This is a genomic window from Hydrogenophaga sp. PML113 (genome assembly GCF_001777155.1).
Classification (GTDB): Bacteria; Pseudomonadota; Gammaproteobacteria; order Burkholderiales; family Burkholderiaceae_C; genus Hydrogenophaga; species Hydrogenophaga borbori.
The window spans coordinates 166922-218257 of the sequence record NZ_MIYM01000008.1; the positions used below are offsets into that span (position 1 = coordinate 166922).

A 51336-nucleotide genomic window follows, 5' to 3' on the forward strand; every position below is an offset into this window, starting at 1 on the left:
GCAGCACCGGCTCGCCGTGCTGGTTGACCATCTCCCAGACGGTGCGCACCAGGCCCACGTCGGGGCGCTTGCCCATCACGCGTTTCTCGGTGATGGTGTGCTTGAGCGTGAGCGTGTCGCCGGGGAACACCGGCTTGAGCCACTTCAGGCTGTCCAGGCCCGGCGAGCCCAGGCTGGAGGTCTCGTGCAGGAAGTTGGTGACCATGAGCCGCATGGCCATGGCGCAGGTGTGCCAGCCGCTGGCGCACAGGGCGCCGAAGACCGAGTCTTTGGCGGCCTCGGGGTCCAGGTGGAAGGGCTGCGGGTCCCACTGGCTGGCGAAGGCCACGATCTCCTCGGCCGTGGGCGAGAGGCTGCCCAGGTCGCGCGTCTCGCCGACGCTCAGGTCTTCCCAGTACAGCTTGATGGGGGTTCGGCCGCCGGGCCGCCCCAAGGCCGAACGCGCCCCCTCGGGAGGCGGCGACCCGTGCAACGGCGGAGCGTGGGGGTCGTCCATTACCGGGCTCCGGACACGTCGATCAGGCTCATGGTGGTGTAGCTCGCGGCGTCGGACAGCAGCCAGACGATCAGGCTGGCCACCTCGTCGACCTGGCCGCCGCGCTGCATGGGCACCTGCGGGGCGAGCTCGCGCAGGCGGTCGGGCCGGCCGCCGCTGGCGTGGATGTCGGTGTCGATCAGGCCCGGGCGCACCGCGTTGACGCGGATGTTCTCGGCCGCGACCTCCTTGGCCAGGCCCACGGTGAAGCTGTCGATGGCGCCTTTGGACGCCGCGTAGTCCACGTACTCACCCGGCGAGCCCAGGCGCGCGGCCGCGCTGGACAGGTTGACGATGGCGCCGCCCGAGCCGCCGTGCCGGGGGCTCATGCGGCGCACGGCCTCGCGGGCGCAGAGCAGGCTGCCGATGACGTTGATGTCGAACATGCGCCGCCAGCGCACCATGTCCATGTCGTCGAGGCGCGCGCGCCGGTCCACCACGCCGGCGTTGTTCACCAGGCCGCCGAGGCGGCCGAGTTGGGTGTCGACCTGCTCGAACAGGCGCAGCACCTGGGCCTCGTCCGCCACGTCGGCCTGCACGGCCATGGCGCGCCCGCCGTCGGCGCGGATGGCGCGCACCACCTCGTCGGCCGCGAGCGGGTTCGCCGCATAGTTCACCGCCACGGCCCAACCCGCTTTCGCGGCCAGCCGGCAGGTGGCCGCGCCGATGCCGCGCGAACCGCCCGTGACCAGCAATACCTTGTCGCCCATTCCCGATCTCCTGCAACAGCCATTGCGCTTGCCGTACAAGGACAGCTTCGTCCTCGAACGAGGTCCATTACAACAGCCAAACGGAGACGGCATGCGTCGCACGGTCGACTACTACTTCGCCACCATGAGCCCCTGGGCCTACCTGGGACACGAACGCTTCGTGCGCCTGGCCAGCGCCGCCGGCGCCGAGGTGCGCGTGCGGCCCATGGACCTGGGCAAGATCTTTCCGCTGTCGGGTGGCTTGCCGCTGGGCAAGCGCGCGCCGCAGCGCCAGGCCTACCGGCTGGTGGAACTGCGCCGCTGGAGCGAGTGGCTCGGGCTGCCGCTCAACCTGCACCCGAAGCATTTCCCGGTGTCGGGCGACGCCTCGTGCCGGCTGATCAGCGTGGTGGCCGAGCGCGACGGCACCGAGGCCGCGCTGCGGCTGGCGGGCGCGGTGCTCGCGGCCGTGTGGGTGCAGGAGCGCGACATCGCCGACGCCGACACCCTGGCCGTTCTGCTGCACGAATCTGGCCTGGACGCCGCGCGGCTCGCACAATCGCAGGCCGAAGAAGGCCGGGCCCTGGCCGACGCCCACACCCAGGCCGCCATCGACGCGGGTGTCTTCGGCGCGCCGGCCTACGTCATCGATGGTGAGGTCTACTGGGGCCAGGACCGGCTCGACTTCGTCGAACGCCGCCTGCAGGCCTGATCATCGGTCCATTCCACACCCACAAGGAGCCAGCGCATGAGCGAAACCATCACCCTCAAGGCCGCCGACGGCCATGCCTTTCCCGCCTACATCGCCCGCCCCGCCGGCCCGGCCAAGGGCGGTGTCGTGGTGCTGCAGGAAATCTTCGGCGTCAACTCGCACATCCGCTCGGTGGCCGACCGCTACGCCGCGGCGGGCTACTTCGCCGTGGCGCCCAGCACCTTCTCGCGCATCGGCAAGGGCGATCTGGAGATCGGCTACACCGAGGCCGACATGAAGGAGGGCATGGGCCTGAAGGCCGCCGTGGAGGCGCTGCCCGCGCCCGGCGTGATGCCGGACATCCAGGCCGCGATCGACCATGCCGCGCAGGCCGGCAAGGTCGGCATCGTGGGCTACTGCTGGGGCGGCCTGTTGACCTGGCGCGCGGCCTGCACGCTCAAGGGCCTGAGCGCGGCCGCGCCCTATTACGGCGGCGGCATGACCACGCCCGAGGAGGCCGCGCGAAAGCCCCAGGTGCCCGTGATGGCGCACTTCGGCGACCAGGACCACTGGATCCCGCTCGACACCGTGGAGGCCTTCAAGAAGGCCCAGCCCGGCGCCACCGTGCACGTCTACCACGCCAACCACGGCTTCAACTGCGACCAGCGCGGCTCGTACAACGAAGCGGCCGCCACGCTGGCGCGCGAGCGCACGCTGGCCTTCTTCGCCCAGCACCTGGGCTGACATGGCGCAGCCCCGCCGCGCGTCGCGCGTCGCCCCTCGAGGGGGCGGCACCCGCGGCTCGGCCCAGCCGGTTCCGCGGCGCCGCTGGCTGGGGCTTGTGCTGGCGGGGGTGGTCGGCAGCGCCGCCGCGCAGTACCGCGGCCCCCTGTTCGACGCCCACCTGCACTACAACGTCGAGGCCTGCGGGCACGCCGCCGCGCCCGGGCCCGAGTGCCCGCACCCCCTGGTCGATGTGCTGGACCGCCTGCAGCGCAACGGGGTGCGCGCCATCCTGGCCAATTCGCGCCCCAACGACGGCACGCGCGCCCTGGCCCAGGCGGGCGAGCAGGCGCGGGCCGCTGGCGTGGCCGTGGTGCCCTTCGTGCGGCTCTACCGCGACCGCGCCGACTACAACAACTGGTTCCGCGACCCGAGCATCGTGGACATGGTGAACGCCGAGCTCGCGCGCGGCACGCCCGCCGGCCCCTACCGTGGCCTGGGCGAATTCCACCTGTACGACAGCGCCAACGCCGATGGCCCGGTGGCCAGGCAGCTGATGGCCCTGGCCGATCAGAAGGACTTGGCCATCCTCGCCCACGTGGACGACGTGGCGGTGGAAAAACTCATGGGCCACACGCCCTCCAAAGGCCGCCAGACGCGCCTGATCTGGGCGCACACGGGCATCGGCGGATCGTCCGTGGCGCGCGTGGACGCGCTCTTCGCGCGCTTTCCGCGGCTGCACGGCGAGCTGTCCTACCGCCCCGGCCTCACCTGCGGCGAGGGCACGCTCTGCCCCGAGTGGCGCGCGCTGCTGCTCAAGTACCCCGACCGCTTCCTCATCGGCTCGGACACCTGGGTCAACCAACGCTGGCTGCAGTACGACGGCCTGATGCAGGGCTACCGCGCCTGGCTCGGCACGCTGCCGCCCGAGGTGGCGAAGAAGATCGCCTGGGACAATGGCGCCGCGCTGTTTGGCCTCACCGAACCAAGCCCCCGATGATCCGACTGCACTTCTACCCCAGCACCGCGGCCATGGTGCCGCACATCCTGCTCGAAGAGCTCGGCGTGCCCTACGAGCGCCTGCTCATCGACCGCGAACACGGTGCGCTCGATTCGCCCGCCTACCGCGCGCTCAACCCCAATGGCCTGATCCCCGTGCTGGAGGACGGCGACTTGGTGCTTTATGAAACGGCCGCCATCGGCCTGCACCTCGCCGACACGCACCCCGAGGCGAAGCTGATGCCCGCCCTGGGCACGCGCGAGCGCGCGCACGCCTACAAGTGGCTCATGTGGCTCACCAACACCCTGCAGGCCACGCTCATCGTCTACTTCTACCCGCACCGCTGGGTGAACGAGGCGGGCGGCGCCAGCGAGGCCGAGGTGAAGGCCGTGGCCAAGCGCCGCGTGGGCGTGCTGCTCGACCGGCTCGACGCCGAGCTGGCGCGCCACGGCGGCCCCTGGTTCCTGGGCGAGGCCCATTCGCTGCTGGACGCCTACGCCTTCACCCTGTGCCGCTGGACGCGGCACTTCTCGCCCGATTCGCCGGTGCGCCCCGCGCGCGAGCGGCCGCACCTGGGGCCTTACCTGCGGCGCGTGCTGGAGCGCCCGGCGCTGCGGCGCGTGATGGCCAACGAAGGCCTGGCCGAGCCCTACGTCTGAACCTCAGCGGCCCGAGGAGCGCAGGTAGCGCTTGCGCCAGAAATAGACGCTGAGCGCCACGGCCACGAAGGCCATCGAGCCCATGGCCCACCAGAAGCCCGTGCGCTCGTGCACGAACGGGATGAACTCGAAGTTCATGCCGAAGATGCCGGCGATGAGGTTCAGCGGCAGGAACACGGCGGTCAGCGCGGTGAGCGTGCGCATGATGTCGTTGGTGCGGTTGCTCTGCGCCGAGAAGTGCATCTGCACGGCGGTCTCGGCGTTCTGCTCCAGCCGGCGCACGTGGTGCACCACGCGCTCGATGTGCTCCAGCACGTCGCGGCTGCGCACCTTCAGCAGCTCCAGCCCACGCTGCCCGCCGATGGCGTCCAGGGGCTCCCAGTCTTCCAGCGCCTCGATCCAGTCCTGGATGGCGCTGCGCTGGTCCTCGCAGATTTCGTCGAGGTTGTGCAGCGAGATGCGCGCGTCCAGCAGCGAATTCCAGTTGGTGAAGCGCGTCTTGGGCTGCAGCAGCTCGGACTGCCAGTGGTCGAGCTGGCGCGTGAGTTCGCGCCGCAGGTCCAGGTAGCCGTCCACCATCTGGTTGACGATGCGCAGCATCAGGTCGGCCGGGCTGGTGGGCAGGCCGGCGCCGGCGGCGCGCGGCGCCACGCCGGCGCTGGCCAGCAGGCGCGCCGAGTACTGGTCGAGCACGCCGCAGCCGGCCGGGTGCACGGTCACCAGCACGCGGTCGAACACCGCGAAGCCCACGGGGCTGGTGTCGATGCGCCGCAGCACCGGCGGGCCGCTGCGCTTGACGGGTTCGGTGAGCACCGCGCCGGGCTGCGACATGTCGGTCTCTGCCTGTCCCGCGGCCAGGCGGCGGAACACCAGGATGTCGTACTGCGAGGTGTAGTCGTAGTGCGAGGGCAGCTGGTTGTTGAGCAGGTCGCTCACGTGCAGGTCCACCAGCGTGGTGCCGCACATCACCTGCAGCGCGGCCTGCACGTGGCCGTGCTCCAGCTCGAATTCGCGTCGGCCGCAGGCCACCCAGAGGAAGCCGCGCGCGGGCAGCAGCATGGGCAGCCCGGCGGTTTCGCTCACCGACCCGGGCTGCACGTGAAAGACCCGCATCGCCCGGTCCGCCTCAGCCGCGCAGCAGCCGCGCGGCGTCGCGCGCGAAGTAGGTCAGCACGCCGTCGGCGCCGGCGCGCTTGAAGGCGAGCAGGCTTTCCATCATCACGGCGTCGTGGTCCAGCCAGCCGTTCTGCGCGGCGGCCTTGAGCATGGCGTACTCGCCGCTCACCTGGTAGACGAAGGTCGGCATGGCGAACCCGTCCTTCACGCGGCGCACGATGTCCAGGTAGGGCATGCCGGGCTTGACCATCACCATGTCGGCGCCCTCGGCGATGTCCATCGCCACCTCGCGCAGGGCCTCGTCGCTGTTGCCCGGGTCCATCTGGTAGACCTTCTTGTCGGCCTTGCCCAGGTTGGTGGCCGAGCCCACGGCGTCGCGGAACGGACCGTAGAAGGCGCTGGCGTACTTGGCGCTGTAGGCCATGATGCGCGTGTGGATGCGGCCGTCGGCCTCCAGCGCCTGGCGGATGGCGCCGATGCGCCCGTCCATCATGTCGCTGGGCGCCACGATGTCCACGCCCGCGGCCGCCTGCGTCAGCGCCTGGCGCACCAGGATGGCCACGGTCTCGTCGTTGATGATGTAGTTCGCCTCGTCGAGCACGCCGTCCTGGCCATGGCTGGTGTACGGGTCCAGGGCCACGTCGGTCATCACGCCGAGTTCGGGAAAGCGCTGTTTGAGCGCGCGCACCACGCGTGGCACCAGGCCGTCGGGGTTGGTGGCCTCCTGGCCGTCGGGCGTTTTCAGCGCCGGGTCGATCACCGGGAACAGCGCCATCGCCGGGATGCCCAGCTTCACGCAGTCCTCGGCCACGGGCAGCAGCAGGTCCAGGCTCAGGCGCTCGACGCCCGGCATGGAGGCCACGGCCTCGCGCCGGTTCGCGCCGTCGAGCACGAACACGGGGTAGATCAGGTCGGACGGGTGCAGGCGGTGCTCGCGCACCAGCTCGCGCGTGAAGGGGTCGCGGCGCAGGCGGCGCGGCCGGGCGGCGGGGAAAGGGGCGGGATTCTGCATGAGGGCTATTGTGGCAAACGGCCCATGGCCCCGACGCGGGGGCGCCCGGCGTGCCGCTTTCCACGGAAAAGCGAGCTTTTCGACTACACGGGGGAGTACACCCCCTTCAACATGGTGCAAATTTCGTACATGGCCCGATGCAAGGGCTTCCTGGGCGCTCCCGGAGCCCCCGTCTCACCTTCCAGCGGATCACCGACGTGTTGAAACAAACCATGGCCACTCCGAAGAAAAACCAGCCCGAGGCGGCGGGCACTGCGGGCCAGCAGCAGGGCGACGAGCCCTGGTCCCTGGCCCAGCAGTGCGGGGCCTTGCTCGGTTCCGCGGCGGGGCAGATCAGCGACGCGCTGCAGGCGCTGCAAAGCGGCGTCGACCGGCTCCAGGCGCAGGGCCGCCTCGACAAGCAGGAGCAGTGGGCGCTGAGCGTGCCGCTGGAGCGAATCAAGCGGCTCACGGTGGTGATGCAGCAGCTGCAGCGCTTCCACGCGGGGCACATCCGCCAGTCGCACGAGCGGCTCGACCTGGCCGAGCTGGCCGAGGCCTGCCTGCAGGAGCGCCGCAAGGAGTTCGCGCTGATCGGCGTGGACATGCGGCGCAAGCTCAGGCCGGTGGAGGTGCTGATCGACCCCACCGTCACCCACGCCTTCTTCAACGCCCTGGTCGACTGGGCCCTGCCGCTGGGCCGCCGCATCGACGTGCGCGTGGACGTGAACGACTGGCCGCCGCACGCGCGGCTGCAGGTGCGCGTGCATGGCGAGGAGTCGCCTTCGTCGCGCACGCCCGAACTCGACAACATCGACTGGGCGCTGGTGCGCCAGATCGCCGCCTCCGTCGGCGGCATCGAGCTGCAGCGGCGGGTGACGCCCGAGGGCATCACCGCCGTCGCGATGTTTCAGCGCACGGTGCAGGCCATCGACGGAATGTCGGCCATCGACATCAGCGAAGACCCGTCCTCGGCCTTCAAGACGCTGCAGAACATCTACGCCCTGGTGGTGTCGCCGTCGCTGCAGATCCGCGCCGACGTGCGCGAGGCGCTGCGCGAGATCGGCGTGAACGCCGACAGCGTGGTCGACCTCGACCAGGCCCGCGAGGTGGCGGCGCACCGCATGCCGGGCATCGTGGTCATCGACTCCTCGCTCAAGGGCCCGGCCTTCGAGCAGTTCCGCCGCGGGCTGCTGCGCGAGGCCATGGACATGCCCTTCGTCGAGATTTCCTCGGACGACACCTCGTTCGACATGTCGGGCTTCGGCGAGTTCTCCATGGCCAAGGTCGGCCGGGGCAACATCCGCGAGTCCCTGGGCACGGCGGTGATGTTCGAACTCGCGAAAACGATTTAAGCGGTTGATGTGCGGCCACCAAGGGCCGCCAAAGAGAAGGGCGCCCCAACGGCGCCCTTCTCGCCTTCTGGCGGTGCCCGCCGTCAGGCCGCGGCCTTCACCTTCAGGCGCCAGGCATGCAGCAGCGGCTCGGTGTAGCCGCTGGGCTGCTCCTTGCCTTTGAACACCAGGTCGAGCGCGGCCTGGTAGGCCTTGCTGGTCTTGGCGCGGCCGGCCATGGGCTGGTAGAGCTTGTCGCCCGCGTTCTGCTTGTCCACCTTGGCGGCCATGCGCTCGAAGGTCTCGCGCACCTGCTTTTCGGTGACCACGCCGTGGTGCAGCCAGTTGGCGATGTGCTGGCTGCTGATGCGCAGCGTGGCCCGGTCTTCCATCAGGCCCACGTCGTTGATGTCGGGCACCTTGGAGCAGCCCACGCCCTGGTCGACCCAGCGCACCACGTAGCCCAGGATGCCCTGCGCGTTGTTGTCCAGCTCCTGCTGCTTCTCGGCCGCGCTCCAGTTCGGGTTGGCGCTCACGGGCACGGTGAGCAGGCCGGTGAGCAGGGTGTCGCGTTCCTTGTCGGCGTCGATCTTTTCCAGGTCCTTCTGCACCTCGCTCACCAGTACCTGGTGGTAGTGCATGGCGTGCAGCGTGGCGCCGGTGGGGCTGGGCACCCAGGCGGTGTTGGCGCCGGCCTTGGGGTGGGCGATCTTCTGCTCCAGCATGGCCTTCATGAGGTCGGGCATGGCCCACATGCCCTTGCCGATCTGCGCCTTGCCGCGCAGGCCGCAGGCCAGGCCCACCAGCACGTTGTTGCGCTCATAGGCCTGGATCCAGGCGCTGGCCTTCATGTCGCCCTTGCGCACCATGGGACCGGCCAGCATGGCGGTGTGCATTTCGTCGCCGGTGCGGTCGAGGAAGCCGGTGTTGATGAAGGCCACGCGGCTGGGCGCGGCGGCGATGCAGGCCTTCAGGTTGACCGAGGTGCGGCGCTCCTCGTCCATGATGCCCAGCTTGACCGTGCTGGCCGCCAGGCCCAGCAGCTGCTCGACGCGGCCGAACAGTTCGTCGGCGAAGGCCACTTCGCGCGGGCCGTGCATCTTGGGCTTGACGATGTAGACCGAGCCCTTGCGCGAGTTGCGCAGCGGGTGCTTCTTGTCCTTCTTCAGGTCGTGCACCGCGATGGCGGTGGTGATCACCGCGTCCATGATGCCCTCGGGGATCTCCTTGCCCTCGGGGCCCCACAGGATGGCGGGGTTGGTCATGAGGTGGCCCACGTTGCGCACGAAGAGCAGCGAGCGGCCGTGCAGGCGCACCGCCTTCTTGCCCTTGGGCGCCGTGTACTCGCGGTCGCCGTTGAGGCCGCGGGTCAGCGTCTGGCCGCCCTTGTCGAAGGTTTCGGTCAGCGTGCCCTTGAGGATGCCCAGCCAGTTGCGATAGGCCAGCAGTTTGTCCTCGGCGTCCACGGCGGCCACGGAGTCTTCCAGGTCGAGGATGGTGGACAGCGCGGCCTCGACCACCAGGTCGCTCACGCCCGCGGGGTCGGTCTTGCCGATGGCGCTGTCGGGGCGGACCTGGATTTCCAGGTGCAGGCCGTTGTGCACCAGCAGGACCGCCGACGGCTTCTTGGCGTCGCCCTGGTAACCCACGAACTGCTTCGGATCGGCGAGCTTGCTGGTGCCGCCGCCGGCCAGCGAGACCACCAGCTCACCGTCCTTCACGCGGTAGCCCGTGGAGCCCACGTGCGAGCCCTTCTTCAGCGGGCAGGTGCGGTCCAGCACGTGGCGCGCCCATTCGATGACCTTGGCGCCGCGCTTGGGGTTGTAGCGCGTGCCCTTCTCGCAGCCGCCGTCCTCGGCGATCACGTCGGTGCCGTAGAGCGCGTCGTACAGCGAGCCCCAGCGCGCGTTGGCGGCGTTGAGCGCGTAGCGCGCGTTCAGGATGGGCACCACCAGCTGGGGGCCGGCCTGCACGGCCAGCTCGTCGTCCACGTTCTTGGTGCTCGCCTTCACCTTGCCGGGGTCGGGCACGAGGTAGCCGATGGTTTCGAGGAATTTGCGGTAGGCCGCCATGTCGCGCACCGGGCCGGGGTTGGCGCTGTGCCAGGTGTCCAGCTCGGCCTGCAGGCGGTCGCGTTCGGCCAGCAGGGCGGCGTTCTTGGGCGCCAGGCCGCGCACCAGGGTGTCGAAGCCCTGCCAGAAGGCGGCGGGTTCGGTGCCGGTGCCGGGCAGCACCTCCTCGTTGATGAACTGGTACAGCGCGGTGTCGACCTGCAGGCTGTGGATCTGGGTGCGTGGGGTCATGCAAGGGCTCCGGAAGAAAAAAGCGAAAGGGCGGGTGTCAGAAGAAGTCGAGCACCGCGCGCAGGTGGGTGCCGGTCGCGGTGGGCTGGGTGTCGAGCTGTTCGAAGGGCAGGTTGGCGCGGTTCACCCAGAGGGTCTGGTAGCCGAACCAGGTGGCGCCCAGCGCGTCCCAGGCGTTGCTGCTCACGAAGACGATCTGCCCGCGCGGCAGGCCGGTGGCCTGCTCGCCCAGGGCGTAGAGGGTGGGCGAGACCTTGTAGGCGCGCGCCGCGTCGGCGCTGATGACGTGGTCGAGCAGGCCGTCGAGCCCGGCGCTGCGCAGGGCGATGCCCAGCATCTCCGGGTCGCCATTGGACAGGATGCCCGTGGTCACGCCCTGCGCGCGCAGGGCCTGCAGCACCTCGCGGTTCTCGGGGAAGGACGAGAGGTGGCGGTACTGGTTCATCAGGCTGGCCGCCGCCTCGGCGTAGTCGTCCCAGCGCTCGGCGGCCTGCGGCACCAGGGCCTGGATGGCGTAGCGCAGCGCGCGCTCGGTCAGCTCCCAGAAGGGCCGGTAGTGGGCCGGGTCGCCGCTCATGGTGACCAGGCGCGAGTAGTCCAGCTGGCGTTCGCGCCACAGCACGGCCAGGCGCGCCCCCCGGCCGGGGAACAGCTGCTCCGCGCGCAGGCCCACGCTGTACACGTCGAACAGCGTGCCGTAGGCGTCGAAGAGCACGGCGCGGGGTTTGGCCATGGGAAGGCACTGTATTGCAAACATCGGCGTGCATTGAGACGCTCGCGCGCGATGGATCCATGACTTTTTTGTGTGTAATCTGCGCCTGTTTGCCCAGGAGACCCGATTGAGCCCCGATACCCTCGATACCCCCGCCACCCCACCCCTGCCGCTCGCCGGCATCCGTGTCGCCGAGTTCTCGCACATGGTGATGGGCCCCATGTGCGGCATGGTGCTGGCCGACCTGGGCGCGGAGGTGATCAAGGTGGAGCCGCCGGGGGGCGACAACACGCGCCGCCTGCTGGGCTCGGGCGCCGGTTTCTTCCCGCTGTTCAACCGCAACAAGAAGAGCCTGGTGCTGGACCTGCAGACCGAGGAGGGCCGCGAGGCCGCGCTGCGCCTGGTGGCCACGGCCGACGTGCTGGTGGAGAACTTCAAGCCCGAGACCATGCGCAAGCTGGGTCTGGACCATGAGAGCCTGAGGGCGCGCTTCCCGCGCCTGATCCACGTCAGCCACAAGGGCTTCCTGCCCGGGCCCTACGACCACCGCACCGCGCTCGACGAGGTGGTGCAGATGATGGGCGGCCTGGCCTACATGACCGGGCGGCCCGGCGACCCGCTGCGCGCGGGCAGCAGTGTCAACGACATCATGGGCGGCATGTTCGGCGCCATCGGCGTGCTGGCCGCGCTGCGCGAGCGCGAGCGCAGCGGGCGCGGCCAGGCCGTGCAGAGCGCGCTGTTCGAGAACAACATCTTCCTGGTGGCCCAGCACATGCTGCAGTACGCGGTGACGGGCGCGCCCGCCAACCCCATGCCGCAGCGCATCTCGCCCTGGGGCATCTACGACGTGTTCACCGCGGCCGGGGGCGATCAGATCTTCCTGGCGGTGGTGAGCGACACCCAGTGGGCCATCTTCTGCAGCGCCATGGGCTGGGCCGACTGGCGGGACGACGCTCGGCTGCGGACCAACAACGATCGGGTGCGCGCGCGCGATTGGCTCATCCCCGAGTTGCGCGCGCGCGTGGCCGAGCGCCCGGCGGCCGAACTGGCCGAGCTGTTCGAGCGCCACGGCCTGCCCTTCGCGCCCATCGCCAAGCCGCACGAGCTGCTGGACGACCCGCACCTGCGGGCCACCGGCGGCCTGGCGCCCATCACCCTGCCGGACGGCGAGCGCGCCGGCCAGACCGTGCAGACCGTGCCGCTGCCCTTCACGCTGGGCGAGCAGCGCCTGCCGGTGCGCAGCCCGCCGCGCCTGGGCGCCGACAGCGCCGAGGTGCTGCGCGCCCTGGGCTACGACGCGGCGAGCGCGGAGCGCCTGTCGCGCACCACAGCAAAGGGCTGAGGGCCGTGGACAAGCTCAAGCAGCTCGAAACCTTCGTTTCGGTGGCCACGCGCGGCAGCCTCACGGCGGCGGCGCGCGCCGAGTCGGTGGCGCCGGCCATCATTGGCCGCCGGCTCGATGCGCTCGAATCGCGCCTGGGCGTGAAGCTGCTGGTGCGCACCACGCGGCGCATCTCGCTCACGCACGAAGGCAGCGCCTTCCTGGAGGACTGCCAGCGCCTCCTGACCGACCTGTCGAACGCCGAGGCAAGCGTGAGCGCGGGCGGCGTGAAGGCCAGCGGGCACCTGCGCATCACCGCGCCGGCGGGCTTTGGCCGGCGCCACGTGGCGCCGCTGGTGCCGCGCTTTCGCGACCTGCACCCGGAGGTGACGGTCTCGCTCAACCTGTCCGACCGCGTGGTGGACGTGGCCGGCGAAGGCTACGACTGCGCGGTGCGCGTGGGCGATCTGCCGGACTCGTCGCTGGTGAGCGTGCGCCTGGCCGACAACCGCCGCCTCTGCGTGGCCGCGCCGGCCTACCTGCAGCGGCGCGGCACGCCCGACACGCCGGCCGACCTGGCGCGGCACGACTGCCTCACCCTGTCCAGCGACGCCTCGCAGACGCGCGGCTGGGCCTTCTCACAGCCGGCCGAGGGCGGCGGGGACGGGCGCGAGATCCACTACCTGCGCCCCGGCGGCCCCATGGACTGCAGCGACGGCCAGGTGCTGCACGAGTGGTGCCTGGCGGGCCAGGGCATCGCCTGGCGCAGCACCTGGGAGGTGGAGGCCGACGTGGCGGCGGGCCGCCTGGTGCGCGTGCTCGACGACTTCGCCGCGCCGCCCAACGGCATCTACGCGCTGTTCCCGCAGCGCAAGCACCTGGCGCTGCGCGTGCGGCTGTGGATCGACTACCTCAAGCACGAGTACGGGCGGGGGGAGTACTGGACGGGGCGCTGAGCGCGGCGGGCAGCAGGGCTTCGCCGCGTCCGGCCCTGCCCAGGCGTTCCCCCGAGCCCGTGCACACGCACGACCACCCGTTGTAGCGCGTCTCATCTTCCCGCCCGCAGGCGTTCGCGTACGCGATCGCCAGGCCGAAGCGCCGGGCCGCCTCGGGCAGGCGGGTTTGCTGCACCGCGTCGTAGCCGACCATGTTGGCCGTGGGCACCAGCGCCGCGTGCGCGCCCGCGGCGGCGAGCTGGCGCAGCGGTTCGTCGTGCTCCACGTCGAAGCAGATCAGCAGGCCCAGGCGCCAGCCGCGCCAGTCGAACCCCGCGGGCGGAGCGCCGCCGGGCGTGAAGCGCAGGGCGTCGCCGTCGCCGAACAGGTGGATCTTGCGGTGCACCGCGAGCAGCGCGCCGGTGCCGTCGATCGCGGCGGCGCTGTTGAAGGGCCGGGCCGCGCCGCTCGCCTCGGGCCAGCCGGTGACGATGCCCAGGCCATGGCGCCGCGCCAGGTCGCGCACCGCCCGCAGCAGCGGGCCGTCGGCCGGCTCGGCGAGCGCGGACAGGCGCGCGGGATCGATCAGGTAGCCGGTGAGGAACATCTCGGGCGTGATGAGCCAGTGCGCGCCCTGGGCGGCGGCCTCGCGCGCGGTGGCGTCGAGCCGCTGGAGCGCTTCGCCGCTGTCGCGGGGGTGCGGCGTCTGCCAGAGCGCCAGGCGCAGCGGCCCCATCGCCTCAGTCCCCCAGCGCCACCGGCCCGATGCCCGGCCAGGCCTCGCAGGGCCCGGGGTTGTCGGCGTGGCTGGCGCCGCCCAGGTGGCGCACCATGCCCGCCACCGCGTTCAGCGCGGTCTGCACGGCGCCCTCCACCCAGGCCGGCGTGAAGGACACGTCGTCGCCGGCCAGGAAGAGGCCGCGCTCGGCCTCGGGCAGGGCCTCCTGCATGAAGTGGCCAACCATGCGGTGGTTGTAGCGGTAGTGGCCCGGCAGCGCGCCTTTGAAGGCGCCCAGGAAGTAGGGGTCGGCCTCCCAGGAGACGCTGATCGGGTCGCCGATCACGTGGCTGGCGATGTCCACGTCGGGGTAGATCTGTTTCAGCGCCGACAGCGCCAGCTGCACGCGCCGGGCGGTCGGGTGCGGCAGCATCTTGAGCGCGTCGCTCATCCAGGCGTAGCTCAGGCAGATCACGCCGGGCTTGTCCGGGCCGTTGTCGAACAGGTAGGTGCCGCGCGTGAGCCGGTCGGTGAGCGTCATGCCCATCACCGGCCAGCCGTCGGCGCGCAGGTCGTTCCAGAATGGCCGGTCCACCATGACGAAGGTTTTGGACGATTGCATGTAGCGCGTGCGGTCCAGCGCCATCCAGAGCTTGTGCGAGAACAGCGACTCCTCCACCGCGATCTGCGTGGTGAGCAGCCAGCTCTGGCAGGTGACCAGCACGGCCGGGTAGCGGCGCGTATTGCCGAGCACGTCGGTGACGGCGATCTGTCCGTGCGGCGCGCGCGCGATGGCCGCCACGCCCGGGCGCGGCGCGCCGCCATGCAGCTGGGCGAGCGAGGTGCCGGCCCCCCAGTGCCGCAGTTCGCGGGCTGCTGGCGCGCGCAGCCACAGGCCCTGCGGCACCTGCTGCACGCCGCCCACCACCAGGTGCTGGTTCTCGTCGCAACCGGTGAGCACCACGCGCAGGATCTCCAGCATGGAGTTGGGAAAGTCCGAGTCCCAGCCGCCGGTGCCGAAGCCCACCTGGCCGAAGACCTCGCGGTGGTGGAAGGACAGGCGCTGGAAGGCGCCGGACTGGGCGACGAAGTCGTAGAAGGTGCGGTCGTCCCAGCGCGGCACCAGGGCGTCCCATAGGGCCTTCAGGCGCGGCACGTCGCGCTCGCGCAGGGCGTCCTGCAGGCCGGTGAAGCCGGCGCCTTCTTCCAGCGCGTCGGCCCAGGCCCGGGCCACCTCGGTGAACAGCGGTGGCAGGTCGGCCAGGCGGCGCGCGCGGTGCGTGCGGCCTTCGAGGTCGATCACCGTGCAGCCGGCGGCCGGCGTGAGCGGGTTGGGGAAGGGCTTGGTGGCCAGGCCGAGTTGGTCCACGTAGTGGAAGAAGGCCGTGCCCGAGCGCGGGAAGCGCATGCCGCCGAGCTCGGCCACCACGCCCTGGCCGCCCTCGAAGGCCTGGGAGCGCAAGCGCCCGCCCAGGCGCGAGGCCTCGTACACCACGGGCTTGAGGCCCAGCTTCATCAGCTCGTGCGCGGCCGTCAGGCCGGCCATGCCGGCGCCGACGATGGCCACCTCGCTGCCCAGCCGCTCGCGCGGCAGCGCGCCCAGGCCCGCGGGATGGCCCAGCCAGTCGTCGTAGGCGAAGGGGAAGTCGGGGCCGAAGACGGTGACGGGTTTCTTCGATGGCATGGTGCTCAGAACAGCGAAGCCAGCAGCCAGGCGGCCGTGCCCCACATCATGAGCGCCACCAGGCCATCCAGCACGCGCCAGATGTGCAGGGAGTTGAGCCGGCGGCCGGCCCAGAAGGCGGCCGCGCCCAGGGCGGTGAACCAGATCAGCGAACCCGTGGCGGCGCCCAGGCCGAAGACCTCGCTCGCCGGGCCGTAGGCCAGCGAAGCGGTGCCGATCAGCACGGCGGTGTCCAGCCAGGCGTGTGGGTTGAGCCAGGAAAAGGCCAGGGCCGAGAACACCGCCTGGCGGCGCGTGGTGGGCGGCGGCGCCAGCGGCTGGCCCTCCAGCGTGCGGGCCAGCGGCGAGCGAAAGCGCTGGAATGCCTGCCAGCCGTAGACCGCCAGGAACAGCACGCCCGCGCCGATCAGCGCGCCTTGCAGCTTGTCCGACAGGCCGCCGAGCTGGGCCAGGCCCAGCACGCCCAGGGCAATGAGCGCCATGTCGGACAGGGCGCACAGGGCCACCGTCAGCCACAGGTGCTGGCGCTGCAGGCCCATGCGCAGCACGTGCGCGTTCTGCGGGCCGATGGCCATGATCAGCGACAGGCTCAGCACCATGCCGGCGGAGAAAACGGGAAAGCTCAGGGTCATGGATGTCTCGGGTTCGGGTGACAGCGGGGCGCATGGTGCCGCAAAGCCGGCTGATGTTTAATGCAGTTGATTCGAAATCCAATCACTCAAATTTGACTTAAGCAATGCTCGACCCCCGCCCACTGGAAGCCCTGGCCGCCGTGGTGGAGCACGGCGGCTTCGGTCCGGCCGCGCGCGCGCTCCAGCTCACGCTGGCCGCGGTGTCGCTGCGCATCAAGTCGCTGGAAGACCAGCTCGGCCAGCGGCTGCTGGTGCGCGGCAAGCGCGTGCGCGCCACGCCGGCCGGCCAGGCCCTGCTGGGCCACGTGAAGCAGGTGCGGCTGATGGAGGCCGACCTGCTGGCCGGCCTGGTGGGGGGCGAGGCGCGCGCGGGCGAGCGCTGGCAGAGCCTGTCGGTGGCGATCAACGCCGACTCGGTGTCGAGCTGGTTCCTGCCCGCCGTGGCGCCGCTGCTGGCGCGCCAGCGACTGCTGCTGGAGGTGGTGATCGACGACCAGGACCACACCCACGACGCCCTCAAGCGCGGTGACGTGGTGGGCTGCGTGACCACCCGCGCCGACGCCATGCGTGGCTGCGTGGCCGAACCCCTGGGCGTGATGCGCTACCACTGCGTGGCCACGCCCGCCGTGGTGCAGCGCTGCCGCACGCCGCGCGGCGCGGTCTCGCCGCACCGGCTGCTGGCCCAGCCGGCCGTCATCTTCAACCGCAAGGACGCGCTGCAGGACGCCTTCCTGGAGCAGCACATCGGCCTGCGCCAGCCGGCCTACCCGCGCCACTACGTGCCCGCGGTGGAGGCGTTCGAAACCGCCATCGAGCTGGGCATGGGCTGGGGCATGGTGCCCGAGCAGCACCTGCCCAAGCACCCGGCCCTGACCGAACTGCTGCCCGGCGCCACGGTGGATGTGGCCCTGTACTGGCAGCACTGGACGCACGAACCGCCGTCGGCCCAGCGGCTCACGGCCGCGGTGAAGGCGGCCGCGCGCGAGCGCCTGGCCCCGCTGGCGGGTCCCGCGGGCCCGGCCCGGGCCGCCACCTAAAATCGCGCGATGCTCCAGATCCAACAAGACCTGCTCTCGGCCCTGCGCGACGAGCTGGACAAGCTCAGCCCCGGCGCGGGCGAGAAGGCCGCCTTCGAGTCGCCCAAGGTGGCGGCCCATGGCGATTTCGCCGTCACCGCGGCCATGCAGCTGGCCAAGCCACTCAAGCTCAACCCGCGCGCCGTGGGCGAGCAGCTGCGCGCGGCCCTGCTGGCCCAGCCGGTGTATCAGCGCTGGGTCGAGGCGATCGAGATCGCTGGCCCGGGCTTCATCAACATCCGCTTGAAGCCCGAGGCCAAGCAGCAGGTGGTGCGCGAGGTGCTGTCGGCGGGTGAGGGTTTCGGCCGCCAGCCGGCCAACGGCCAGCGCCTGATGGTCGAGTTCGTCTCGGCCAACCCCACCGGCCCGCTGCACGTGGGCCACGGTCGCCAGGCCGCGCTGGGCGACGCCATCTGCAACCTGTACCAGACCCAGGGCTGGGACGTGCACCGCGAGTTCTATTACAACGACGCGGGCGTGCAGATCAACACCCTGGCCACGTCCACGCAGCTGCGCGCCCAGGGCGTGAAGCCCGGCGACGCCGGCTGGCCCGAGTCGGCCTACAACGGCGACTACATCCAGGACATCGCCAACGACTTTCTCGCGAAGCGGACCGTGACGGCCGATGACCGCGCCTTCACCGCCAGCGGCGACGTGAACGACCTCGACGGCATCCGCCAGTTTGCCGTCGCCTACCTGCGCCACGAGCAGGACCTCGACCTGCAGGCCTTCGCGGTCAAGTTCGACCACTACTACCTCGAGTCCAGCCTGTACACCAGCGGGCGCGTCGAGGCCGCGGTGAACCGGATGGTCGCCAACGGCAAGACCTACGAGCAGGACGGCGCGCTGTGGCTGCGCAGCACCGACTACGGCGACGACAAGGACCGCGTGATGCGCAAGTCCGACGGCTCGTACACCTACTTTGTGCCCGACGTGGCGTACCACATCGCCAAGTGGGAGCGCGGCTTCAGCAAGGTCATCAACATCCAGGGTACCGACCACCACGGCACCATCGCGCGCGTGCGCGCCGGGCTGCAGGCGGCCGACGTGGGCATCCCCGCCGGCTACCCCGACTACGTGCTGCACACCATGGTGCGCGTGGTGCGCGGCGGCCAGGAGGTGAAGATCAGCAAGCGCGCGGGCAGCTATGTCACGCTGCGCGACCTCATCGAATGGACCAGCAAGGACGCGGTGCGCTTCTTCCTGCTCAGCCGCAAGCCCGACACCGAATACACCTTCGACGTCGACCTGGCCGTGCAGCAGAACAACGACAACCCGGTCTACTACGTGCAGTACGCGCACGCGCGCATCTGCTCGGTGCTGGCGGGCTGGGGCGGCGACGCCGCCACGCTGTCCGGTGCCGACCTGTCGCCGCTGGACACCCCGGCCGCGCAGGCCCTGATGCGCCAGATCGCCAAGTACCCCGAGATGCTCGGCGCCGCCGCGCGCGACTTCGCGCCGCACGACGTCACCTTCTACCTGCGCGAGCTTGCCGCGAGTTACCACAGTTACTACGACGCCGAACGCATCCTGGTCGATGATGAAGCGGTCAAGCGCGCTCGCCTCGCGCTCGTCGCCGCCACCCGGCAGGTGCTGCACAATGGCCTGGCCGTGCTGGGCGTGAGCGCGCCGCAGAAGATGTAAGAGCCACCATGAGCAAAAAATCCTCCTCCACCCCTTCGTCGCGCAGCAGCCTGGGCGGCACGTTGGTGGGCTTCATCGTCGGCCTGTTGGTCGGCCTGGCCGCGGCGCTGGCCGTGGCGGTCTACGTGACCCGTGTGCCCGTACCCTTCGTTGACCGCGGCCTGTCGCGCAGCGCCGAGGACGACGCCAAGGAAGCCGAGCGCAACAAGGGCTGGAACCCCAACCGGTCCGTCGGCGGCATGCCCGCCCCGGCGACCCCCGCGCCCGGCAGCGAAGGCGCCATCACCGCGCCAGGCACCGCCGGCACCTTGCCGCCCGCCGGCGCCCCCGCGCCCTCGGCCGACCCGCTGGGCGACCTGGCCCGCTCGCGCACGGAGCAGCAGGCCCCGGCGGCCGCGCCGGCCAAGCCCGGTGCGGCGCCCGCCGAAGCCCCCGCGCCCGGCGCCGACCCCTATACCTACTTCGTGCAGGCCGGCGCCTTCCGCAACGCGCCCGAGGCCGAGGCCCAGCGCGCGCGCCTGGCCATGCTGGGCATCGCCGCCACGGTGGACGAGCGCGAGAACGCCGGCCGCACCCTGTACCGGGTGCGCGTGGGCCCCTTCGCCCAGAAGGCCCTGGCCGACCTGACGATCGAGCAGTTGCAGGTCAACGGCGTCGAGTCGGCCCTGGTGCGCGTGCAGCGCTGACCCGGGCCGGGCGCGCGGGAACTTCCCGCGCCCGGCCAGGCCCCAAACGCTGGTTCATACCCCTTGGAGAGCCATCCCATGCGTCGTCGCGATTTCACCCTGTCCCTGCTCGCCACCGGCACCGCACTGCCGGCCCTGGCCCAGCGGGTCGCCCCGAAAGAGGGCGCCGAGTACCTGCGCCTGGGCAAGCCCGTGCCCGTCGAGGCGCCGGCCGGCAAGGTGGAGGTGGTGGAGTTCTTTGCCTACTCCTGCATCCATTGCTTCAACTTCGAGCCGCTGCTGCAGGACTGGGAGAAGCGCAGGCCCGAGGGCGCGGTGCTGCGCCGCGTGCCGGTGGCCTTCAGCCCGGCCTTCGTGCCCATGCAGCGCCTGTACTACACGCTGGAGTCCATGAACCTGGTGGAACGCCTGCACGCCGAGGTGTTCAAGGCCATCCATGTGGAGCGGCTGCCGCTGACCACGCCGGCGCCGATCACCGACTGGGTGGTCAAGCAGGGCGTGGACCGGGCGAAGTTCTCCGAGATCTTCAACCACGCCGACACGCAGAAGAAGGCCGAGCGCGCCGCGGCGCTGCAGGACGCCTACGGTGTCGAGGGCACGCCCGCGCTGGGCGTCGCTGGCCGCTACTACATTCCCGGCCAAGGGCCCAAGACGCTGACCATCGCCAACTGGCTGATCATGGAAGCGCGCAAAGGGTGATGCACCCCCGCCGCGCTTCGCGCGGCCCCTCGAGGGGAGGGTCTGCGGCCCGGCACTGCGGGTGGCGCCCTGTTTCTGGCGGGCGGTTTGTCAGACCGGGGCGGGTGGGTGTTTAGAATGCATGCAAGTTTCGTGCCCTTGACATGCCACACGCCCTTCCTCCCTTGCACCGCCTCGCCCTTGGCCTGCTGACCGCCTGCGCGCTGGCGGGCGCCGCCCAGGCCGAGCAGGCCGACCGGCTCAAGCCCATGAACGCCGAGTCGGACAACCTGCGCTACGACGACGCGCGCCAGCTCAGCATCTTCACCGGCAACGTGGTCATCACCAAGGGCACCATCGTGATCCGCGGCGCCCAGGTCGAGGTGCGACAGGACGCGCAGGGCCACCAGTTCGGCGTCGTGCTGGGCAGCCCGGGCTACTTCAAGCAAAAGCGCGAAGGCCTCAACGAGTTCATCGAGGGCGAGGCCAAGCGCATCGAGTACGACAGCAGCGCCGACAAGGTGCGCTTCATCGGCGACGCCGTGCTGCGCCGCTACCTGGGCACCCAGCTCAACGACGAGACGCGCGGCAGCGTGATCGTCTACGACAACCGCAGCGAGGTGTTCACCGTCGAGAGCAGCCCGGCCGGCGCCACGCCCGGCAATCCCTCGGGCCGGGTGCGCGCCACGCTCACGCCGGTGCCGCGCGAAGGCCAGCCCGCCCCGGCGCCCGCGCCCGCCCCCACGCCGCTGCGCCCGTCGGGTGAGCTCGGCGGAGGACGCCCGTGAGCGCCAGCGAGTCGCCCTCGACCACCTTCCCCGAAACCCAGTTGCTGGCCACCAGCCGGCTGGAGGCCACGGGGCTGAAGAAGTCCTACGGCAGCCGCCTGGTGGTCAAGGACGTTTCGCTCGCCGTGGACAAGGGCGAGGTGGTGGGCCTGCTGGGCCCCAACGGCGCCGGCAAGACGACCTCCTTCTACATGATCGTCGGCCTGCTGCGCGCCGACGGCGGGCAGATCCTGCTCGACAACCAGTCCATCGAGCGCCTGCCCATCCACCGCCGCGCGCGCCTGGGCCTGGGCTACCTGCCGCAGGAGGCCTCGATCTTCCGCAAGCTCACCGTGGCGCAGAACGTGCGCGCCGTGCTGGAGCTGCAGGTGGACGCGCGCGGCCGCCCGCTGAGCGCCGCCGCCATCGACGAGCGCCTGGACACGCTGCTGCGCGACCTGCACGTGGACCACCTGCGCGATTCGCCCGCGCCGGCGCTGTCGGGCGGCGAGCGCCGCCGCGTCGAGATCGCGCGCGCGCTCGCCACCGATCCGCGCTTCATCCTGCTCGACGAGCCCTTCGCCGGCATCGACCCGATCGCGGTGATCGAGATCCAGCGCATCATCGGCTTCCTCAAGTCGCGCGGCATCGGCGTGCTCATCACCGACCACAACGTGCGCGAGACCCTGGGCATCTGCGACCGCGCCTACATCATCAACGACGGCCATGTGCTGACCAGCGGCACGCCGTCGGACATCGTCGAGAACGCCGACGTGCGCCGGGTCTACCTCGGCGAGCATTTCCGGATGTGATGAAGCAGAGCCTGTCGCTACGCGTCTCGCAGCACCTGGCGCTGACGCCCCAGCTGCAGCAGTCGATCCGCCTGCTGCAGCTTTCGACGCTGGAGATGGCGCAGGAGGTCGAGCAGATGCTCGACGAGAACCCCTTCCTGGAACGCGCCGACGAAGGCCTGGAGCGCGAGGAATTCGGCCTGGCCGCGACCGATGCGCCGGTGAGCGCGGGCGAGCAGATCGCCGACGCCGCGTCCGCCGCCGGCCCGGGCGCCGACGCCGGGGAGGGGCGCAACGAAGACAAGGCCAGCGCCACCGACGGCGACGCGGTGGAGGCCAGTGTGGACGGCGCCTCGCCGGTGGAAGAGAGCTGGGACGGCGACGGCACGGTGGAGATGGCGCCCGACGACAGCGAGTGGGGCGGCGACGCGCCGCCGCGCGGCAGCGGCTCCGGCGATGACGAAGAGACCGCCAGCGCGGCCGACCTCGCGCGCGCCCTGGTGTCGCTGCAGGACCATTTGCACGAGCAGGCGCGCTGCCTGCGCCTGTCCGAGGCGGATGCTGCCGCGCTGCACTTCCTGATCGAATCGCTGGACGAGGACGGCTACCTCGCCGACCCGCTGCCCGAACTCGCGCTGGCGCTGCTGCGCCTGCAGGGTGAGGCCACCGCCAAGGCCGACCCGTCCGACGCCGCCGCCACCGAACGCCTCGACGCGGCCGAGCAAGGGCTGCGCACCGCCCTGCAGCTGCTGCAGCACATGGACCCGCCCGGCGTGGGCGCGCGCGACCTGGCCGAGTGCCTGAAGCTGCAGATCCTGGAGCTGCGCAACACGCCCGAGGCGCGCGCCGCGCTGGCGATCTGTGGGCAGCCGCTGGAGCTGATCGCCAAGCGCGACGTGCGCAAGCTGGTGCAGCTGTGCCGCGCCGACGAGGACACCGTGCGCGGCGCGCTCGCGCTGATCGCGCGGCTGGAGCCCAAGCCCGGACGCCGCTTCGCGGACGTCGAGCGCAACATCGTCGTGCCCGACGTCATCGTCACGCGCGCCGGCCGCGGCTTCAAGGTGGTGCTCAACCCCGACGTGATGCCGCGCCTGCGCGTGCACGACGTGTACGCCAACGCCATGCGCCAGAACCGCGGCGGGCGCGATGGCGGCGAAGGCGGCCACGCCGCCATGCAGCAGCGCCTGCAGGAGGCGCGCTGGTTCATCAAGAACATCCAGCAGCGCTTCGACACCATCCTGCGCGTGTCCAGCGCCATCGTCGAGCGCCAGCGCAACTTCTTCATGCACGGCGAGCTCGCCATGCGCCCGCTGGTGCTGCGCGAGATCGCCGACGAACTGGGCCTGCACGAATCCACCATCAGCCGCGTGACCACGGCCAAGTACATGGCCACGCCTTTCGGTACCTACGAACTGAAGTACTTCTTCGGCTCCTCGCTGGGCACCGAGACCGGCGGCAACGCCTCCAGCACCGCGGTGCGCGCGCTGCTCAAGCAGTTCATCGCCGCCGAGGCGCCGGCCAAGCCGCTGTCGGACAACCAGCTCTCCGACCTGCTCAAGGAGCAGGGCATCGAGTGCGCGCGCCGCACCGTGGCCAAGTACCGCGAGGCCATGCGCATCGCCCCGGCCAACCTCCGAAAATCGCTTTGAACCAGCTCCAGCTCTTTCTCCCCTGCGCCGCCGGCGTGGAGGACTTTCTCGCCGTTGAGGTGCAGCGCATCACCGGCATCGGCGCGCTGCAGCGCTCGCGCGGCGGCGTCTCGCTCGAGGCCTCGTGGCGCGACGCGCTGCGCCTGAACCTGCACAGCCGGCTCGCGCAGCGCGTGCTGGTGCGCCTGTGGCACGGCCCCTACCGTGCCGAGCAAGACCTCTACGCGGCCGCCGCCGAGGTGGCCTGGGAGATCTGGTTCACGCCGCGCCAGACCATCAAGGTCGAACTCACCGCGCAGCACAGCCCGCTCAAGAGCCTGAACTTTGCCGCCCTCAAGATCAAGGACGCCGTCTGCGACCGCTTTCGCGACAAGCGCGGCGAGCGCCCCAGCGTGGACACCCAGCGGCCCGACGTGCGCCTGTTCGGCCACCTCACCGCCGAGACGCTCACGCTCTACATCGACACCACCGGTGAGCCGCTGTTCAAGCGCGGCTGGCGCGAGGACAAGGGCGACGCGCCGCTGAAGGAAACCCTGGCCGCCGCCATGATCGCCGCCACCGGCTGGGACGCGCAGGCGCGCGAGGCCGCCACGCTGGCCGAGGTGCCGCCGCTGGCCGACCCCTGCTGCGGCAGCGGCACGGTGCTCATCGAGGCCGCGCAGATCGCGCTGAACATCGCCCCGGGCGGCCAACGCCGCTTCGCCTTCGAGAAGCTGCTGCCCTTCCAGCCGCACGTGTGGCAGGGCCTGCGCGACGAGGCGCGCGCGGCCGAGCGGCCCTGGCCCGCCGGCCAGGCGCCCATCGTCTTCGGCAGCGACGTGGCCTTCCGCATGGTCGACTTCGCCCGGCGCAATGCCGAGCGCGCGCGCGTGGCCCAGGCGATCGAGCTGCGCGGCGGCGACGCCCTGCAGCGCCTGCCGCCCAGCCCGCGCGCGGGCGTGCTGCTGCTCAACCCGCCCTATGGCGAGCGCATCGCCGCCGCCGGCGTGGCCGGGCGCAACGCGGCCGAACGCGCCAGCGGTGCCGGCGCCGAGCGCGGGGGGCGCGAACAGGCGCGCGACGAGGACGGCCAGGCCGCCGACGCCTTCTTCGAGCGCCTGGCCGCGCACTGGAAATCGCACTACGCCGGCTGGACCGCCTGGCTGCTCACGCCCGACCTGAAACTGCCCGGCCGCATGCGCTTCAAGGAATCGCGCCGCGTGCCGCTGTGGAACGGCCCCATCGAGTGCCGGCTGTTCCGCTTCGACCTGAAGGCCCGTCGGAATGACGCGGTCTGACCCAGAAACGCCAGGGAACCGGCTGTGCCGGTCCGTCGGCGTTGCCCCCTCGGAGGGGTCGCGCGAGGCGCGGCAGGGGGGGGCTCTTGCTCTGGTCGTCATCGACACCAACGTCGTGCTCGACCTGTTCGTCTTCGACGACCCCGCCGTGGCGCCGCTGCGCGCCGCGCTGGTGCAGGGCCGCGTGGCCTGGATCGCCAGCGAGGCCATGCGCGAGGAGCTGCGGCGCGTGCTGGACTACCCGCACCTCGCGCGCCGCCTGGACGGTGGCGGGCCCGATGCCGTGCTGGCCGCGTTCGACCGCCACGCGCGGCGCGTGGCGCCTGCCGCCAAGGCCGCGTTCACCTGTCGCGACCCCGACGACCAGCGCTTCATCGACCTGGCCGTGGCGCATGGCGCCGCGCTGCTCAGCAAGGACGCCCATGTGCTGGCGCTGGCGCGCCGCCTCGCGGGCATCGGCGTGCCCGTGCGCCGCGCCTGGGCGCCGAGCGCTGAGGGGGCCGTGGCGTGAGCGCCTGGCCCGTGGCCGCGCTGCTCGCGCTGTTGGCGGGGCTGTCGCCGGCCCGGGCCCAGGACGCGGCACGCTGCGGTCCCGTGGGGCCGGCTGGCCAGCAGCGCTGTGCCTTGCCCGACGGCTCCAGCCTGCTGCGCGTGATGGGCGCGGACGGCCGCCGCGCCCTGGTGCTGTTGCGCCGCTGGGCCGACGGCAGCCTGGCCGAACTGCGCTGCGCGCCCACCAGCCTGCTGCCCGAGGACCGCGAGCCCTGCGGCCATGGCGGCGCGCTCGCCGAGGTCACGCTCTACCGCGAACCCGGCAAGCCGCTGGGCACCGTGAGCCACCGGCGCGGCGTGCTGATGCGCCAGGTGATCGTGAACCCGCAAGGCGGCGTGGTGCGCAGCGAGGAGCTCGTCGAGGACAGCGGCGGTCCCGACCGCCGCATCAAGCGCGTGTACTACCCCTCGGGGCAGTTGCGGCACGAGATCGACCTGGCCGAGCCGCCGCCCGAGCAGTACCACGGCCGCGAGGGCGTGGGCCGCGAGTTCGCCGAGTCGGGCCAGTTGACGCAGGAGGTGGAGTGGGCCGCGGGGCGCGAGCGGCGCATCCGCCAGTGGCACCTCAACGGTCAGCTCAAGATGGAGCAGACCATCCGCCGCCTGGGCCGCGACGAGCTGCGCGAGACGCGCAGTTTCTACGAGGACGGCGCGCCGGCGGCGCTCAACCGCGAGCGCAACGGCCGCCTGTTCGGCTGGCAGCAGTACCACGCGCCCGGCGGCGCGCTGCAGCGCGAGGAGGAATACGGGGAGCGTGGCCTGCTGCTGCGCCTCAGGCTCTACGACCCCAGCGGCCGGCTGCTGCGCGATGAGCGGGTGAACGAGGATCCGTCGAGCAGCTGAGGCTGGGGGCCAGCTGGGCTGGCTGGCCCTCTCGCTGTTGTTGCAGCCTTGCTGGCGTCGGCTTCGCATGGGCCGCCGGTGTGGGTGCCCGTTCTCCGGCCCACGCTCGCGGTCCACCACCTGGGTAGGCCTGCGTTGTCTCTTCAACACCGCTTCGGCGCTCAGCCTCTGTGGCAGCCGCGAATGGGGCCTGCGCCCGGGCACCCACACCGCCGTCCCCGAAACGGGCGGGCCGGCCAAAGAAGACCGGACACCCTTCGAGCGTTGATCGCTGGCCAAATGGAATCTGACCCCGATTTCGCGCTGTGGCCCCGATGTCCTTGGTCTGCTCGCGTGTCACTCTCGACGGATGGAGGGGTTCGCGGGCGCAGGCCCCATTCGCGGCTGCCACAGAGGCTGAGTGCCGGCACGGTGTTGAAGAGACAACGCAGGCCTACCGGGGTATGCGCCCGCGAGCGTGGGCCGGAGAACGCGGACCCCGCCAGCCGTCAGCGCGAAGCCGTCAGCGCGAAGCCGTCAGCGCGAAGCCGGCGAGCGAAGTCACCGAGCGAAGTCACCCAGAGAAACTGCCGCGTGCAGCCATCAGCGCAAGGCCGCCGGTGCGAAGCCCGCCATGGACGCAGACCAGCCGGCTCAAGCCTGAGCGAAGGTGTCGGCCCGCGCCCGCCGCCACCAGGTGGTGAACACCGCGTGCTCCCCTTGCGCGTCGTCGTCCAGCAGCGCACCCGGCGAGGTGGTGGGCAGCAGGTGGGCCAGCAGGCGCACCTCGTTGTCGCTCACGCGGCGCACCAGGTGGTGCGCGCTGATCTCGCCCGGGTGCTGCAGGCCGGCGGCCTGAACCAGCTCCTTCAAGGCCTTGAGCGTGTTCTGGTGGAAGCGCCACACCCGCTCGGCCTTGTCGGGCACCACCAAGGCCTGCTGGCGCACCGGGTCCTGCGTGCTCACGCCCGTGGGGCAATGGCCGGTGTGGCAGGTCTGCGCCTGCAGGCAGCCCAGCGCGAACATGAAGCCGCGCGCGCTGTTGCACCAGTCGGCGCCGATGGCCAGCGCGCGCGCGATGTCGAAGGCGCTCACCACCTTGCCCGCGCAGCCGATGCGGATGCGATCGCGCAGGTTCACGCCCACCAGGGTGTTGTGCACCAGGCGCAGGCCCTCCTGCAGCGGCGCGCCGACGTGGTCGGTGAACTCCAGCGGCGCCGCGCCGGTGCCGCCCTCGGCGCCGTCGACCACGATGAAATCGGGCGTGACGCCGCTCTGACGCATGGCCTTGACGATCGCGAACCACTCCCAGGGGTGGCCGATGCACAGCTTGAAGCCCACCGGCTTGCCGCCAGAGAGCGCGCGCAGCTTCTGGATGAAGGCCATCAGCTCCAGCGGCGTGGAAAAGGCGCTGTGCGCGGCCGGCGAGATGCAATCCACCGCCTCGGGCACGCCGCGCGCGGCGGCGATCTCGGCCGTCACCTTGGCGCCCGGCAGCACGCCGCCGTGGCCGGGCTTGGCGCCCTGGCTCAGCTTGATCTCCACCATCTTCACCTGCGGGTCGAGCGCGTTCGCGCTGAAGCGCTCCTCGCTGAAGCGGCCCTCGTCGTCGCGGCAGCCGAAATAGCCCGAACCGATCTCCCAGATCAGGTCGCCGCCGTGCAGGCGGTGCCAGGCGGAGATGGAGCCCTCGCCCGTGTCGTGCGCGAAGCCGCCGCGCTGCGCGCCCGCGTTGAGGGCCTGGATGGCGTTGGCCGAGAGCGCGCCGAAGCTCATGGCCGAGATGTTGAACACGCTGGCCTCGTAGGGCTGGGTGCAGTCGGGCCCGCCGATGCGCACGCGGAAATCGTGGGTGGGCAGGCTGGTCGGCGCGATCGAGTGGTTGATCCACTCGTGGCCGTTGCTCAGCATGTCGAGCTGGCTGCCGAAGGGGCGCTTGTCGGTCTCGCCCTTGGCGCGCGCATACACCAGGCTGCGCTGCGCACGCGAGAAGGGTTGGGCCTCGGTGTCGCTTTCCAGAAAGTACTGGCGGATCTCGGGCCGCACGAACTCCAGCATGAAGCGCAGGTGACCGATCACCGGGTAGTTGCGCAGCACCGAGCTGCGCGTCTGGCGCAGGTCCCACAGGCCCACCAGCGTGAGCGCGCCGAACAGCAGGAACCAGACGCCGCCGACGCCGAAGGCGACCAGGGCGAACAGGCTCAGCAGGGCGACGAAGGCGCACAGGCCCAGGGCCGTGTAGCGCACGGGATAGAGAGCGTTGAGTCGGTCAAGCATCGGCGTTCGTCGTCTGGTCGAAGGGGGAAAAATCCTGCGTCTGCATTATTGGGGCGTGTTTTGAACAAGCGAACAATGACTTGAATCCCCACACCGCACGCGCCCAGGCAGGCGACGCGGGGTCGGTGTCCCAGGGCCTGCCGCGAAGGATGTCGCCATGTTCCCGATCATGATGGACGAGCCCGATTCGATGACGGTCGCCCCCAGCGTGTGGCAAACCCTGCAGAACGCCTGGCGCAGCGTGTACGAGGCCCCTGCGCCCGCCACGCACCTGGAGCCGGCGGAGCGGCCGCCGACGCCCAGCGCGCTGGCCTCGCTGGCCATGGGCACGGTGGACCCGTCGGGCCAGACGCACCACTGACACGGCGTGAGGGCGCCCCCCACGGGGCCCGCGCCGCGCCCGGCGGCGCGGTGGGCGGCACTACACTGGCGGCCCTTTCCCGCCCGAGCGCCTCCCGATGACCCCCGACAGCGACAGCCCCCTGCAAGCCAGCGATTTCGACGAACTCGACGCCATCCTCGTCGACCTCGCCTCGCGCGACGACGCGGTGCCGCCCTGGGAATTCCTGGAAGGCGCCATGGCCGCCCTGATCTGCACCCGCCGGCCCATCGAGGCGAGCGAATGGATGCCCGCGCTGCTGGGCACCGGCCCGCTGCCCACGGTGCCGCACGGCGACGGCACCCACTTTCCCAGCACCGACCGTTACGAGCGCTTCATGGTGCTGTGGGCCCGCCGCGAGGCCGAGGTGCGCGCCGCCCTGCTGGCCGACGTGAACAGCCTGGCGGACGAGCGCAGCTACCACCCCGAGCTGGTGGACCTGCGCGGCGCCGTGGCCGCCATGCCCGAGGCCGAGCGGCCCAACACCGACGGCGAACCCCTGCCCGCGTTCGGCCAGGCCTGGGCTGAGGGCTTCCTGGCCGTGGTGGAACTCTGGGAAGATGATTGGGTACCGCCGCGCGACAAGGAAACCGCCGGCTGGATCCACGACGCGCTCGACACCATCGCCGCCGTGGCCAAAGACGACCGCGGCACGCCCGAGCTGAACCTGCACGAGGAAGAGGCGCCGCCCAGCGTGAGCCAGGCCCGCCTGGACGAACTGGACGCCGCCATCTGGGCCGTCTACGAGCTGCGCCGCATCTGGGCCAGCCTGGGCCCGCGCAGCGAGCCGGTGCGCCAGGCCGCCACGCCCGGTCGCAACGACCCTTGCCCCTGCGGCAGCGGCAAGAAGTACAAGAAGTGCCACGGGGCCTGAGGCCCGCGGCGAGCGGGGCCGCAAGGACCCGTGCGGCCGTGTCAGCCCAGGACCTCGAACGGTCCGCCCTTGTCGATCGCGCGGCGGTAGGCCGGACGGTCGTGGATGCGGCGCAGCCAGTCCATCAGGCGCGGGCGTGAGGCGTTGAGCCCGCCGCGCGCGGTGGCGGCCTCCACCGGAAAGCTCATTTGCACGTCGGCGGCGCTGAAGGACTGGCCGGCGAACCAGGGGCTGCCGGCCAGCTCGGCTTCCAGGAAGTCCAGGTGCTGCGTGAGGTTGGGCGTGATGAAGCGCGCCTTCACCATCGCCGAGATGGCCTTGGCCACCGGCCGCACGAGCAGCGGCGCCTTCTCCACCCGGTCGAACACCAGCTTGAGCAGCAGCGGCGGCATCAACGAGCCTTCGGCGTAGTGCATCCAGTGCGGTAGCGCAGGAACTCCGGCGTGCCGGGCTCGGGCCGCAGCCGCGGCCCGTGGCGCTCCACCAGGGTTTCCAGGATCGCGCCCGATTCGGCCAGCACCAGCGCGCCATCCACCACCACCGGTGACTTGCCCAGCGGGTGCACCCGCTTGAGCTCGGGCGGCGCGAGCAGGGTCTTCGGGTCGCGCTCGTAGCGCACGATCTCGTAGGGCAGGCCCAGCTCCTCCAGGAGCCAGAGCACGCGCTGCGAGCGCGAGTGGTTGAGGTGGTGGACGCGGATCATGCTCAGTCGAGCAGTTCCTTGGGCACGTTGCCGCCGTTGGCGGCGATGTGGGCGAGCACGTTCTTGTGCAGCCAGACGTTCATCTTGGCCGAGTCGTTCATGAACTCGTCGGGGCAGTAGAGCTCCTTGGCCAGTTCCTTGCGTGCCTGCAGGCTGCTGTCCATGTCGAGCAGCTTGAGCAGGTCGACGATGGAGGTGCGCCAGTTGAGCTTCTGCGGGTTGGCCGCCGCGCGCTTTTCCATCTGGGCGACCACGTCCACCATCGCGATGGGGTTGACCACGGCCGGCGCGGGCGCGGCGGCGGCCGGGGCCGGGCTGGGCGCCGCCACCGGGGCGGGCGCTGGCGCGGCGGCGGGCGGCGTGGCGGCCTGGGCGGTGGACAGTCCGAGCTTGTCGAGGATGGTGCTGAAGAATCCCATGGCGGTCTCCTGAGGTCGTTGGTCGGCCGGCCAGTATAGGAGGGGGGTATGACGACGGGGCGTCCATCGCCCCTTTCGAGGGGGCGCCATGGCCCCGGGCCGGCTCAGGATCGCAGATCGAAGGCCGCCTCGGCCACGCCCACGCCGTTCACCCGCAACTCGACGCGGTGGCGGCCCGGGTAGAGCCGGCGCGTCGTCACCTCGCGCAGCGAATGCGCCTTGTCGAGCTCACGCGATTCGCCGGGCGCGAGCTCGATCTTCCAGCCCTTGAAAACCTTGGGCGACGCCGACCCATTGGCCTTGACGTGGTGCACCGCGTAGTCGACCACCAGGGTCTGCGGGCCGCGCGCGAGCGAACGCAGCCGGGCCTGCAGGCGCACCTGGCCGCCCACCGCCACCGCTACGGGGGCGATGCGCAGCGTGGCCTCGCCGTCGAAGCCATGGCTCAGGCCCCAGGCGGCGAGCGTGGGCGCGTGGCCGGCCTTGATGAGCCCGCGGCTGGCGTGGCGCAGCAGGGCCTCGCGCGCCGCATCGGCGCCCACGCGGTGCTCGCGCACCCAGTCGGCCACGCGTTCGGGGTGGTCCTTGGCGATGTCGTTGAGGTGGTTGGCCACGCTGCGGCGCACATAGGCGCTGGTGTCGTTCTGCAGCGCGCGCAGCAGCGGCAGCGTGGGCGCGGGGTCGGCCACCAGGGCCTGCAGGCGCAGGCCCCAGGGCAGGCGCGGGCGGCTGCCTTCGCTCACCAGCCGGCGCACATGGGCGCTGGCGTCGCCGGTCCAGCGCGACAGCAGCGGGAACACGAGCCCGGGGCGCTGCGCGATGAAGGGGCGGATGGCGAACTCGGCCGTGAAGCGCTGCGTGAGCTCGCGCAGGCAGAGCAGGGCGCGTTCGGGCTCGTCCAGGCCGGCGCGCGCCACCCATTCGCCCGCGCCCCACAGCGCCCAACCGCCCACGCCCTGCGGTGGCAGGCCTTGCAGTCCCACGGGCTCGCCGTCGGTGTCCAGCGCCAGCGGCGGCGCGAGCGCGGCCTCCAGCACGCCGCAGGCGCGGTCGAAGTCGGTGGGCAGGGTGGCCTGCAGCGCGTCGGCCAGGCGGTGCGCGCGGGCCTTGAACTCCAGGCCGTCCTGGCCATCGAGCGCGATGGCCGAGAAGCGCTCGGCGTCGAAGCCGCGCCAGGCGCGGCGCAGGTGGCGCGCGGTGTGCGCCACGGTGTCGGGGTTGATGAGCAGCTTGAAGGCTTCGGCCATGCGCGGGTCCTGGGGGTGTCAATCCAGCCGCTGCAGCAGGCCGGCCAGGGCGTGCCGCACGGCCTGCGCGCGCACGGCGGCGCGGTCGCCGTCGAAGCGGCGGTGCTCGCTGGCCACGCCGGCTGGCGTGCACCAGCCGAACCACACGGTGCCCACGGGCTTGTCCGCGCTGCCGCCCGTGGGCCCGGCGACGCCGGTGACCGCGAGCGCGCAGCGCGCCGCCGAATGGGCCACCGCGCCCGCGGCCATGGCGCGCGCCACGGGCTCGCTCACCGCGCCGTGCGCGGCGATGAGCGCGGCGGGCACGCCCAGCGAGTCGGTCTTGGCGGCGTTGGAGTAGGTGACGAAGCCGCGTTCGAACCAGTCGCTGGAGCCGCTGAGTTCGGTGCACGCGGCGGCGATCAGGCCACCGGTGCAGCTTTCGGCGCTGGCCATCATGGCGCCGCGCGCGCGCAGGCGGGCGGCCAGTTCGGTGACGAGGTCGAGCGTCGCGGCGTCCATGCTCAGAAGCGCCAGAGCGCGATGACCAGCAGCGTGCACAGCGCGGCCGCGAAGTCGTCGAGCAGGATGCCGAAACCGCCGCGCGGGCCGAAGCCCTTGAAGGCTTGGTCGGCCCAGGCCATGGGGCCCAGCTTCACGGCGTCGAAGAAGCGGAACAGCGCGAAGGCCACGAGCTGCGCCCAGAAACCGGCGGGCGCGATCAGCCAGAGCACGAGCCAGAAGGCCACCACCTCGTCCCACACGATGTGGCCCGAATCGGCCACGCCCAGGTGCCGCGCGGTGACGGTGCAGGCCCACCAGCCCAGCAGCGTGGCCGCGGCGAGCAGCAGGCCCCAGCTGCTGTGCGGCAGCAGGGGTTCCAGCACCAGCCAGACGACCCAGGCCCACAGCGTGCCCGAGGTGCCCGGTGCCAGCCGCGACAGGCCCGCGCCCGCGCCCAGGGCGATGAAGTGGGCGGGGTGGGCGAAGAGGAAGCGCCAGGTCGGGCGGGCGGGGGCGTCGGAGGGCATCGGTCGATGATAGGTGGGCGGCGCGTCCAGGCGGTTCAGCCCGCGCTGCCGCGCGCTTCGTCTTCCAGCGCGTCCAGGAAGACCCGCACCTTGGACGGCACCAGCCGCCGGCCGGGCAGCAGGGCGTAGATGCGCAGCGGCTCGCAGGTCCATTCGGGCAGCAGGCGCACCAGCGCGCCGCTGGCAACGGCCTGTTCGCAGAAGGTGGCCGTGATGCGCGCCACGCCGAGCCCGGCCTTGGCGCTGGCCAGGCGCAGGCTGGCGTTGCCGCTGCGCATGCGCGGGGTGCGCATGTCCACCTGCACCGGCTCGCCGCCGGGCCCCTGGAAGCTCCAGAGGGCGTCGTCGTTGCCGGCCAGCAGAGGCAGGTCGTTGAGGTCCTGCGGCGACTTCAGCGCGGGGTGCTCGCGCACCAGCTCGGGCGAAGCGAAGAGGCCGCGCTCCAGCGAGTACACGCGCCGCGTCACCACGGTGGCGGGCGCGAAGCTGTGTTCGATGGCGGAGAACACGATGTCGTAGTGGCGCTCGAACAGCGCCACGCGTGCGTGCTCCACGTCGAGGTGGACCTTGAGTTCGGGGTGCGCCTTCATCACCGCGCAGGACACGCTGGCCAGGTGGTGCGCGCCGAACTCGTAGGGCGCGGCCACGCGCAGGGTGCCCTGCACCTGCGAGCTCTTGGTGACGGCCTCGGCGGCGAACTCGCGCAGCTGGGCCAGCGGTTTGGCTATCTCTCGGTAGAGCGCCTCGCCTTCATCGGTGAGGCGCAGCTGGCGCGTGGTGCGCTCCAGCAGCCGCGCGCCGATCTGCGCCTCCAGCCGCGTCACCGAGGCGCTGAGGCTGGACTTGGGGCGGTCGGTGGCCCGCGCCGCGGCCGTGAATCCGCCGTGGTCCACGACCTGGCAGAAAGCGTCGAAATCTTCCCAATGCATTGTTCAGGTTCGCGAACACAGAAGCCAGGGCAGCCTGTTTATCGCCAGCCGCCCGCTGCCTAGGATTCTCACCCATCGACAACGCATGACGCACCGCTGGTGCATGGAGAGACAGGGTGTTCCTGAAGAACTGCTGGTACGTGGCCGCCTGGGACCACGAATTGATCGACGGCAAGATGCTGGCGCGCACCATCCTGGAAGAAGCGGTGCTGCTCTACCAGTCCGAAAGCGGCAAGGTGGTGGCGCTGCAGGACCGCTGCTGCCACCGCGGCGTTCCGCTGCACCTGGGTCGCCGCGAGGGCGACTGCGTGCGCTGCATGTACCACGGCCTGAAGTTCGACGCCTCGGGCAAGTGCATCCAGATCCCCGGCCAGGAGGTGGTGCCACCCAAGCTGGGCGTCAAGAGCTACCCCGTGGTGCTGCGCGACCACCTGGTCTGGATCTGGATGGGCGACCCGGCCCAGGCCGACCCCGGCGACATCATCGACTTCCCCTACCTGCGCGACCCGCAATGGAAAGGGGTGCCCGACTACCTGCACTACGAGGCCAACTGGCTGCTCATCGTCGACAACCTCAGCGACTTCGCGCACCTGGCTTTCGTGCACACCAAGACCCTGGGCGGCTCGGAGGAGTACGCCTACGTGACCAAGCCGGTGGCCATCGAGCGCCTGCCGCGCGGCTTCCGGGTGGAGCGCTGGCACATGAACGCGGCGCCGCCCCCGTTCCACCGCAAGGTGCTGCCCGCCGCCGAGAAGGACCTGCCGGTCGACCGCCGCAACATCGGCCACATGCACGTGCCGGGCATCTTCTTCCTGGAGTCCATGTTCTCGCCGGCCGGCAGCGGCTCGGAAACCGGCAACCGGGAGGGCAGCCGCGAGTACCGCAACTGCCAGTTCATGACGCCGGAGACCCGGCGCACCACGCACTTCTTTTGGACCTACCTGAACAACTTCGAGGGTGAGGACGCCAATGTCTCGCGCTCGCTGCACCAGAGCCTGATCGAAGGCTTCATGGAGGACAAGCACCTCATCGAGGCGCAGCAGAAGGTGCTGGACGCGGACCCGGGCTTTCGCATGCTGGCCGTCGCGGCCGACGCGCCGCTGTCGCACTTCCGCTGGACCTTCGACAAGCTGGTGGCCGAGGAACGCGCCGCCGAGAGCGCGGTGGCCGTGCGGATGGTCGCCCCGGCCGCGGGTGCGGGACAGCCCGCGTGACGGGGCCGGTGGTGGACGCGGCGAAGGGCCCCGCGATGGCCCAGGCGCCGGGCGAGCTGAGCCTGCGCATCGCCGACATGGGCGCCGAGGCGCGCGACGTGCTGCGGCTCGAGCTGGTGGACCCGCGGGGCGGCGACCTGCCGGTGTTCGAGCCCGGCGCGCACCTCGACGTGCACCTGCCCAACGGCCTGGTGCGCCAGTACTCGCTGGCCAACGACGCGCGCGAGCGGCACCGCTACGTGATCGGCGTCGGGCGCGCCGCGCCCGGGCGCGGCGGCTCGGCCTGCGTGCACACCGAGTTGCGGCCCGGCATGGCGCTGCGCTGCGGCGCGCCCGTCAACCACTTTCCGCTGGTGCCCGATGCGCCGCGCTACCTGTTCATCGCGGGCGGTATCGGCATCACGCCCATCCTGTCCATGGTCCGCTGGTGCGAGGCCGCGGGTCGGCCCTGGCGCCTGGTGTACGCGGCGCGCAACCGCTCGCGCCTGGCCTTCTACGAGGACCTCGCACCCTTCGGTGGCAAGGTGCAATGGCACTGCGACGACGAGGCCGGCGGCCCGCTGCCGGCGGCGCGCCTGGTGGCCGGGGCCGGTGCCGGCACGCACATCTACTGCTGCGGCCCGGCCCCGCTGATGGAGGCCGTGCGCGACGCGCCCGGGGCGGTGCCGGCGGCGGCGCGGCACTTCGAGTGGTTCGCCGCGCCGCAGCGGTCCGAGCCCGACGCCGCGGCGGGGGGCTTCTGGGTCGAGCTGCGGCGCAGCCAGCAGCGCTTTCACGTGCCGCCCGAGCGCAGCATCCTGGAGGTGCTGGAGGCCAACGGCCTGTCGATTCCTTTCTCTTGCCGCGAGGGCCTGTGCGGCACCTGCGAGACCGCCGTGTGCGAGGGCGAGCCCGAGCACCGCGACTACGTCTATCCCGAGTCCGAGCGGCCCGGGCTGCGCCGCCTGCTGGTCTGCGTGTCGCGTTCGCGCACGCCCGGGCTGGTGCTCGACCTCTGAGCGGCTTCCATTTCCCCCACCACCACGACAAAAAGGAGACATCCCCATGAGCGTTTCACGCCGCCGTTTCTGCCAGGCCAGCGCCACAGGGTTGGCGATGGCCGCCTGGCAGCCGCCCCTGCAGGCCCAGACCCCGACGCCGGAGACGGCCAAGATCCTGATCGGCTTCGCGCCGGGCGGCACCATCGACCTCGTGGGGCGCCGCGTCGCCGAGAAGCTGCACCCGGGTTACGCGAAGGCGGTGGTCGTCGAGAACCGCACCGGCGCGGGCGGGCAAATCGCCGTGCAGGCGGTGAAGAACGCCGCGCCCGACGGCGCCACGGTGCTGCTGACCCCCGCCTCGCCCCTGGGCCTGCACCCGCACACCTTCCGCCGCCTGCCCTACGACCCGGTGCGCGACGTGGTGCCCGTGTCGGCCGCGGCGGCCTTCGACTACGCGCTGGCGGTCGGCCCGCAGGTGCCGGTCAGCGTGAAGAGCGTGCCCGAGTTCCTGGCCTGGTGCCGGGCCCACCCGGCCAGCGCCAATTTCGGCTCGGCCGGAACGGGCTCAGCGGCCCACTTCATCGGCGCCTCGCTGGGCAAGACCGGCCAGGCGGATCTGCGCCACGTGGCCTTTCGTGGCTCGCAGCCCGCCATCACCGACCTCATCGGTGGCCAGATCGCCGCCGTGGTCGGCCCCACCGGCGAGTTCATGTCCAACGTGAAGGCTGGCAAGTGCCGGCTGCTGGCCACCAGCGGCCCGCAGCGCGGCCGCTTCACGCCCGACACGCCCACGCTGGCGGAGCAGGGCATCGCCGACCTGAAGTACCTGGGCTGGTTCGGCTTCTACCTGCCCGCCGCCGCGCCGGCCGACACCGTGCAGCGCCTCAACGCCGGTGTGCGCCAGGCGCTGGCCGCGCCCGACGTGGTCGACGGGCTGGCCTCGCTGTACATGGAGCCCTTCCCCAACAGCCCCGCGCAGTTGGCCACGCTGCTGCGCGAGGAGTCGGCCTTCTGGGCCCGCCTGGTCCAGCAGATCGGCTTCACGCCGGAGGCGTGAAGCATTTCGCCTGCGCAGAGGCCACCCGGCGCGGCGCTCAGCCGAAATGGTCGAAGCCGCGCGCGCGGATGGTCAGGTCGCGGCCCAGCGCATCGAGCACCCGCCACCCCGGCGCTGCCCGCAGGCGCCCGATGCGCGTGACCGCCACGCCGGCACCGGCGCCTGCCGCCAGCACGGCCGCGTGGGCCGAAGGGTCGGCGGTGAACAGCAGCTCGTAATCGTCGCCGCCGGCGAGCAGGCAGTCCAGGCGGTGCGCCTCATCCAGATCGCGCAAGGCCGGTGCCACTGGCAGCGCGGCAGCGTCGATCTCCGCGCCCAGGCCGCTGGCCTGCAGGATGTGGTCGAGGTCGCCGAGCAGGCCGTCGCTGAGGTCCAGCGCGGCGCGCACGCCCTCGGTGGCGGCCAGGGCCTGGCCCAGCGCCAGGCGCGGCGTGGGGCGGTCCATGCGGTCCTGCACCGCGGCCAGCTCGCCGCGCGCCCAGGGCTCGCCGCGCCGCAGGGCCAGGGCCAGGCGGGCCTCGCCGGTGCGCCCGCTGAGCCAGAGCTCGTCGCCCGCCCGCGCGGCGTCGCGGCGCAGCGCGCGCCCGGGCCGCACCTCGCCGAACACGGTGAGGCTGAGCGTGAGCGGGCCGCGCGTGGTGTCGCCGCCCACCAGCGGGCAGTGGTGCGCGTCGGCCAGCGCGAACAGGCCGCGCGCGAAGGGCGCGAGCCAGGCCTCGTCGGCCGCCGGCAGGGCCAGCGCCAGCGTGAAGCCCAGTGGGCGCGCGCCCATGGCGGCCAGGTCCGACAGGTTGACCGCCAGCGCCTTGTGGCCCAGGGCCTCGGGCTCGGCGCCGGCGAAGAAGTGGCGGCCTTCGACCAGCATGTCGGTGCTGACGGCGAGCTGGTGGCCGGGCGTGGGCTGCAGCAGGGCGCAGTCGTCGCCCACGCCCAGCACCACGGGGCCGCCGGCCGGCGCGGCGCGCGCGAAGTGGCGCGCGATCAGCTCGAACTCACCCATGCGCGGAAGGCTCGGCGGCTTCGTCGTCCGGGCCCGGGCGCTCGCGCGGCGGCAGCAGGAAGCTCAGCGGCGCGGAGCGCAGGCGCCGGCGCATGGCCTGGCGGATCAGCTGGCGGTTGCCGGTGCTGATGGCCTGCGCGCGCAGCGCCAGGCGGAAGGCCAGGTAGAAGCTCACCGTGAGGTTGAGCGGGCCGACCACCAGCACGCCCGCCACGGCCCACCAGAAGGCCGGTTCGCGCAGCACTTCCAGGCCCAGCGAGAAGCCGGCGGCCGCCAGTTGGCCGGCCGAGAGGGTGACGTGGCGCACGTCCAGGCCCAGGCCGAAGAACTGCGCGAACACCGGCACCAGGCCCAGCATGAAGCCCAGCGACACGTTGGCCGCCAGGCCCGAAACGTTGGCGCGCGCGAAGCCGGCCCAGCGCGCGGCGCGCGTGCGGCCCAGCACACGCGTGAAGCGCGGGTTGTGGGCGATGGCGGAGTCCAGCTTGTGGAAGACGAACCAGTTCTCCACCCAGCCCGCGATGATGCTGCTGGCGAACAGCAGCACGCCGGTGAAGGCGGCGAACAGCGCGGTGGGGCCGAGCAGGCGCAGGTCGTGCAGCACGTGGCGGGCCTTGTCGGCGCCGATCATGGCCTCGCCGCCCAGGAACCACAGCAGCGAGCTGATCAGCAGCACCGTGGGCACCACCATGCCGACGTTGCCCAGGATGGCCGCGATCTGCGAGCGGAACAGGTTGGCCACCTCGTCGACGAAGCGGCGCACCGCGCCCGTGGCCTTGATGTCGCGCAGCTTGGCCACCATGGCCGGCGCGGTCACGGCGGGCTGCTTGGTCGCCACCGTCCATTGCAGCAGCATGATCAGCACGAAGCAGGCCGCGTAGTTGAAGCCGGCCGCGAAGCCGCCCCAGAAGGCCGACAGCCCCACGCCGTAGAGCGCGAACTTGATCCAGGTGGTGAAGCCCAGCACGAAGCCGCCGCCCGCGGCCTTGCCCAGCATTTCCTTGTACTCGGCGGCGTTGCGGGTGATGTAGTGCTCGCCGCTTTCGGCGCTGCGCTCGGCCACCTTGGCGGCCGTGAGGTGCGAGCTGGCGGCGATGAGGGCGCGCACGCTGCGGTTCTCGATGCCGACCTGCACCAGGTCGGCCAGCAGGGCGGCGTTGGCGCGGCCGGGCTGGGCGGCCAGCAGGCAGTCCAGCAGCTGCTTGATGCGCACGATGCGCTCGCGCAGCTGGCGCAGGCGGAACACGATGCCCACCGATACGCCGTGCTCTTCCAGGTGCTGGTAGACGGTGTAGGCCGCGTGCCGGCAGGCGTCGAGCTGGCCGCGCAGGCGCTCGGCGGCCTGCTCGGCCTCGGCGCTGCGCGGGCCGTGCACGCGCAACTCGCGGCGCAGCGCCTCGAACACGCCGGGCAGTTCGTGGAAGGGGCGCTCGGCCTGCGCCTCGGCCGACATGCGGATGCGGATCTCGGAGGCGAAGCCGGTGGCGCTGACCTGGCTGGTGCAGAAGGTCAGCGCGTCCAGCAGCGACTGATTCCACACATCGGTGCCGCGCTCGGGCGTGAGCGCGGCCAGCCGCTCCAGCGTGGCCGTGTCCAGCGCCTTGATCCAGCGCACGTCGAAGGGCGAGGGCAGCAGCAGCGAGAACAGCTCGGCCAGGTCGCGCGTCTCGGGCGTGCCGGGCAGCAGCTTGCGGCGCAGGCGGTGGCCGAGTTCGCTCAGGAAGGCGGTGCGCGGCGCGAAGCCGAAGTCGGCCAGCAGCGGGGTGATGTCGACGCCGGCCACGAAGGCGCGCAGCCAGGCGTGCCAGCGCTCGCGCAGCGCCGGGTCGGCCTCCAGCGCGCCGACGAACAGGCGCACGCGCGAGAGGGCGGCGGCCACGTCGATGGCGTCGCCACGCACCCAGGCCAGCGCGTCGGCCAGCCAGAGGTGGCGCTGCGCCAGCGGCGCCTCGGGCGCCATCGTGTCGAGGAGCTGTTGCAGGTCCATGCGGGCCGGGGGCGTGGGGGGCTTCAGTGCAGCACGCGCGTGGCCTGCGCGCCACCGGCGCCGCCCGCGCGCAACTCGAACTCGGGCACCGCGGCCTCGAAGCGCTCGCCGTCCTCGGCCACGCAGAAGAAGCTGCCACGCATGGCGCCGGTGGGCGTGCGCAGGCGGGTGCCGCTGGTGTACTGGAAGGACTCGCCCGGGCGCAGCAGCGGCTGGTGCCCCACCACGCCCAGGCCCTTCACCTCTTCGGTGTGGCCGTGCGCGTCCTCGATGATCCAGTGCCGCGAGATGAGCTGCGCGGGCGCCTCGCCGTGGTTGGTGATGGTGATGGTGTACGCGAAGGCGTAGAGCTCTTCCTCGGGCGCGGACTGCTCGCTCAGGTACTGAGGCTCGGCCTCGCAGGTGAAGAGGTACTTGGGCATGGGCGGCATGTTACCTGTGGGCCGCGCGCGCCGCCGGGGCAGAGCCCCCACGCTGCGCACTTCGTGTCGTCGCTGCCCCCCATGGGGGCGCAGGCCTACCTGGGAGGCGGCCCGGCGGGAGGCCTGAGACAATGCCGGGCTCCGATTCCGCCGCCCAACGCCCGCCATGACCACGTACCGCATCGCCCCCTCCATCCTCTCCGCCGACTTCGCCCGCCTGGGCGAGGAGGTGCGCCAGGTGGTCGCCGCTGGCGCCGACTGGATCCACTTCGACGTGATGGACAACCACTACGTGCCCAACCTCACCTTCGGGCCCATGGTGTGCCAGGCCCTCAAGCCGCACGCGAAGACGCCCGACGGCACACCGGTGCCCATCGACGTGCACCTGATGGTGCAGCCGGTGGACGCGCTGGCCCAGGCCTTCGCCGACGCCGGCGCCGACCTCATCAGCTTCCACCCCGATGCGAGCACCCACGCCCACCGCAGCGTGCAGGCCATCAAGGCGCGCGGCGTCAAGGCCGGGCTCACCTTCAACCCCGCGGCCTCGCTGGACGTGCTGGACTGGCTGATCGACGACATCGACCTGATCCTGATCATGAGCGTCAACCCCGGTTTCGGCGGCCAGGGCTTCATCGACTCGGCGCTGCGCAAGGTCGAGGACGCGCGCCGGCGCATCGAGGCCAGCGGCAAGGACATCCGCCTGGAGGTGGACGGCGGCATCAAGCCCGACAACATCCGGCGCGTGGCCGACGCCGGCGCCGACACCTTCGTGGCCGGCAGCGCGATCTTCGGCAAGCCCGACTACCGGGCCGTGATCGAGCAGATGCGGGCCGCGCTGGCGTGATGCGCGGCATCCGCGCGCGGCCGGGCGCGGGGCCGCGCCCCAGCCCAGCCGGCCCCCCCGGGGGGCAGCCACCCGCGCAGCGGTGGAGCGTGGGGGCACTGATCGTCGACCTCGACGGCACGATGGTCGACACCCTCGGCGACTTCGACGCCGCGCTCAACGCCACCCTGCGCGATCTCGGCCGCCCGGCCGTGGCCCGCGCCGACATTCAGCGCATGGTGGGCAAGGGCTCGATGCACCTGATCCGCGCCGCGCTGCGGCACGGTGGGCTGGACGAGGCCGGCGCGCAGGCGCGGCTGGACGAGGCCTGGGCCAGCTACCAGCGGCACTACGCCGTCGCCAACGGCGCGCACAGCACCGTCTACCCCGGCGTGGTGGAGGGCCTGCAGGCCCTGCGCGGGCGCGGCCTGGCGCTGGCCTGCGTCACCAACAAGCCGCTGGCCTTCGCGCGCGATCTGCTGCACGCCAAGGGCCTGGCGCCGTTCTTCGCGCAGGTCTTCGGCGGCGACAGCTTTGCGCGCAGCAAGCCCGACCCGCTGCCCTTGATCGAAACCTGCCGTGCGCTGGCGGTGGCGCCCGCGCGCACGCTGGTGGTGGGCGATTCGCAGAACGATGCCCTGGCCGCGCGTGCGGCGGGCTGCCCGGTGGTGCTGGTGAGCTACGGCTACAACCACGGCGAGCCGGTGCGCGGCGTGGACGCCGACGCCTACCTCGACCGGCTCGACGAGCTGCCGGCGCACCTGCTGCCCTAGATCAGTAGAGCAGCCGGCCCTCGGCGGTGGCCACGCCGATGTCGACCCACTGGCTGCCCTCGTTGCCCTTGCTGAAATCCACGCGGAAGCCGCCGAGGTCGAGTTCGCCCATGCGGCGCAGGGCCTCTGCCAGGCCGGTGGGGGTGAGCGGGCGGGCGCGGCGCGCGGCCTCGGAGAAGACCTGGGCCGTCACATAACCTTCGAGGTGGAACGGGGTGTAGGTCTTCACCTCGGGGTGCGAGCGCTGCATCGCCGCGCGGAAGGCGCGCTGCAGCGGCGAGGTCACGCCGTTCGGGTTGGGGAAGGTCTGGGCGATGCCCACGCCGCGCGCGCCCGCGCCGGCCAGGGCCTTGAGCGCCGGTGCCGGCAGGTAGGACAGCGAGAACAGCTGCTGCGAGACGCCCGCCGCGCGCAGCGCGGCGATGCTCTGGCCCATGAACTTGGGCGAGCCGATGACCATGGCCGAATGCGGGTTGCGCGAGGCGATGGCCTGCGCGGCCTTGGTGATGTCGGCCAGCTCCGTGCCCGACTCGGCGCCGATGATCTCCAGCCCCGTGCCCTGCGCGGCCGCCTTGGCCGAGGCCAGGCCGGACGAGCCGATCGGGATGTTCTGGTACAGCACGCCCATGGACTGCACGTTCAGCGCGCGCGCATGCGACACGATCTTGCGGATCTGCTGGTCGTCGCCGGCGCGGATATGGAACAGCTTGGGGTGGCCGGGGTCGCGCAGCACGGCGGCGCCGGGCACGGCGTTGATGACCACGAGGTCCGTGCTGTCCAGCAGCTTGCTGTCCAGCATCTGCTTGAGCGTGGCCGAGCCCAGGGGCGTCAGCAGGGCCAGGGGCTTGCGCGGCATGGCCTCGGCCAGGCGGGCCTTGAAGCCGTCGAAGGTGTAGGTGTCGTCCAGCCGCAGCAGCTCCACCTTGCGGCCGGCGATGCCGCCCTTGCCGTTGAGGTCGTTGAAGGCGGCCGAGGCCCCTTCGTGCAGCTCCTTGGCGTCCGGCGCCGGCAGCACGGTGAACGGGCCGATGTGGGCGACGACCAGGTCGCTGGATTCCTGGGCCCGCGCGATCAGCGGGACGGCGCCAATGGCGGCGGCTTGGAGGACGTGACGGCGGCGCATGGGTCTCGGTGACGGGGTGGAACGAAGGAAACCCCGTACCGTACCCAGGATGCCGCCGCCCGTCGCGCGGCGAGGCCGTTTCGGGGGATGGCCGGCGCTCAGCCCGTTATGGGCGGTTGCCGGTGCGGGCTTTGCCCAACAGCGCGTCCTTGAGTTGCCAGTCGGCCGGCTTGGGGCCGAGCCAGATGCGCAGCAGCGCGTCGAAGAACTCCGGCTCCTTGAAGGGCTCGCCCTCGATCTGCCCGCGCACGGTCAGCACCGCGCCCGTGCCCGGCACCCAGTCCACGGTGAAGGTGTCGCCCTTGTTGAGCTTCTTGTGGGTGGCGAAGATCTGGCTCATGCGCATCACGCCGGGGATGAGCTTGGAGAAGGCCGCGCGGTCCATGTTGTCCTCCATGCCGCGCGAGAACAGCTTGCCCAGCTCGGCCGCGTCGATGTCGCGCAGCATGGTGATGCCGATGCGCTTGGGGCCCATGCTGGCCAGCACGCTTTCGGGCGTGTCGGCCTTGGCCGTGAGGTACAGGCCCGCCGTGTAGACCTGGAACACCGCCTTGTAGCGCACGCCCGCGCCATTGAGCACCAGGGGCTTGCCGGCCACGGTGATGCGGTCTTCCAGCGGCACGCCGGCCACGTCGACGGTGGCGGCCCAGGCCGCGAAGCCGCTGCAGAACAGGGCGCCGGCCAGGGCCAGCGCGCGCCAGGGAAGGGTCCGCATCGGGTGCATCCCAAAAAGTGAACGGTCGTTCGATTTTTGGAATTGTCCCCGCGCCGTCGGCCCCGGTCCAGCGGGTAAGGCTCTAGAACGAAAGCTTGGCGGCGTGATCCGCCGCACGCTCTATGGGCCCGTCGCGGGGCTTTGATATAGTGCGCTCACCATGTTTCGTCCCTGCACGCTCACCCACGGCTCGCTGCCGCGCCTCTTCGGCGGGGGAGCCTGGCCCTGGCGCAAGCCAGCCTGAACGTGCACCCCTCCCCCCGCGGGGACCGGCCGGGCGCCTGAGCGCCGCCGCTCCCCGCAGCGCCTCCCGGCAGCCCGCCTGCCGGACCGATGGAACCCCCCGGCCGCCACCCCCCACCGCTTCGCGGCGGCCCCGGACGGATGGAACGAACATGATCACCGAACTGGAATTCAAGAGCCTGGCCCAGCAGGGCTACAACCGCATCCCGCTGATGCTCGAGGCCTTTGCCGACCTCGAAACGCCGCTCTCCCTCTACCTCAAGCTGGCCCACGGCCGTGGCGATGGCCGCCACAGCTTCCTGCTCGAGTCGGTGGTGGGCGGCGAGCGCTTCGGGCGCTACAGCTTCATCGGCCTGCCCGCGCGCACCCTGCTGCGCGCCAGCGGCTTCGGCGCTGCGGCCAAAACCGAGGTGGTGCGCGACGGCGAGGTGGTCGAGACCGCGCACGGCAACCCGCTGGACTTCATCGCCGCCTACCAGCAGCGCTTCAAGGTGGCGCTGCGCCCCGGCCTGCCGCGCTTTTGCGGCGGCCTGGCCGGCTACTTCGGCTACGACGCGGTGCGCTACGTCGAGAAGAAGCTGGAAGCCGGCTGCCCGCCCGACACCCTGGGCTGCCCCGACATCCTGCTGCTGCAGTGCGAGGAACTGGCGGTCATCGACAACCTCTCGGGCAAGCTCTACCTCATCGTCTACGCCGACCCGGGCCAGCCCGAGGCCTACAGCGGCGCCAAGAAGCGCCTGCGCGAACTGAAGGAAGCGCTCAAGTACTCGGTGAGCGCGCCGCAGGTCAAGCCCACCCAGCACCACCCGGCCGAGCGCGGCTTCGCCAAGGCCGACTACCTGGCGGCGGTGGAGCGCGCCAAGGGCCTCATCGCGGCGGGCGACTTCATGCAGGTGCAGGTGGGCCAGCGCATCCAGAAGCGATACACCGAGTCGCCGCTGTCGCTCTACCGCGCGTTGCGCTCACTCAATCCCTCGCCTTACATGTACTACTACCACTTCGGTGACTTCCAGGTGGTGGGGGCGAGCCCCGAGATTCTGGTGCGCCAGGAGCACACCGAGGACGGCCAGAAGATCACCATCCGCCCCCTGGCCGGCACGCGTCCGCGCGGCGCCACGCCCGAGAAGGACAAGGCCACCGAGGCCGAACTGGTCAACGATCCCAAGGAGCGCGCCGAACACGTCATGCTGATCGACCTGGCGCGCAACGACATCGGCCGCATCGCCAAGACCGGCAGCGTCAAGGTCACCGAGGCCTTCGCGGTGGAGCGCTACAGCCACGTCATGCACATCGTGAGCAACGTCGAGGGCCTCCTGAACGAGGGCATGACCAACATGGACGTGCTCAAGGCCACGTTCCCGGCCGGCACGCTCACGGGCGCGCCCAAGGTGCATGCCATGGAACTCATCGATCAGCTGGAGCCGGTCAAGCGCGGCATCTACGGCGGCGCCTGCGGCTACCTCAGCTACGCCGGCGACATGGACGTGGCCATCGCCATCCGCACCGCCATCGTCAAGGACCAGGTGCTGTACGTGCAGGCCGCGGCCGGCGTGGTTGCCGACTCGGTGCCCGAGATGGAGTGGAGAGAAACCGAACACAAGGCGCGCGCGCTGCTGCGCGCCGCCGAACTGGTAGAGGAGGGGCTGGAATGAGCGCGATCATGAACGACGCCGGGCCGTCCCAAGGCGTTCAAGCCCCCTTGGGGGGCAGTGACCCACGCCCAGCGGGGGGGCGTGGGGGCTTTCGTGTCCTGATGGTGGACAACTACGACTCCTTCACCTTCAACATCGTGCAGTACCTGGGCGAGCTGGGCGCCGAGGTCGAGGTGGTGCGCAACGACGAGGTCACGCTCGATGAGCTGCAGGCGCGGCTCGACGGCGGTCGCATGGACCGGCTGGTGATCTCGCCGGGCCCCTGCTCGCCGGCCGAGGCCGGCATCTCGGTGCCCGCCATCCGCCACTTCGCGGGCCGCCTGCCCATCCTGGGCGTGTGCCTGGGACACCAGAGCATCGGCGCGGCCTTCGGCGGCACCATCGTGCGGGCCAAGGAACTGATGCATGGCAAGACCAGCGAGATCAGCACCACCCAGCGCGGCGTGTTCGCCGGCCTGCCCGAACGCTTCACCGTCAACCGCTACCACTCGCTGGCGATCCGCCGCGAGGACTGCCCGGCCGAGCTCGAGGTCACGGCCTGGACCGACGACGGCGAGATCATGGGCGTGAAGCACCGCACGCTGGCGATCGAGGGCGTGCAGTTCCACCCCGAGAGCATCCTCACCGAGCATGGGCACGCGATGCTCAAGAACTTCCTGGAGCAAGCGCCATGAACACCGTCGATCTCCGCAGCGACACCGTCACGCAGCCCACGCCCGCCATGCGCGAGGCCATGATGGCCGCGCCCCTGGGCGACGACGTGTTCGGCGACGACCCCTCGGTCAACGCGCTGCAGGAGAAGATCGCCGCGCTCACCGGCAAGGAGGCCGCGCTGTTCATGAGCAGCGGCACCCAGAGCAACCTGTGCGGGATGATGGCCCATTGCGGCCGCGGCGACGAGTACATCGTGGGCCAGAACGCGCACACCTACCGCTACGAGGGCGGCGGCGCGGCGGTGCTGGGCAGCATCCAGCCGCAGCCGCTGGCGCAGGACCCGCAAGGCCTCATGAACCCGGCCGACGTGCGGGCCGCCATCAAGCCGGACGACCCGCACTTCGCGCGCACGCGGCTGCTGTGCCTGGAGAACACCTGGAACGGTCACCCCATGCCGGCGGCCTATCTGGACGAGATGGCCGAGCTGGCGCGCGACCACGGGCTGGCCCTGCACCTCGACGGCGCGCGCGTGTTCAACGCGGCGGTGGCCGACGCCGGACCGGGCGGCGACGTGGTCGCGGCGCTGCGCGCCATCACCGGCCGCTTCGATAGCGTCTCGGTGTGCTTCAGCAAGGGCCTGGGCGCGCCCGTGGGCTCGGCGCTGTGCGGGCCGCGCGAGCTGATCGAGCGCGCGCGCCGCTGGCGCAAGATGGTGGGTGGTGGCCTGCGCCAGGCGGGCCTGCTCGCGGCGGCGGCTTCGCACGCGCTGGACCACCACGTGAACCGCCTCGCCGACGACCACGCGCTCGCGCAGCGGCTGGCGCAGGGCCTGGCGGCCATCGAAGGCCTCACGGTGCGCTCGGCGCAGACCAACATCGTCTTCGTCGACGTCGCGAACGGCCGCGGCCCCGACCTGCTCGCCCACCTGGAGCGCCAGGGCGTGCTGGCCACCGGCCTGATCGGCCTGCGCTTCGTGACCCACCTGGGCGTGGACGCGGCGGGCATCGAGCGGGCGCTGGCCGCCGTGCGCGGCTTCTTCGGCCAGGCCCCTTCGGGCCAGGCGCCGCGCCCGAGCGGCACCGCGGTTTACTGAACCGGAGCGAAGCCATGCCCGACCTGCCGCAATTGCTCCTGTTCGTCGCGGCCGGCTGGCTGCTCAACCTCACGCCCGGGCCGGACGTGCTCTACATCGTGAGCCACGGCCTGCGCGGCGGCGCACGCGCCGGCATGGTGGCCGCGCTGGGCATCGTCGGCGGCTGCTTCGTTCACGTGTTCGCGGCCGCCGCCGGCCTGAGCGCACTGCTCGCCACCTCTGCCACGGCCTTCACGGTGGTCAAGTGGATCGGCGCGGCGTATCTGCTGTGGATGGGCGTGAAGCTGCTGTTCTCGCGCACCGGCCGCCTGAACCTGGCCGATGGCCCGCCGCCCGAGACCGACCTGTGGGCGGTGTGGCGCCGCGGTTTCCTGACCAACGTGCTCAACCCCAAGGTCGCGCTGTTCTTCCTGGCCTTCGTGCCGCAGTTCATTCGGCCCGACGCGGCGCACCCGGCGCTGAGCTTCCTGCTGCTGGGCGTTCTGTTCAACCTCAACTCCCTGCCCATCAACCTGGGCTACGCCTGGCTGGCCGCCTGGGCCGCGCGGCGCCTGCACACGCTGCAGCGCGCCATGGGCTGGATGGACCGCGCCGCGGGCGCTCTGTTCATCGGCTTCGGCCTGCGCCTGGCCTTCACCGACCACCCTTCTTCCCGCGCCTGAGGAGACGCCACATGCAACGCATCCACCACATCACGCCGCAAGAGGCACTGCAGCGCACCATCGAGCACCGCGAGATCTTCCACGACGAGATGCTGCACCTCATGCGGCTCATCATGAGCGGCGAGATGTCGCCTGTGATGATGGCTGCGCTCATCACCGGCCTGCGCGTGAAGAAGGAAACCATCGGCGAGATCACCGCCGCCGCGCAGGTGATGCGCGAGTTCTCCACCAAGGTGCACGTGGCCGACAAGACCCACCTGGTCGACATCGTCGGCACGGGCGGCGACGGCTCGCACACCTTCAACATCTCCACCTGCAGCATGTTCGTGGCCGCCGCCGCCGGCGCGCGCGTCAGCAAGCACGGCGGGCGCAGCGTCTCCAGCAAGAGCGGCAGCGCCGACGTGCTGGAAAGCCTGGGCGTCAACATCAACCTCACGCCCGAGCAGATCGCGCGTTGCATCGAACAGGTGGGCGTGGGCTTCATGTTCGCGCCCAACCACCACCCGGCGATGAAGAACGTCGGGCCGGTGCGGCGCGAACTCGGCATCAAGACCATCTTCAACATCCTGGGCCCGCTCACCAACCCGGCGTCGGCGCCGAACATCCTGATGGGCGTGTTCCACCCCGACCTCGTGGGCATTCAGGTGCGCGCGCTGCAGCGCCTGGGCGCCGAGCACGCGGTGGTGGTCTATGGCCGCGACGGCATGGATGAGGTGTCCCTGGGCGCGGCCACCATGGTCGGCGAACTCAAGAACGGCGAGATCGTGGAATACGAGATCCATCCCGAGGACTTCGGCCTGACCATGGCCAGCAACCGCGCGCTGCGCGTGGAGACGCCGGAGGCCTCGCGGGCCATGCTGCTGGGCGTGCTCGAGCGCCGCGACGACCCGGCCTTCAAGGCTGCGAGCGAGATCGTGGTGCTCAATGCGGGCGTGGCGCTGTACGCGGCCAACGTGGTGGCGGACGTGGAGGCGGGCATCGCGCTGGCGCGGCGCACGCTGGATTCGGGCGCGGCGCTGGCCAAGCTCGAGCAGCTCAAGGCCTTCGCGGCCGCGTGAAGGGGCGGGCATGAGCGACATCCTCGACAAGATCGTGGCGGTCAAGCACCAGGAGGTGGCGGCCGCGAAGAAGAAAAAGCCGCTGGAGGCCATGCGCGCCGATGCCGAAAGCCGCGTGCTCACGCGCGACTTCGTCGGCGCCTTGCGCACCAAGGTCGCCGCCGGCCAGGCCGCGGTGATCGCCGAGGTCAAGAAAGCCAGCCCCAGCAAGGGCGTGCTGCGCGAAGACTTCATTCCGGCCGACATCGCACAGAGCTACGCCGAAGGCGATGGCGCCATCGGCGCGGCCTGCCTGTCGGTGCTGACCGACCGCCAGTTTTTCCAGGGCTCGGCCGACTTCCTCAAACAGGCGCGCGCGAGCTGCGTGCTGCCCGTGCTGCGCAAGGACTTCATGGTCGACCCGTACCAGGTCTACGAAGCGCGCGCCATGGGCGCCGACGCCATCCTGCTCATCGCGGCCTGCCTGGACGACGCGCGCATGGCCGAACTCGAGGCCATCGCGATGGGGCTGGACATGGCCGTGCTCGTCGAAGTGCACGACCGCGAGGAGCTGCATCGCGCGCTCAAGCTCCGCACGCCGCTGCTGGGCATCAACAACCGCAACCTAAAGACCTTCGAGATGTCGCTGCAGACCACGCTCGGCCTGTTGCCCGAGGTGCCCACCGATAAGCTGCTGATCACCGAGTCGGGCATCCTCTCGCGCGCCGACGTGCAGACCATGCGCGCGGCGGGCGTGAACGCCTTCCTGGTCGGCGAAGCCTTCATGCGGGCGCCGGAGCCGGGCCTGGCGCTGGCCGAGCTGTTTGCATGAGGCTGCACAACGCCGACTTCGCCCACTGGCCGGTCGCGCCCGGCTGGGCGCCCGTGGTGGACGCCTTCGCCGCCTCGCCGGCCGGCGAGGCGCTCTCGGCCTTTCTGCGCGCGCGGCTGGCCGCCGGCGCCACCATCTACCCGCCCGAGCCGCTGCGCGCGCTCGCGCTTACCCCGCCCGATGCCGTGCGCGTGGTGATCTTGGGGCAGGACCCGTACCACGGCCCGGGCCAGGCGGAGGGCCTGGCCTTTTCTGTCGCCCCGGGCGTGAAATGGCCGCCGAGCCTGCGCAATATCTTCCTGGAGCGCCAGCACGACCTGGGCCTGCCGCCGCCTCTGAACGGCTCCCTGGTCGGCTGGGCCGAGCAAGGTGTGCTGCTGCTCAACACCTGCCTAACGGTCGAGGACGGTGCTCCAGCCAGCCATGCTGGTCGTGGTTGGGAGGTGCTTACTGACGCTGTGATCCGCCATGTGGGGGCGTCAATGGGCCCGAAGGCCTTCTTGTTGTGGGGGGCTCATGCCCAGAAGAAAGCGGCCTTGATCGATGCGCGGCACCACTTGTTGCAAGCCAACCACCCGTCGCCCTTGTCGGCCCGCCGCGGCCCGGTGCCTTTTCTGGGGTGCGGGCATTTCGGCGCCGTCAACGCCTGGCTGGCCAGCCAGGGCGCCGCGCCGATCCAGTGGTGAAGTCCCATCCGGGGTCACTGGGCGGCGGCCATATTTCCATGGCATAATCGTCGGCTGCGCTACGGAGGGGTGCCCGAGTGGCTAAAGGGGGCAGACTGTAAATCTGTTGGCTTACGCCTACGCTGGTTCGAATCCAGCCTCCTCCACCAAAGCGCGACCGATGTGGCATGCCAGCCCGGGCGGGAGTAGTTCAATGGTAGAACCCCAGCCTTCCAAGCTGATGACGCGGGTTCGATTCCCGTCTCCCGCTCCATGTCCTGTCGGTGGTGGGTGAAAGTATTCCAGGCGACGGCCTTGCCGCCGGCGCCTTGGCCCATGTGGCTCAGTGGTAGAGCACTCCCTTGGTAAGGGAGAGGTCGCGGGTCCGATTCCCGCCATGGGCACCAGTTGCTTGATTGGGTGTTTCGGCAATTTCGTTTTTGGAGCTGAAGAAATGGCTAAGGAAAAATTCGAGCGGACCAAGCCGCACGTGAACGTTGGCACGATCGGGCACGTGGACCACGGCAAGACGACGCTGACGGCGGCGATCACGACGGTGCTGGCGAGCAAGTTCGGCGGCG

Annotated in this window: 52 protein-coding genes, 3 tRNA genes and 1 pseudogene (1 of these 56 running past the window's edge); 35 read left to right on the forward strand and 21 right to left on the reverse strand. The window is 71.4% G+C overall.

Annotated features, from left to right (window positions below):
• Both BHU06_RS16340 and BHU06_RS16345 read right to left on the reverse strand, forming a co-directional pair.
• On the reverse strand, positions 1–496 hold the 5' portion of the coding sequence (locus tag BHU06_RS16340; RefSeq protein ID WP_239478233.1) for a MaoC family dehydratase. 53 nt of this gene lie to the left of the window's left edge; 496 of the gene's 549 nt are visible here — the first part of the coding sequence; the start codon lies at positions 494–496; the stop codon falls past the left edge of the window.
• Complete coding sequence (locus tag BHU06_RS16345; protein WP_070400268.1) at positions 496–1245, reverse strand: SDR family oxidoreductase; 750 nt, start codon at positions 1243–1245, stop codon at positions 496–498. The genes BHU06_RS16340 and BHU06_RS16345 overlap by 1 nt, the downstream gene beginning before the upstream one ends.
• Positions 1246–1336: 91 nt before the next feature.
• Between BHU06_RS16345 and BHU06_RS16350 the strand changes: the two genes are divergently transcribed.
• From BHU06_RS16350 to BHU06_RS16365, 4 genes are read left to right on the forward strand one after another with little or no spacing between them, the layout of a single operon-like run.
• Positions 1337–1936, forward strand: coding sequence for a 2-hydroxychromene-2-carboxylate isomerase (locus tag BHU06_RS16350; RefSeq protein ID WP_070400269.1), 600 nt, complete (start codon positions 1337–1339; stop codon positions 1934–1936).
• A gap of 36 nt (positions 1937–1972) precedes the next feature.
• Entirely contained in the window at positions 1973–2659 is a 687-nt protein-coding gene (locus BHU06_RS16355; RefSeq protein WP_070400270.1) for a dienelactone hydrolase family protein, read from the forward strand.
• Between the two features lies 1 nt (position 2660).
• The gene (locus BHU06_RS16360) at positions 2661–3638 is read left to right on the forward strand and encodes an amidohydrolase family protein (protein WP_139147092.1); all 978 of its coding nucleotides are present in this window, start codon (positions 2661–2663) and stop codon (positions 3636–3638) included.
• Positions 3635–4297 (forward strand): glutathione S-transferase family protein, encoded by a 663-nt coding sequence (locus BHU06_RS16365; protein WP_070400271.1) that lies wholly within the window; start codon positions 3635–3637, stop codon positions 4295–4297. The genes BHU06_RS16360 and BHU06_RS16365 overlap by 4 nt, the downstream gene beginning before the upstream one ends.
• Before the next feature lie 3 nt (positions 4298–4300).
• Here BHU06_RS16365 and BHU06_RS16370 read toward each other — a convergent pair whose 3' ends face one another.
• On the reverse strand, positions 4301–5410 hold the full coding sequence (locus tag BHU06_RS16370; RefSeq protein WP_070400272.1) for a magnesium transporter CorA family protein: 1110 nt from the start codon (positions 5408–5410) through the stop codon (positions 4301–4303).
• Positions 5411–5423: 13 nt separating this feature from the next.
• The gene (gene hemB / locus BHU06_RS16375) at positions 5424–6425 is read right to left on the reverse strand and encodes a porphobilinogen synthase (protein WP_070400273.1); all 1002 of its coding nucleotides are present in this window, start codon (positions 6423–6425) and stop codon (positions 5424–5426) included.
• A 212-nt stretch (positions 6426–6637) separates the two neighbouring features.
• On the opposite strand from hemB, the gene BHU06_RS16380 reads away from it, so the two are divergent.
• A complete protein-coding gene (locus BHU06_RS16380; RefSeq protein WP_070400274.1) occupies positions 6638–7759 on the forward strand; it encodes a hypothetical protein in 1122 nt (373 codons plus the stop codon).
• Positions 7760–7842: 83 nt separating this feature from the next.
• Here the strand turns inward: BHU06_RS16380 and BHU06_RS16385 are convergent, their stop codons facing one another.
• Both BHU06_RS16385 and BHU06_RS16390 read right to left on the reverse strand, forming a co-directional pair.
• Positions 7843–10041, reverse strand: a complete 2199-nt coding sequence (locus tag BHU06_RS16385; RefSeq protein ID WP_070400275.1) for a malate synthase G — start codon at positions 10039–10041, stop codon at positions 7843–7845.
• 37 nt (positions 10042–10078) lie between these two features.
• The gene (locus BHU06_RS16390) at positions 10079–10774 is read right to left on the reverse strand and encodes a haloacid dehalogenase type II (protein WP_070400276.1); all 696 of its coding nucleotides are present in this window, start codon (positions 10772–10774) and stop codon (positions 10079–10081) included.
• A 106-nt stretch (positions 10775–10880) separates the two neighbouring features.
• On the opposite strand from BHU06_RS16390, the gene BHU06_RS16395 reads away from it, so the two are divergent.
• Both BHU06_RS16395 and BHU06_RS16400 read left to right on the forward strand, forming a co-directional pair.
• Positions 10881–12095 carry a CaiB/BaiF CoA-transferase family protein gene (locus BHU06_RS16395; RefSeq protein ID WP_254668190.1) on the forward strand — a complete coding sequence of 405 codons (1215 nt, stop codon included), beginning with the start codon at positions 10881–10883 and terminating at the stop codon, positions 12093–12095.
• Between the two features lie 5 nt (positions 12096–12100).
• A complete protein-coding gene (locus tag BHU06_RS16400; RefSeq protein ID WP_070400277.1) occupies positions 12101–13030 on the forward strand; it encodes a LysR family transcriptional regulator in 930 nt (309 codons plus the stop codon).
• On the opposite strand, the gene BHU06_RS16405 is transcribed toward BHU06_RS16400, so the two are convergent.
• From BHU06_RS16405 to BHU06_RS16415, 3 genes are read right to left on the reverse strand one after another with little or no spacing between them, the layout of a single operon-like run.
• On the reverse strand, positions 12987–13745 hold the full coding sequence (locus tag BHU06_RS16405) for a nitrilase-related carbon-nitrogen hydrolase (protein WP_070400278.1): 759 nt from the start codon (positions 13743–13745) through the stop codon (positions 12987–12989). The genes BHU06_RS16400 and BHU06_RS16405 overlap by 44 nt on opposite strands.
• A 4-nt stretch (positions 13746–13749) precedes the next feature.
• Positions 13750–15411, reverse strand: coding sequence for an NAD(P)/FAD-dependent oxidoreductase (locus BHU06_RS16410; RefSeq protein ID WP_070400279.1), 1662 nt, complete (start codon positions 15409–15411; stop codon positions 13750–13752).
• Between the two features lie 5 nt (positions 15412–15416).
• Positions 15417–16043, reverse strand: a complete 627-nt coding sequence (locus BHU06_RS16415; RefSeq protein WP_070400280.1) for a LysE/ArgO family amino acid transporter — start codon at positions 16041–16043, stop codon at positions 15417–15419.
• A gap of 104 nt (positions 16044–16147) precedes the next feature.
• Between BHU06_RS16415 and BHU06_RS16420 the strand changes: the two genes are divergently transcribed.
• The 10 genes from BHU06_RS16420 (at position 16148) to BHU06_RS16465 (ending at position 26006) form a co-directional block, all read left to right on the forward strand.
• Positions 16148–17080, forward strand: a complete 933-nt coding sequence (locus BHU06_RS16420; RefSeq protein ID WP_070400281.1) for an HTH-type transcriptional regulator ArgP — start codon at positions 16148–16150, stop codon at positions 17078–17080.
• A gap of 9 nt (positions 17081–17089) precedes the next feature.
• A complete protein-coding gene (gene argS / locus BHU06_RS16425) occupies positions 17090–18763 on the forward strand; it encodes an arginine--tRNA ligase (protein ID WP_070400282.1) in 1674 nt (557 codons plus the stop codon).
• An 8-nt stretch (positions 18764–18771) separates the two neighbouring features.
• The gene (locus BHU06_RS16430; protein ID WP_070400283.1) at positions 18772–19449 is read left to right on the forward strand and encodes an SPOR domain-containing protein; all 678 of its coding nucleotides are present in this window, start codon (positions 18772–18774) and stop codon (positions 19447–19449) included.
• A gap of 78 nt (positions 19450–19527) precedes the next feature.
• Positions 19528–20148 (forward strand): thiol:disulfide interchange protein DsbA/DsbL, encoded by a 621-nt coding sequence (locus tag BHU06_RS16435; protein WP_070400284.1) that lies wholly within the window; start codon positions 19528–19530, stop codon positions 20146–20148.
• Between the two features lie 164 nt (positions 20149–20312).
• Positions 20313–20915, forward strand: a complete 603-nt coding sequence (gene lptA / locus BHU06_RS16440) for a lipopolysaccharide transport periplasmic protein LptA (RefSeq protein ID WP_368072912.1) — start codon at positions 20313–20315, stop codon at positions 20913–20915.
• Positions 20912–21706 (forward strand): LPS export ABC transporter ATP-binding protein, encoded by a 795-nt coding sequence (lptB, locus tag BHU06_RS16445; RefSeq protein WP_070400286.1) that lies wholly within the window; start codon positions 20912–20914, stop codon positions 21704–21706. Before lptA ends, lptB begins: the two co-directional genes overlap by 4 nt.
• Positions 21706–23334 (forward strand): RNA polymerase factor sigma-54, encoded by a 1629-nt coding sequence (locus BHU06_RS16450; protein ID WP_070400287.1) that lies wholly within the window; start codon positions 21706–21708, stop codon positions 23332–23334. The genes lptB and BHU06_RS16450 overlap by 1 nt, the downstream gene beginning before the upstream one ends.
• Complete coding sequence (locus tag BHU06_RS16455) at positions 23331–24611, forward strand: class I SAM-dependent RNA methyltransferase (protein ID WP_070400288.1); 1281 nt, start codon at positions 23331–23333, stop codon at positions 24609–24611. Before BHU06_RS16450 ends, BHU06_RS16455 begins: the two co-directional genes overlap by 4 nt.
• 100 nt (positions 24612–24711) lie before the next feature.
• Positions 24712–25122: a putative toxin-antitoxin system toxin component, PIN family gene (locus BHU06_RS16460; protein WP_353844602.1), complete on the forward strand. Its 411-nt coding sequence runs from the start codon at positions 24712–24714 to the stop codon at positions 25120–25122.
• Positions 25119–26006: a toxin-antitoxin system YwqK family antitoxin gene (locus BHU06_RS16465; RefSeq protein WP_070400289.1), complete on the forward strand. Its 888-nt coding sequence runs from the start codon at positions 25119–25121 to the stop codon at positions 26004–26006. The genes BHU06_RS16460 and BHU06_RS16465 overlap by 4 nt, the downstream gene beginning before the upstream one ends.
• Positions 26007–26639: 633 nt before the next feature.
• On the opposite strand, the gene BHU06_RS16470 is transcribed toward BHU06_RS16465, so the two are convergent.
• Positions 26640–28262, reverse strand: a complete 1623-nt coding sequence (locus tag BHU06_RS16470) for an FMN-binding glutamate synthase family protein (RefSeq protein WP_070400290.1) — start codon at positions 28260–28262, stop codon at positions 26640–26642.
• A gap of 157 nt (positions 28263–28419) precedes the next feature.
• Between BHU06_RS16470 and BHU06_RS16475 the strand changes: the two genes are divergently transcribed.
• Positions 28420–28623 carry a hypothetical protein gene (locus BHU06_RS16475; RefSeq protein ID WP_070400291.1) on the forward strand — a complete coding sequence of 68 codons (204 nt, stop codon included), beginning with the start codon at positions 28420–28422 and terminating at the stop codon, positions 28621–28623.
• Positions 28624–28720: 97 nt separating this feature from the next.
• Positions 28721–29515: a YecA family protein gene (locus BHU06_RS16480; protein ID WP_070400292.1), complete on the forward strand. Its 795-nt coding sequence runs from the start codon at positions 28721–28723 to the stop codon at positions 29513–29515.
• A gap of 41 nt (positions 29516–29556) precedes the next feature.
• On the opposite strand, the pseudogene BHU06_RS16485 reads toward BHU06_RS16480, so the two are convergent.
• From BHU06_RS16485 to BHU06_RS16510, 6 genes and pseudogenes are all read right to left on the reverse strand, one after another.
• Positions 29557–30218, reverse strand: a pseudogene (locus BHU06_RS16485) (glutathione S-transferase).
• Positions 30219–30220: 2 nt separating this feature from the next.
• On the reverse strand, positions 30221–30637 hold the full coding sequence (locus BHU06_RS16490) for a DUF3597 domain-containing protein (RefSeq protein WP_070400293.1): 417 nt from the start codon (positions 30635–30637) through the stop codon (positions 30221–30223).
• A 104-nt stretch (positions 30638–30741) separates the two neighbouring features.
• Positions 30742–31884 carry a DNA alkylation repair protein gene (locus tag BHU06_RS16495; RefSeq protein WP_070400294.1) on the reverse strand — a complete coding sequence of 381 codons (1143 nt, stop codon included), beginning with the start codon at positions 31882–31884 and terminating at the stop codon, positions 30742–30744.
• A gap of 18 nt (positions 31885–31902) precedes the next feature.
• Positions 31903–32385, reverse strand: coding sequence for a CinA family protein (locus BHU06_RS16500; protein WP_070400295.1), 483 nt, complete (start codon positions 32383–32385; stop codon positions 31903–31905).
• 2 nt (positions 32386–32387) lie between these two features.
• Positions 32388–32894: a phosphatidylglycerophosphatase A gene (locus BHU06_RS16505; protein WP_070400296.1), complete on the reverse strand. Its 507-nt coding sequence runs from the start codon at positions 32892–32894 to the stop codon at positions 32388–32390.
• 35 nt (positions 32895–32929) lie between these two features.
• Positions 32930–33823: a LysR family transcriptional regulator gene (locus BHU06_RS16510; protein WP_070400297.1), complete on the reverse strand. Its 894-nt coding sequence runs from the start codon at positions 33821–33823 to the stop codon at positions 32930–32932.
• A gap of 116 nt (positions 33824–33939) precedes the next feature.
• Between BHU06_RS16510 and BHU06_RS16515 the strand changes: the two genes are divergently transcribed.
• The 3 genes from BHU06_RS16515 to BHU06_RS16525 are packed head-to-tail and all read left to right on the forward strand — an operon-like array spanning position 33940 to position 37074.
• On the forward strand, positions 33940–35037 hold the full coding sequence (locus tag BHU06_RS16515) for an aromatic ring-hydroxylating dioxygenase subunit alpha (protein ID WP_070400298.1): 1098 nt from the start codon (positions 33940–33942) through the stop codon (positions 35035–35037).
• A 35-nt stretch (positions 35038–35072) separates the two neighbouring features.
• Complete coding sequence (locus BHU06_RS16520) at positions 35073–36035, forward strand: PDR/VanB family oxidoreductase (RefSeq protein WP_070400299.1); 963 nt, start codon at positions 35073–35075, stop codon at positions 36033–36035.
• Positions 36036–36081: 46 nt separating this feature from the next.
• The gene (locus BHU06_RS16525; protein ID WP_070400300.1) at positions 36082–37074 is read left to right on the forward strand and encodes a Bug family tripartite tricarboxylate transporter substrate binding protein; all 993 of its coding nucleotides are present in this window, start codon (positions 36082–36084) and stop codon (positions 37072–37074) included.
• 37 nt (positions 37075–37111) lie between these two features.
• Here the strand turns inward: BHU06_RS16525 and thiL are convergent, their stop codons facing one another.
• The 3 genes from thiL to apaG are packed head-to-tail and all read right to left on the reverse strand — an operon-like array spanning position 37112 to position 40483.
• Positions 37112–38074 (reverse strand): thiamine-phosphate kinase, encoded by a 963-nt coding sequence (gene thiL, locus BHU06_RS16530; RefSeq protein WP_070400301.1) that lies wholly within the window; start codon positions 38072–38074, stop codon positions 37112–37114.
• Positions 38067–40061 carry a site-specific recombinase gene (locus BHU06_RS16535; RefSeq protein ID WP_070400302.1) on the reverse strand — a complete coding sequence of 665 codons (1995 nt, stop codon included), beginning with the start codon at positions 40059–40061 and terminating at the stop codon, positions 38067–38069. The genes thiL and BHU06_RS16535 overlap by 8 nt, the downstream gene beginning before the upstream one ends.
• Positions 40062–40084: 23 nt before the next feature.
• Positions 40085–40483 carry a Co2+/Mg2+ efflux protein ApaG gene (gene apaG, locus BHU06_RS16540; protein WP_070400333.1) on the reverse strand — a complete coding sequence of 133 codons (399 nt, stop codon included), beginning with the start codon at positions 40481–40483 and terminating at the stop codon, positions 40085–40087.
• 166 nt (positions 40484–40649) lie between these two features.
• On the opposite strand from apaG, the gene rpe reads away from it, so the two are divergent.
• Complete coding sequence (rpe, locus tag BHU06_RS16545; protein WP_070400303.1) at positions 40650–41327, forward strand: ribulose-phosphate 3-epimerase; 678 nt, start codon at positions 40650–40652, stop codon at positions 41325–41327.
• A gap of 89 nt (positions 41328–41416) precedes the next feature.
• Positions 41417–42079, forward strand: coding sequence for a phosphoglycolate phosphatase (gph, locus tag BHU06_RS16550; protein WP_070400304.1), 663 nt, complete (start codon positions 41417–41419; stop codon positions 42077–42079).
• 1 nt (position 42080) lies between these two features.
• On the opposite strand, the gene BHU06_RS16555 is transcribed toward gph, so the two are convergent.
• Positions 42081–43202: an ABC transporter substrate-binding protein gene (locus BHU06_RS16555; RefSeq protein ID WP_070400305.1), complete on the reverse strand. Its 1122-nt coding sequence runs from the start codon at positions 43200–43202 to the stop codon at positions 42081–42083.
• Between the two features lie 106 nt (positions 43203–43308).
• Positions 43309–43917 carry a chalcone isomerase family protein gene (locus tag BHU06_RS16560; RefSeq protein ID WP_070400306.1) on the reverse strand — a complete coding sequence of 203 codons (609 nt, stop codon included), beginning with the start codon at positions 43915–43917 and terminating at the stop codon, positions 43309–43311.
• 395 nt (positions 43918–44312) lie between these two features.
• On the opposite strand from BHU06_RS16560, the gene trpE reads away from it, so the two are divergent.
• From trpE to BHU06_RS16615, 11 genes are all read left to right on the forward strand, one after another.
• Complete coding sequence (trpE, locus tag BHU06_RS16565; RefSeq protein ID WP_070400307.1) at positions 44313–45812, forward strand: anthranilate synthase component I; 1500 nt, start codon at positions 44313–44315, stop codon at positions 45810–45812.
• A 101-nt stretch (positions 45813–45913) separates the two neighbouring features.
• The gene (locus tag BHU06_RS16570) at positions 45914–46486 is read left to right on the forward strand and encodes an aminodeoxychorismate/anthranilate synthase component II (protein WP_070400308.1); all 573 of its coding nucleotides are present in this window, start codon (positions 45914–45916) and stop codon (positions 46484–46486) included.
• The gene (ltaE, locus tag BHU06_RS16575) at positions 46483–47559 is read left to right on the forward strand and encodes a low-specificity L-threonine aldolase (protein ID WP_070400309.1); all 1077 of its coding nucleotides are present in this window, start codon (positions 46483–46485) and stop codon (positions 47557–47559) included. The genes BHU06_RS16570 and ltaE overlap by 4 nt, the downstream gene beginning before the upstream one ends.
• Before the next feature lie 14 nt (positions 47560–47573).
• Positions 47574–48221, forward strand: coding sequence for a LysE family translocator (locus BHU06_RS16580; protein ID WP_070400310.1), 648 nt, complete (start codon positions 47574–47576; stop codon positions 48219–48221).
• 11 nt (positions 48222–48232) lie between these two features.
• Positions 48233–49279 carry an anthranilate phosphoribosyltransferase gene (gene trpD / locus BHU06_RS16585; protein WP_070400311.1) on the forward strand — a complete coding sequence of 349 codons (1047 nt, stop codon included), beginning with the start codon at positions 48233–48235 and terminating at the stop codon, positions 49277–49279.
• Between the two features lie 10 nt (positions 49280–49289).
• On the forward strand, positions 49290–50090 hold the full coding sequence (gene trpC / locus BHU06_RS16590) for an indole-3-glycerol phosphate synthase TrpC (RefSeq protein ID WP_070400312.1): 801 nt from the start codon (positions 49290–49292) through the stop codon (positions 50088–50090).
• Positions 50087–50776, forward strand: coding sequence for a uracil-DNA glycosylase (locus BHU06_RS16595; RefSeq protein WP_070400313.1), 690 nt, complete (start codon positions 50087–50089; stop codon positions 50774–50776). The genes trpC and BHU06_RS16595 overlap by 4 nt, the downstream gene beginning before the upstream one ends.
• A 63-nt stretch (positions 50777–50839) precedes the next feature.
• A tRNA-Tyr gene (locus BHU06_RS16600) sits at positions 50840–50925 on the forward strand.
• A gap of 30 nt (positions 50926–50955) precedes the next feature.
• Positions 50956–51029: transfer RNA gene (locus BHU06_RS16605), tRNA-Gly, on the forward strand.
• Positions 51030–51087: 58 nt separating this feature from the next.
• Positions 51088–51162, forward strand: a tRNA-Thr gene (locus BHU06_RS16610).
• A gap of 47 nt (positions 51163–51209) precedes the next feature.
• Positions 51210–51336, forward strand: a 127-nt coding sequence (locus BHU06_RS16615; RefSeq protein ID WP_236640437.1) for a GTP-binding protein, incomplete at its 3' end; no start/stop codon positions are given.

Bases quoted from the DNA above. Each gene is read 5' to 3' on its own strand.
- argS (WP_070400282.1), top strand. From the start codon at position 17,090: ATGCTCCAGATCCAACAAGACCTGCTCTCGGCCCTGCGCGACGAGCTG.
- BHU06_RS16580 (WP_070400310.1), top strand. From the start codon at position 47,574: ATGCCCGACCTGCCGCAATTGCTCCTGTTCGTCGCGGCCGGCTGGCTG.
- rpe (WP_070400303.1), top strand. From the start codon at position 40,650: ATGACCACGTACCGCATCGCCCCCTCCATCCTCTCCGCCGACTTCGCC.
- BHU06_RS16470 (WP_070400290.1), bottom strand. From the start codon at position 28,262: ATGCTTGACCGACTCAACGCTCTCTATCCCGTGCGCTACACGGCCCTG.
- BHU06_RS16560 (WP_070400306.1), bottom strand. From the start codon at position 43,917: ATGCGGACCCTTCCCTGGCGCGCGCTGGCCCTGGCCGGCGCCCTGTTC.
- trpC (WP_070400312.1), top strand. From the start codon at position 49,290: ATGAGCGACATCCTCGACAAGATCGTGGCGGTCAAGCACCAGGAGGTG.
- BHU06_RS16415 (WP_070400280.1), bottom strand. From the start codon at position 16,043: ATGACCCTGAGCTTTCCCGTTTTCTCCGCCGGCATGGTGCTGAGCCTG.
- trpD (WP_070400311.1), top strand. From the start codon at position 48,233: ATGCAACGCATCCACCACATCACGCCGCAAGAGGCACTGCAGCGCACC.
- BHU06_RS16420 (WP_070400281.1), top strand. From the start codon at position 16,148: ATGCTCGACCCCCGCCCACTGGAAGCCCTGGCCGCCGTGGTGGAGCAC.
- ltaE (WP_070400309.1), top strand. From the start codon at position 46,483: ATGAACACCGTCGATCTCCGCAGCGACACCGTCACGCAGCCCACGCCC.
- BHU06_RS16510 (WP_070400297.1), bottom strand. From the start codon at position 33,823: ATGCATTGGGAAGATTTCGACGCTTTCTGCCAGGTCGTGGACCACGGC.
- BHU06_RS16555 (WP_070400305.1), bottom strand. From the start codon at position 43,202: ATGCGCCGCCGTCACGTCCTCCAAGCCGCCGCCATTGGCGCCGTCCCG.
- BHU06_RS16520 (WP_070400299.1), top strand. From the start codon at position 35,073: ATGGCCCAGGCGCCGGGCGAGCTGAGCCTGCGCATCGCCGACATGGGC.
- BHU06_RS16505 (WP_070400296.1), bottom strand. From the start codon at position 32,894: ATGCCCTCCGACGCCCCCGCCCGCCCGACCTGGCGCTTCCTCTTCGCC.
- BHU06_RS16370 (WP_070400272.1), bottom strand. From the start codon at position 5,410: ATGCGGGTCTTTCACGTGCAGCCCGGGTCGGTGAGCGAAACCGCCGGG.
- trpE (WP_070400307.1), top strand. From the start codon at position 44,313: ATGATCACCGAACTGGAATTCAAGAGCCTGGCCCAGCAGGGCTACAAC.
- BHU06_RS16500 (WP_070400295.1), bottom strand. From the start codon at position 32,385: ATGGACGCCGCGACGCTCGACCTCGTCACCGAACTGGCCGCCCGCCTG.
- BHU06_RS16490 (WP_070400293.1), bottom strand. From the start codon at position 30,637: ATGGGATTCTTCAGCACCATCCTCGACAAGCTCGGACTGTCCACCGCC.
- BHU06_RS16570 (WP_070400308.1), top strand. From the start codon at position 45,914: ATGGTGGACAACTACGACTCCTTCACCTTCAACATCGTGCAGTACCTG.
- BHU06_RS16385 (WP_070400275.1), bottom strand. From the start codon at position 10,041: ATGACCCCACGCACCCAGATCCACAGCCTGCAGGTCGACACCGCGCTG.
- BHU06_RS16525 (WP_070400300.1), top strand. From the start codon at position 36,082: ATGAGCGTTTCACGCCGCCGTTTCTGCCAGGCCAGCGCCACAGGGTTG.
- BHU06_RS16430 (WP_070400283.1), top strand. From the start codon at position 18,772: ATGAGCAAAAAATCCTCCTCCACCCCTTCGTCGCGCAGCAGCCTGGGC.
- BHU06_RS16410 (WP_070400279.1), bottom strand. From the start codon at position 15,411: ATGCCATCGAAGAAACCCGTCACCGTCTTCGGCCCCGACTTCCCCTTC.
- BHU06_RS16480 (WP_070400292.1), top strand. From the start codon at position 28,721: ATGACCCCCGACAGCGACAGCCCCCTGCAAGCCAGCGATTTCGACGAA.
- apaG (WP_070400333.1), bottom strand. From the start codon at position 40,483: ATGCCCAAGTACCTCTTCACCTGCGAGGCCGAGCCTCAGTACCTGAGC.
- BHU06_RS16495 (WP_070400294.1), bottom strand. From the start codon at position 31,884: ATGGCCGAAGCCTTCAAGCTGCTCATCAACCCCGACACCGTGGCGCAC.
- BHU06_RS16475 (WP_070400291.1), top strand. From the start codon at position 28,420: ATGTTCCCGATCATGATGGACGAGCCCGATTCGATGACGGTCGCCCCC.
- thiL (WP_070400301.1), bottom strand. From the start codon at position 38,074: ATGGGTGAGTTCGAGCTGATCGCGCGCCACTTCGCGCGCGCCGCGCCG.
- BHU06_RS16535 (WP_070400302.1), bottom strand. From the start codon at position 40,061: ATGGACCTGCAACAGCTCCTCGACACGATGGCGCCCGAGGCGCCGCTG.
- BHU06_RS16350 (WP_070400269.1), top strand. From the start codon at position 1,337: ATGCGTCGCACGGTCGACTACTACTTCGCCACCATGAGCCCCTGGGCC.
- BHU06_RS16365 (WP_070400271.1), top strand. From the start codon at position 3,635: ATGATCCGACTGCACTTCTACCCCAGCACCGCGGCCATGGTGCCGCAC.
- BHU06_RS16360 (WP_139147092.1), top strand. From the start codon at position 2,661: ATGGCGCAGCCCCGCCGCGCGTCGCGCGTCGCCCCTCGAGGGGGCGGC.
- BHU06_RS16450 (WP_070400287.1), top strand. From the start codon at position 21,706: ATGAAGCAGAGCCTGTCGCTACGCGTCTCGCAGCACCTGGCGCTGACG.
- BHU06_RS16595 (WP_070400313.1), top strand. From the start codon at position 50,087: ATGAGGCTGCACAACGCCGACTTCGCCCACTGGCCGGTCGCGCCCGGC.
- BHU06_RS16405 (WP_070400278.1), bottom strand. From the start codon at position 13,745: ATGGGGCCGCTGCGCCTGGCGCTCTGGCAGACGCCGCACCCCCGCGAC.
- BHU06_RS16435 (WP_070400284.1), top strand. From the start codon at position 19,528: ATGCGTCGTCGCGATTTCACCCTGTCCCTGCTCGCCACCGGCACCGCA.
- BHU06_RS16390 (WP_070400276.1), bottom strand. From the start codon at position 10,774: ATGGCCAAACCCCGCGCCGTGCTCTTCGACGCCTACGGCACGCTGTTC.
- BHU06_RS16380 (WP_070400274.1), top strand. From the start codon at position 6,638: ATGGCCACTCCGAAGAAAAACCAGCCCGAGGCGGCGGGCACTGCGGGC.
- BHU06_RS16355 (WP_070400270.1), top strand. From the start codon at position 1,973: ATGAGCGAAACCATCACCCTCAAGGCCGCCGACGGCCATGCCTTTCCC.
- hemB (WP_070400273.1), bottom strand. From the start codon at position 6,425: ATGCAGAATCCCGCCCCTTTCCCCGCCGCCCGGCCGCGCCGCCTGCGC.
- BHU06_RS16345 (WP_070400268.1), bottom strand. From the start codon at position 1,245: ATGGGCGACAAGGTATTGCTGGTCACGGGCGGTTCGCGCGGCATCGGC.